Source organism: Desulforhabdus amnigena (assembly GCF_027925305.1).
Lineage (GTDB): Bacteria > Desulfobacterota > Syntrophobacteria > Syntrophobacterales > Syntrophobacteraceae > Desulforhabdus > Desulforhabdus amnigena.
The window spans coordinates 851,714-909,384 of record NZ_BSDR01000001.1 but is presented as its reverse complement, the minus strand read 5'-3'; the positions used below and the strand labels follow the sequence as shown (position 1 = coordinate 909,384).

Sequence of the window (57,671 nt, the reverse complement as noted above, 5' to 3'; positions counted from 1 at the left end):
TATCTCTTTTCACGAAGTTCCCATTGGGCGTCTTTTCGATTCGGCCTTGCAGTCCCTCGCTCCCGTTTTTGAAGGCTTTCCCCCCGATGTAACGGAAGAAAATCTTCAGGCGCGCATCCGGGGAATGATTCTGATGGCCATTTCCAACAAATTTAACCGGCTTCTGCTCAGTACGGGAAATAAATCGGAAATGGCTGTGGGATACTGCACCCTTTATGGGGACATGAACGGGGGGCTGGCGCTCCTGGGAGATGTTCCCAAAACACTGGTTTATGAATTGGCTTATAAATTGAATGAAATCCATGAATGGATACCCGAACGCAGTCTGGTGCGCGCTCCTTCGGCCGAGTTGCGTCCGGACCAGAAAGACCAGGACACTCTGCCACCCTACGATGTTTTAGACGGCATTTTGGCAGCTTATGTTGAAGAACGTTTGCCGGCCGAAGAGATATTCTCCAGGGGGTGGGACGAAAAGCTCGTCCGATGGGTGATCAATCGTGTAGACAGCAACGAATATAAACGATGGCAGGCTCCACCCATCATCCGGGTGACTACCAAGGCTTTTGGCATGGGGAGGCGCAACCCTATTGCGCATGGGTACAGAGAAGGGCGCATGCCCTCCGGACGCTGATTTCTGCGAGAATCGAACCGAAAAAAGATTGAAAGGGAAACTTTTATGAAAAAGGTTGAAGCGATCATCAAGCCTTTCAAACTGGATGATGTCAAAGAAAAGCTCACGGCCCTCGGGGTTAAAGGAATGACCGTGTCGGAAGTTCGGGGTTTCGGTCGCCAGAAGGGACATACGGAAATCTACCGAGGCGCTGAATATGTCGTCGACTTCCTCCCCAAAATAAAAATTGAGGTTGCCGTTGTGGACAATCAGGTACCCGAAGTGGTGGATGCCATTCGTTCGGCTGCGAATACCGGTAAGATCGGAGACGGCAAGATCTTTATCGTCCCTTTGGAAGAATGTATACGTATTCGTACGGGAGAAGTGGGCGAAGAAGCCCTTTAAGAATTGCGGCAACGGAAAGCAATCGTTTATCCGATTCTAAAACGGACTTTTTTTACTCAATGGGGGTGAATCTTCGGTCATATTGATCATTCGATTTTGCACTCACTACCCGCACTTTTTGAGAGGATCTCATGGCCCAGCAACGTTTTAATCTTCTCTTCCAACGATTGAAAGAAATCCGCCAGACGTTTCTCCAAATGTGTCGGAATGACGTTCCCGGATTGCTTGCTGCCCGCACCTATGCACAGCACTTTCGGGAGAATCTAGCCAAAGCTTTCAATGCCGAATCCTTGCCTGAAGCAGGATGGGCTCTTGCCGCTGTAGGGGGATTCGGGCGCGGAGAGTTGAGTTTCGCTTCCGATTTGGACCTTCTCTTTCTCTATCAGAAGCGTCTTCCTCAGGTTCTCCAGGATGTAGTGCGGGAAATCGTTTATGGACTCTGGGACAATGGATTTGAAGTAGGTCATGTCACAGCTTCCGTCTCGGCGGTGAAACGTCTGGTCAATGAAGATTTTACCATCCTTACCAATCATCTCGAAGCCGAACTGATCGCTGGAGATTCCCAGCTTTTCAAAGATTGGCGCAAATCCTACAGCAAGAGCTTTGGAACACAAAGTCGGCGGCGATTTCTTCAAAATTTGCTTCAATATCGTGAAGGCCGCCTCGTGCAGTACGGCGAAAGTTCTTATCTTTTAGAACCTCACATCAAGGAAGGGGTTGGCGGATTGAGGGATTGCCATCTCATGCGATGGGCAGGGGCCGTCTATTTTCAAAATCCTTCTTTTGATGCCATGATTGCGCATGAATGGCTCACTCCGCAGGAGAAACTGTGGATCGAACAGGCTTATGATTTCCTGTGGCGTGTGCGGTTGCAACTTCACCAGTTGACGGGACGTCGACAGGATCAGCTCCTTTTCCCGGAACAGGAGCAGATCGCTGCGCGCATCGGCTGCATGGATGGACTTCAAGGCTCTGCAGTAGAAGCTTTCATGAGACTCTACTATCGTCATACTGCACGCATTCGGCGCACCACCTCTTTTTTCCTCGAACGTTTGGAAGAAGCTCAAAGAAAAATCCCAAGGCTTGGTCTCCACAAGCGAATTCTCCCGGGGCCGTTCCTGCTGGAAGGCAGGCATCTTCATTTTATGGAACCGGAATGGGTCAAAAAACGTCCGGGGCTCCTCATGCAGTTTTTCTGGCAGGCAGCGCAATCTGACGCCCATTTTCATCACCAGGCAGGACAGGTCATCCGTGAAAACTTGAGCGCATTTACGGATGCGGTGCGCAGAGATCGGGAAACCATCAAACAGTTTTTCGATATCCTGCTTGACGATAAGAACGCTTTTCGTGTGCTCAAGGTGATGCTGGAGACAGGTTTTCTGGATGTGTTTCTACCTGAGTTTGCCGCAGTGCGTTACCGGGTCCAGCATGATGTTTATCATTTGTATACGGTGGATGAACACCTCTTGCGCACCGTACGTCAATTGCATCGCATGGAACAGGATGAGGACGAATCACTTTTGGGACTCAGGCTGAAAAACGTTTTTGAACAGATAAAGCACCGTCGCATCCTCTACCTCGCAGCGCTGATCCATGATATCGGCAAAGGGAAAGGCAAGAATCATGCGGAGCGGGGCGCCGTAATGGCCAAAGATATTGCCGAACGGCTGCATCTTTCAGAAGAAGAGGGCGACTTGCTGATTTTTCTCATCAGGCATCATCTCATTCTTGCAGAGACGGCTCTCAAACGTGATCTCATGGATGAAAAACCCATACTCGGCTGCGCCATTGAAGTGAAAGAGAGGGAACGGTTGCACCTGCTCTATCTTCTCACCATTGCCGACTCGCGCTCGACAGGCCCTGGTGCCTGGAATACATGGAAGGCTTCCCTGCTGAGAGAACTCTGGGCCAAGGTGGATCGACTGCTCCTCCGTGGGGATTGGAAGGGAGAGGACTTGCAGGAAAGATCTGCAGTCGTGCAGCAAAAGGTCCTCGAACATTTTGAATCCGAGTCGGAGAAACTGAAGGTCGCTCAGTGGCTCGAAAAGCTTTCTTTTCGCTATCTTCTTTCCCAGGCCCCCGAGGCCATCAAGCGGCATTACCATATGGAGAGGGAACTGGACGGTGAGCGCGCTCTGGCATTTCATGCGCGGCAGATGGAAGGAAGTATGTGGGAGGTCACATTTGCCACCAGGGACCGCCCCGGTTTGTTTGCCATCATAACAGGCATCCTCTGGGCAAGAGGGTTGAATATTCTTTCGGCAGATATTTTCACCAGAGAGTCCGGGATTGCACTGGATATCCTCATCCTGGAACGGTTGCCGGATCCATTGCGTGCCGATGAACTCTGGGAAAAAATCAAGAGTGACTTTGGGAAGGTCCTTGAAAACCGTTCGTATTTGGATGAACTGCTGGCAACCAGGCGAAAACCTTCTCTTTTACAGCCCAAGTGTCTCCCGCGCAAGGAAGACCGTGTCCTGGTCGACGAGGATGCTTCGGATTTCTACACCATTATCGAGGTGTATACATGGGACCGGCCAGGCGTGTTGCACTCCATCGCCAATACGCTTTATAATCTCCAAGTATCCATCCAACTGGCCAAAATCTCTACGCCGGGAGCCCAGGTTACGGATGTTTTTTACGTCACCGATCTTAGCGGCAATAAATTGATGGATTTTGACCTTCATGAAAGAATAAGACAAAGTTTGTTGGAATGCCTTGCCGTGACATGCTGAAAATCGCTTCCGAAAAGCACGTTTTCTGATGGACGGCACAATCAAAGGCAACATATGTTACAATTTTGTATACCCTTCTTTCCCCTTACCAAACATAGCTAACACATTGTTTATTAACTGTTTATTATCTTATCTCTTCAGGAAGGACCTTCATTTTTATGAACACTTACTAGGTTGAGGGTTCATTTTTGTTCATCTTTATAATCTATCCCTGAATCACTTCCTGCACGAATCGGGCAGTATGATGAAAGCAACAAAAAATAATCTTATAAAATTGAATACCTGAATGTTTTTTTATGCTTTTGGCAAGAGAATTGCTTTTGGTGATTTTGACTTTTCAAAAACAACTAGGTTTGAACGAATCCAAAGGAGGCAATGATATGACCCCGAGTGAAGTACTCGCCTTTGCCAAGGAGCAGGGCGCTAAGATGGTTGATCTCAAGTTTATGGATTTCCTTGGAACTTGGCAACATTTTACAAATCCAATTGAAGAGTTGAGTGAATCCGATTTTGAAAATGGCTACGGCTTTGACGGATCCAGCATTCGCGGATGGCAGCCCATCAATGCCAGTGATATGCTCGTCATTCCCGATCCGGAAACCGCAAAAATGGATCCTTTCATGGCGGTTCCCACCCTTACCATGATTTGTAACGTTGCAGACCCTGTTACCAAGGAAAGATATACTCGCGACCCCCGCCACATCGCTCAAAAGGCCGAGGAATATCTGAAGTTCACCGGCATTGGTGACATGGCCTGGTTCGGTCCTGAAGCGGAGTTCTTCATTTTTGATGATATTCGCTATGATGGAGCCTGCCAGTACGGCTACTATTTTATCGACTCCATTGAAGGCACCTGGAATACCGGTCGTGTTGAAAATCCCAATCTGGGCTACAAACCGCGCCATAAAGAGGGTTATTTTCCTGTTCCGCCTGTCGACTCACAGCAGGACCTTCGCACCGAAATGGTACTGATGATGCAAAAGGTGGGATTGACCGTGGAATGCCAGCACCACGAAGTCGCTACCGCCGGTCAGGCAGAGATCGATATGAAGGCTGCTACTTTGGTAAAAATGGCCGACAATCTGCAGTGGTACAAATATGTAGTGAAGAATGTTGCTTTTCGCAATGGAAAGACGGCAACCTTCATGCCCAAGCCTCTTTTCGGCGACAATGGTTCCGGCATGCATGTTCACGTTAGTATTTGGAAGGACGGCACACCGCTTTTTGCCGGCGATAAGTATGCAGGTCTGAGTGAAATGGCTCTTTATGCGGCCGGTGGTATTCTCAAACACGCAGCATCTCTCTGTGCTTTCACCAACCCGACGACCAATTCATACAAAAGGCTTGTGCCTGGTTACGAAGCACCGGTGAATCTCGCTTACTCCAGCCGTAACCGCAGCGCATCCTTGCGTATCCCCATGTATTCCGCTTCACCCAAACTGAAACGTATCGAAGTGCGCTTCCCGGATCCGTCCTGCAATGGTTACCTCGCTTTCAGTGCTATCCTGATGGCCGCTCTGGATGGTATCCAAAACAGAATCGATCCCGGCCAGCCCTTGGATCGTGATATCTACTCCATGACTCCTGAAGAACTTGCCAATGTGCCTTCTACCCCCGGGTCACTCGATGAAGCTCTCAAGTCCTTGGAAAACGATCACGAGTACCTCCTCAAGGGCGATGTCTTCACCGACGACGTTATCCAAAAGTGGATCTCATACAAACGCGAGAACGAGGTAGATCCGCTCCGTATGCGTCCTCATCCCCATGAATTCAAACTGTATTACGACATCTGATACGTCAACTAAAAGGGCTTCCACTGTGCAGGGTGGGCAAAAACCGAGCATTGCCCACCGCCCTGCGCGGGAAGTCCCCTCTCTCGCGGGATGGGCAAGAAAAGGGTTTCACTCACCCTGTGATGGAGACGTATGTTTTTTGCGAACCCTCGATGCCGTGCCGACCGGAACAAAGAGCTGATGCTACGCCAACCCAAGATCTCCTCCGAGATCATCTCCTGCCATTTTCCTTGATCTTCAGACACGATCTTATCTATTATGAGTAAAATTTTCTCAAGATAGAGGCGGTACTTTTCTATTGGTCTCTCCGTGTGTCCTCCTCTTGAGAGAGTGTGCTTGTGCGTTCCTTTTCCAACCTAACATGCCGGCCGAAATGAAGACCTTCTCACCCATTCACGTCCATTCGGAGCCCCGGAATGTATGGAAATGTGTGAAAAAAAGTCTAAGGCCTTGCAATCAGCCGGCTCAACAACAAGGAGAAGAAATGTCCAGTCAATCTCAGCCGAAGGTGTTTGATGATCTGTCTCAACCGGAGTTGGTTCAGTGGGTCATGGAGGGATTTCGGCGCACTTTGATACATTATGGAAGCTGGTTCAGGGAAGTGGAATACCAGTTGGGAATGAAGAAAGCGGCTGCCATTGAAACGGTCGCCGGTGATCTTTCGTGGAGCATCATGTTCAACAGGCTTGCCAAGGTACTGGATATTGAAGTGGAAGACGGAGTTCCGAAGGCTTTGAGGAACATGGGAAGGCAGGATCTTTTGAAACTGCTCGATGCCATTTGCGTCAACTGGCTGGCCAACGACGGAGTCTGGTTCCAGGCTGTGGAAAAGCAGTTTGGAATGGACACTGCGAAACGCTGCAATGATACGTGCTGGTCGAGGTTTTCACCTTACGAGGCTCACAGGATCAAGGAACTGCTTGGGATTCCTGAACTGGGTGGATTGGATGGATTGAAAACGGCTCTCGCTTTTCGCATGTATGCGCGAATCAATAAACAGTCCATCGAAGATGTGGATGCAAAAAGTTTTATATTCAGAATGGAAGAATGCCGAGTGCAAGTAGCGCGAAAACGTAAAGGACTTCAGGATTACCCCTGCAAATCAGGGGGCATGGTGGAGTATCCCTTTTTTGCCAGTTACATAGACCCGCGCATCGAAACGGAATGCATTGGTTGCCCGCCCGACCCCCATCCTGAAGAGTGGTATTGTTCCTGGAAATTTACTTTGAGGGATTAAATCAACATTCTGCCGAGCTTTTTACGAAGTGGTAGATTGTGCGGTTTCCTCTTATTTTCATTTCCTACCGTTGCCGATGTTCATCCCCGCTTTTACGGGAAGGGACATCGGTAAAATTACCCCCAAAAGCAATATTAACCACATACTACCCACACTACCTATGGAATTTAAATTGAAATGGAAGTCAAAAATATCCTGTCGGAAGTTCCTAAATCTCTTGAAAACGAATGTTTTGAAAGCTTGATCCAAACCAGGGAGGTAAAGATCGAGAGGATCATTTCCCTGGGGCATGCCTCACCCGAAGGGTATTGGTACGATCAACAGCAAAATGAATGGGTCCTTGTCATTAAAGGGAGGGCTCGCCTGCGTTTTGAAGGCAGTGATACAATGATCAGCCTGGAGGCCGGCGACTATATCAATATTCCTTCACACAGAAGGCATCGCGTTGAATGGACTGATCCCGCTGAAGAAACAATCTGGCTGGCGGTTCACTATTGAGGTGACGCTCTATTGAGCTGTTCTCGCCACCCGTCACTCGGCCGGCAACGAATGCGTTGCCCCAGAAAACAGCCGTCAAAATCGGCTTTAAATAGAGGATGGCCCTTTGCAAGGAGAGGTGGAAAGCGTTTGGGCAAAATGGAGTATTGAAAAGCAAAGACTCCTGCTCTGCCGATTTTCGGTATCCCTGAAAACAGAAAAGCCGAGGACCTGCCTCGGCTTCACATTGCATACTGAAGATTCTAAAGAATATATCGACTAAAGCTTCCTCACGTTAACCGCCTGAGGCCCTTTAGCGCCTTGCTCTTCATCAAAAGCCACCCTTTGACCTTCGCTCAAAGACTTGAAACCCTGACCCTGGATGGAAGTATGATGAACAAAGACATCCTTTCCAGAATCGGCTTCGATAAAACCATAACCCTTTTGATCATTGAACCACTTTACTCGACCTTCCGCCATTTCTAAATCCTTTCTCAACTGTGTTCTTTACAACCTGCACTTCTCTTCTTGGCGCGTTATTTCGAGCTACCCTGAAACCGCTCTATAAGGCGAAAGACCGATTCCTCGTATAACCCTACATATCGAACCCCTTTTCTTTAGGGATTTAAAATAAACTCTAAATAGAAAAAGGCAAGAAGAAAAAGCGATATCGAACTAAAAATCCATCCGCTGGTTTTCAATACAAAAAATTATTTGAAATCATAAGATAAAATAGAATTCCATCTGCCTTCTATTTCCTCCGTCTCAACAGGAAAAGTTCTTTCGAATTCTTAACGGAACAAATTCAAATAATCAGCAAATAGGCGAGGGCTGACGCGCGAGAAGCGATCAAAATCCGCCATAAACTCTAATCCCGGGACAATGGCTTTCACCACGGGCAGGCCAAGATCCTCACGCGTCAGGTCGACGTAAATAGGGCGATACCCGTTGGCCATCAGAACCCCTTCCAAGAGGGCCAGATCTTCCCTGTAGTCGCCTCTGGAATAATTGGGAATATCCTGAAAGCGCACTACGGGTAGTCCATCGGGGCCTGAAGCGGATGGGGGTCCGTACGGGAAAGGATAAGGCGTTTCCGTCAAAGCGGAAACGAGAGCGCGTCTTCCATCCGGATGTGCACTGGTGCCCTTGATGATTTGCCCCTCGGACCCCACGACGAAACACTTGTAGCATGGTATTCCCAATTCAGAGGTCATATTCTGAAATTGAATGTGGATTCCCTTCGCGCGATATCCAGCCAGGAGAGGACTCAGCACCGCATCGTTTGCCTCGATCCTGAAGCATCGCGAAGGATCATAGAGCGTCACCCCTTCAGCATCACGTTCCAGCACTTCCAAAAGAGCACTCACCTTGGCCTGTTCCATGGTATTGCCCGAAGCCAGACCGGTGGACCCGAGGCCGCTGAAGAGACTGATTTCATCGAGATTACAGAAAAGAAAGACACACTGAGCCGGAACGAGGATCGGATGAAGGCCGTCTTCATCGCGATACTCTCCCTCCAGCCAGTACAGGGGACTATTTTCATAGGGAACTTCCAGGCACAATGTATTGGGATCAAGAACAGCGGTCGTTCCTCCTGCAAGCTCTTCATAAGAAGCGTAGGTAAGGGGATACCCCTTCACGTACCCGAGAACCCCTTCCGGACCAAAATCGGCAAAGGCTGAACACCGTTCCACTATTTCCATGGAATAAGAAGCCCTTGCCATTGGCAGTGAAAGCCCTCGCCCATAGCTTGTCTGCACGCCACGGAGGGTATAATCATGCCGGCCGTTGCGCACTGCATGGTTGATGTTCCACTGTCGAAATAGGGCATAAGGGCTCAGGGAAGATGCATGCCGCATTTCCGTGCCGCCCAGCACCCCGGTTTTTTGAAGTTTTTCCAGAGCTTTTTGTGCGGTTTCTTCAAAAGAGGGGAGGGAGTCCGAGTGCTGAGTCGAAGATTTTGGAATGCCATCGGAGACTGTTTTGATGGAAACAACATGCCTGGAATCCGAGAGAAGCTCCCTTTCTGCAAACGGAAAGGGCAGGCCGATGGATTGGGGAGAGGGGATGGATTTGTGCTCGTTGATATTTTCCTCAAATAATTGAATCCATTTGAAATGGAGAGCCTGATCCTCTAAACGGTCCGATCGAATATGGATGAGGGGAGTATACGAACTCAGCTCTTTCAGATCTTCCGATTCAAAAAGCTTTCGTAATACAGTGAATTTTTCATAGATATGGCAAACCTCATACAAAAGAGACAAGAAAACCGGATCGTCCTTCCCGGCTTTCTTGATCATGTCCCGGATTTTTTCCTCTTTCAGGACGGAGAGGGATTCCATCAAATGCTTGTGCATAAACTCGTCAAAAGGATGGGACCTCAAGTATTCGATGTAATCGTTGAAAACTGTTTCCTCCGCTGGGCAGCATGCGAAATATCCCACACCGGAGGCCGTAGTTGTCAGCCGCAGTTCGTAGTGCATTTGAGTACTTGCAGGTACAGTCTCATTGTTCATGAAAACTCCTCATTTTATACAATAAATGAATGTCCCCTCAGCCCAAATATCCTGCTGCTGGGCCGGTCTCCAGGGTTTGCCGTCTTTTGCTTTCGCTGGATTTATGTACGACAAAACTGCTGTGCGGGTCGAGAACTTTCGCATCCTTATCATGATGGATCATTTACAAAATAGAGGTGGAATGATAGACCCGAATACTTTGAATGAGCTATGCCTTATAAAACATTTCCTGCACTGAAAAACTTTGTCCTGTATTGGGAAAGGAAGATATGAACGAGCAGTACATTTCCATTATTTCAAAGGAGCTTCAACTCGCCCCCCATCAGATCCAGGCTACTCTGCAGCTCTTTGAAGATGGAGCAACGGTTCCATTTATCGCGCGATACCGCAAGGAAGCCACAGGATCTCTGGATGAAACTCAGATTGTGGCTATCCGTGATCGTCTCGCTCAACTTGAAGCTCTCGATAAACGACGCGAGGCGATCCTGAAATCCCTTGCCGAGACGGGAAAGTTGACGAACGATCTGAACCTCAAGGTCCTCAAGGCCGATTCCCTTGCCGTTTTGGAAGATCTCTATCTACCCTACCGCCCCAAGCGTCGGACTCGAGCTACCATCGCCAAAGAAAAGGGACTTGAACCCCTTGCACAGAAGCTCTTCGACCAGGAGCCGGGTCTGGATCCGGACGTTGAGGCTCGCCGGTACCTCGACGAGGAGAAAGGTGTTTCCTCGGTAGATGATGCTCTTTCAGGGGCCCGCGACATCATTGCCGAGTGGGCCAACGAAAATACCGAAACCCGTGCTCATCTGCGTAACTTGTTTTCCCGGAAAGGTCAGTTTCGAGCCAAGGTTCTTCCGGGAAAAGAAGCCCAAGGCATCCAGTACCGTGATTACTACGACTGGGAAGAATCAGTCGGCCAGGCTCCATCGCATCGCGTGCTTGCAATGCGTCGTGGCGAGCGTGAAGGGTTTCTTTCCCTCCATATTCTCCCACCTGAGGAAGAAGCTCTTGCCATTCTGGAATCTCTTTTTTTAAAGGGGGATTCGCCTGCTTCTCAACAGGTCCGATTGGCCCTCCATGACAGTTATCGCCGACTGCTGGCTCCTTCCCTGGAAACGGAAATCAAACAGGAGACCAAAGTGCGTGCAGACCGGGATGCCATTGCCATTTTTGTGGACAACTTGCGGCACCTGCTCATGGCCGCCCCTTTGGGATCCAAAAAGGTGATGGCCATCGACCCGGGGTTCCGGACCGGCTGTAAGGTGGTATGCCTGGATCCTCAGGGGAAACTTCTTCACAATGAAACCATTTACCCTCATACGGGAGATCAGGCAGCGGCCAAGGCGGTAGAGCGGATCGTGGCCATGGTGCGCCAGTTTAAAACAGAAGCCATCGCCATTGGAAACGGTACGGCGGGAAGGGAAACGGAATCCTTTGTTCGGAAATTGGGGCTTCCTGCAGACGTTCAGATCGTCATGGTGGATGAGAGTGGGGCATCCATTTATTCGGCTTCCGCCATTGCTCGGGAAGAATTTCCCGATCATGACCTGACAGTTCGTGGAGCCGTTTCCATCGGGCGGCGTCTCATGGACCCGCTGGCGGAGCTGGTCAAAATAGATCCCAAGTCCATCGGGGTGGGGCAGTATCAACACGATGTGGATCAGGGCGAACTCAAGAAAAGCCTTGACGATGTGGTCATGAGTTGTGTGAACAGTGTAGGTGTTGAGGTCAACACCGCCAGCGCACAGTTGCTCACTTACGTTTCAGGACTTGGACCTCAGCTGGCGAAAAATATCCTGGCATACCGGAACGAGAAGGGCCCCTTTGAATCTCGCGCAGAACTCAAGAGAGTTCCCCGCCTTGGACCCAAGGGGTACCAGCAGGCCGCCGGTTTTTTGCGCATTCGCGGAGGCTCGAATCCCCTCGATTCCAGCGCCGTCCATCCCGAATCGTATCCCATCGTTGAAACCATGGCGAAGGATCTCAAATGCTCCGTCTCCGACCTCATGCGTGATGAAAGCCTCAGGCAGAAGATCGATCTGTCGCGCTATGTCACCAAGGATGTGGGGATGCCCACTTTGAACGACATTCTACAGGAACTGGCCAAACCTGGTAGAGATCCTCGGAAAACCTTTGAACCCTTTTCCTTTGCACCAGGAATTGAGAGCATCGATGACCTGCAGCCCGGCATGAGGTTGCCAGGCATCGTCACGAATGTCACTGCATTCGGAGCATTTGTAGACATTGGTGTTCACCGCGACGGGATGGTTCACGTGAGCGAACTTTGCGACTACTTTATAAAAGATCCCGGCCAGGTAGTGCGCGTACACCAGCAGGTGATGGTCACCGTTCTCGATGTGGATCATCAAAGAAAACGCATCGCTCTTTCCATGAAGAACCAGGGAGATAATAAATCAAAGGACAAACCGGACCGTAAGACTCCGAAGAATGTTCCGCAGCCTTCCACACAAAAATACCACGAAAAGATATCACAGAAAAAAAAACAAAGGGGGATTCAACAATCCCTTTGAGGCTGTCTTCAAGAAAATGTAGACGGGGAACTTCGTATGGGAAAAGAGCTATTCGCAGGAACGTGAACTATACCACAAACAACTATATCGACCGGAAGGAGACTTAAGGTGATTTCGGTTAAACAACGGTGTTTCCGGTTCATTGGAGAAAGCAGGTATGGCGGGATTCTACGGCTTCAAAAAAGAAGCCTTTCCTGAATAAAAAAACCAGTCGGTGGGGCAGACCGACTGGTTTTAAGAGGAGGAAAGAGTTTTCTTTCATATTTGTTTATGAAGTTTTGCAACATGAATGCCAACCTCGAAATAAATTTTAAGATATTAATATTACAAATATTATTTGCTCAACCCCAGCCCCCCCTTTAAATTTCATCGCCATTATCGCGCCATAATAGATAAAATAACGCCACAATAACGACATGTATGCGCCATATATATCATTTGAAGGCGTGATTAGTGCGACTTTCAACCTGGCCCGCCAATCATTTGGAGTTTTATTTCCAATTGCATTGGTTCTTCAAGAATTGTACGGTGCGTGTTTCCGACCAGTATCGATTCCCGCCATTCCCATATCCCATAAATCCCACGTGCCCACCAAACCTGGGGGCTTCCAGGAAAAAACAGGGATTATTCAAAGCTTCTTCATAAGGATAACACGAAGAGGAGAGAAATGGATCATCCAGAGCGTTCACCATCAGAACAGGGATTGAAATGCGATGCAAAAACCCCTTGCTGCTGGACTTCTCCCAATAATCCTCCGCGCTTTCAAATCCATGGAGAGGTGCCGTATAACGCTCATCGAACTCTTTAAAACTGTGAATGAGGTGGTAGCCCTTATCATCGATTCGACCAGGAAACTGTTTCATTTTTATACGTATTTTTTCGTGTAGATTCAGGAGAAACCGCTTCATGTAAATGAGATTTGAAGGTTGCTTCAACTTGTGAGCAGCGGATGCCAAATCGCAAGGAACGGAGAATGCGATACCCGCCTTGATGGAGGGGTGCATGCGTGCCGAATATTCTCCCAGAAATTTCAGAATCACATTCCCGCCCATACTGAATCCAATCAAGGCGATGTGGCGGTAGTCGAACCTGTTCAGAATTTCCTTGAGCACGGTATTGAGGTCATCCGTATCCCCACTGTGATAAAATCTGATCTGGCGATTGGGCTCTCCACTGCATCCTCTGAAATTCCATGCTACAGCATCCCATCCTTGGGCATTCAAAGCCTGCACCATTCCCAAAACATAGCTGCGGCAGGAACTTCCCTCCAACCCATGAGCGATCACTCCAAGTTTGTCGCCCCCAACGGAAGCGCGATCCAGGTCGATGAAATCATCATCTGGAGTTGAGATCCTGATGCGATGATAGGAAACGTCTCGCACCCTGCGGAAAAGGCTGGGAAAGATTGTCTGAAAATGACCATTTTGAAGAACAAAAGGGGGCTGGTAAGAAGTGGAAACAAGAAGCGGCACACGAGACTCCCTTAAAAACTCAAAAAACCTATCCTTGACCTTATTCTTCCCTTCCAGGCTCACCACATTCGTTTTTTTGTAAGCCTGGAATTCAAAATAAGCTCAAAAATTTACTGTCTGTCCTGAAGATCTTCCGGAATTTCATCGAGAAAACGGCTTTCTATCGTTGCTTCCCCCCTTCGCGTTCTGGAAGAGGTAAGATGGAGATAGTCCGAGGCCCTGGTCATGGCCACATACATGAGACGCCGTTCTTCCTCGATACCTTCATCATGCTTTTTTTCATCCCGGGCATCAAACGATCGACCATGCGGCAGAATGCCCTCTTCGAGTGCGACGACGAAAACCACCTTGAATTCCAGCCCTTTGGCAGCATGAATCGTGGAGAGCCTGATTCCATTCTTCTTGTCTGCGGTATCCTGATCATCCCTGATGAGTGCGGCATCTTCCAGGTAGCTTGCAATGGAATCTTTTTGCGACGCATCGTAGATCATTTGCTTGATATTTTCCATACGGCTTATGACGTCTTCTTCGTTCTCTGCGATGGATTTGATGTATTCGCCGTATTCCATTTCCATAACGACTTTTCTCAGAGCTGTATCCGGCTTTTCCTTTCCAATGGCTTCGATGAATGAGAGCAGTTTATCCAATTCCACCATGGCCTTTTTGGGAAGAATGTTCCTGCGGAGTGCTTTTCGGCACGCGTCCTGTAAAGACATATCTCGCTCTTTGGCTGCAAAGATTTTCTTGAGAGCGCCCGGACCAATGCCACGCTTGGGAACGTTGATGATGCGTTCAAAGGAGACGTCATCCCGAACATTGACCGCACTGATAAGATAAGCGTTAAGGTCTTGAACTTCCCTGCGTTGAAAAAAGCCCTGCGCTCCAACCATGTTGTAAGGAAGCCTTTCGGACCTCAAGGCCCGTTCAAAGGGAAGAGACGTGAACTTTGTTCTGTAGAGAATGGCGATTTCCTGCATGGTAATTTTCTTGTAGCCGACATATTCCCAACATTTCTTGGCGACCCAGGCCGCTTCGGCGTCGTCGGTGGGGAGCGATTTGACGTGAATAAGTTCACCCTTGCGCCTGCTGAAGCATGTTTTTTCCATGCGTTGGGAATTATTGGCGATAAGAGCGTCGGAAGCGGCTACGATTTCCGTCGTGGAGCGGTAATTTTCTTCTAATTTGAAGATCCGTGCGTCACAGTATTTCCGGGGAAAATTGATAAAATGAAAGGGATCCGCTCCTCTGAACTTGTAGATACTCTGATAGTCATCCCCTACAACGGTCAGTCTTCCATCCCGCAGGAGCAAATCGATGATCTGGTTTTGAATATCGTTGGAATCCTGGAATTCGTCCACCAGGATATAATCAAAAGAATTCTGATATCGGTCACGAATCTCTGGAAATTTTATCAGAAGATCACGGGTGAGCAGGAGAATGTCATCGAAGTCAATGGAGTTGTTCTGTTCAAGCATTTCATTGTATTTTCTATAGATTTCCAGCTTTCGGGGGAGTTTCCCATGGAGATTGAGAAACTTTTGTGGGTCTCCCGAGTTTTTAGCGTGGGAAATCATGCTGCCCGCTCCGTACAAGTACTTTTTGTCCAGGTTCAGTTCGGCAAGGACTTTCTTCAGGTGCGTTTTCTGTTGGGAGTCGTCATGAATCATGAGGGGTTTTTGGTATCCCAGTAAATCGCAGTGGGCTTTCAGGATCTTGAAACAGGCGCTGTGAAAAGTCCTCACCCAGGGAAAATCGTTTGCCGGCCTTTGGGTTGCCCTTTGAAGCCTGCTCTTCATTTCGGCAGCCGCTTTGTTGGTAAAGGTAATGGCGAGAATCCTATCGGGACTATAACCAAGGTCGTTCACCAGGTGGGCAATCTTGGTGGTCAGGGTCCTGGTTTTTCCACTTCCCGCGCCTGCGGTGACAATGGTGGGACTGGAGACATAGGTGACAGCCGCCTGCTGAGACGGCGAAAGCTGATCGATGGGCATGCAATAAACTCCTTGAAAATGAATAGACTCTGTCGCTGCTTTTCAGGGTGAGGACAATATTCCAAACAAGGCATGCCTTACAAGACCCTTGTATAACGATTTTTTGAGAATGCAGGTAGGAGCTGGTGAGTCCATGCGGTATCTACCTCGAGGTTTCGATCCCGTTTTCCTCATTTCATTCCATCTTGCAGGTAAGATGGCCTTTTTTCTCTTGAGTTGCTTTAAAAAAAACTGTCTGTTATCTTCATTTAAAATGAGTAACGCCCTTTTGGGAAAGGGCTATTTGCAGCTAAACATCTGAAATTCACCATAGCCTTTTGCTTTGAAGATACTCCGTCCGTAGGTCGGGATTCCTTGCCCCAGGCTGGATGCCTGATTTGAAAATCCGACTCGCAATTTTCATGGCTGAGGGTAAGCATTCCCGGATGTTCTGACATGTTGGTGGATAAAAAATGACACAAAGGAAACAAAAAATGACCGAAACTTCTATTGTTGAGGAAAGCGCAGTTCTTCTTCAGATCCAGAACAGCAAAAAACCAGACCAGACCATTTTGTTGGTATACAACAAGGAAAAAGGGGTATTTGAAACCCGAGGACTCAAAGAACTGTTCGGCGTGAAGGAAATTTCCATAGAATCCGGAGAAGTTCTGTCGTCCCTCGAACAATACGCGATGGTTCTTTCCTTCCTGCTGGAAAGCATTTCAACGGCCCAGGATCTGGGCCTTCCATTTGGCTATCAGGATCAATTCGATTTTGAAGGTGCGAAATATACTCTCTATCAAGATGGGGATTATCGCCGTTTGCAGCGGGTTGCCTGAAAGGATCATCAGAACCTGTCCGTTGATGTCGGGTTTCAATACCTTTATTTTCTTGAGTTTTTCAAGGGGGCAAATCCTTTTCGCATCGTATTTTCGGCCACATTTCTAGGGACCATGAACTGCAACAGATAGTCTGGCCCCCCCGTTTTGGACCCGATCCCGGACATGTTGAAACCTCCAAATGGATGGCGTCCCACCAGTGCTCCTGTACAGCCCCGGTTGATATAGAGATTGCCCGTCCGAAATTCTTTCGCAGCCCGGGCGATATTGGCTGGACTTCTTGAAAACACTGCTCCCGTGAGGGCGTAAGGGGTACTGTTGGCAATAGCGAGAGCCTCGTCGAAATCCTGCGCTTTCATGACCGCCAGCACGGGACCAAAGATTTCCTCCTGGGCCAGGCGATGGTCCGGACGGATATCCGTGAAGATAGTAAGCGGTACAAAATGTCCTCCACTGCCAGGAACCTGACGCTCCAGCAGTAAGGTCCCTTCCTTCTTGCCGATTTCAATATATTCCATGATTTTCTGTCGAGCCGAAGGATCAATCACAGCTCCCATCACATTTTGAGGATTCTCGGGAGAGCCCAGGTGGAGGCTTTCCGCTGCGGCTTTGAGCCGGTCCACGAGTCGGTCGTAGTTTTCCTCGAGAACGATCAAGCGCGAGCACGCCGAGCACTTTTGTCCTTGATAGCCAAAAGCGGAATGCAGAATATGTAAGACAGCCTCATCAAAATCCGCATCCGCATCCACTATAATGGCATTTTTCCCACCCATTTCGGCGATCACATTCTTGACCGACAAAGCTCCCTCAGGGGTTTTCGACGCAAGCTCTACAATGCGAAGTCCGACAGCTTTACTGCCGGTAAAGGCAATGAGGCTGACTTGAGGGTGTGTGACCAGATAGTCCCCGATCTCGCTGCCGGAGCCGGGAAGGAAATTGAGCACACCCGGAGGAAGTTTTGCCTCCTCGAAAATCTTTGAAACCATGGAGCCGATCACGGGCGATTGGGAAGCAGGTTTATAGACGACTGTATTTCCCGTCACAATGGCGGCGCATGTCATTCCCATGGAAATAGCGAGTGGAAAATTCCAGGGGGCAATCACTACGGCGATTCCACGGGGTTCGTAGAAAAGGTGACTGATTTCTCCGGGTACCTGTCCCATGCGTTGTGGAGCACTCAGCCGGATCATCTCGCGCCCATAGTATTCCAGGAAATCGATGGCTTCGCAAACATCTCCGTCCGCCTCACTCCAGGCCTTTCCCACTTCAAAAACCTGAAGGGCCGCCAATTCATAACGCATCCCTCTCGCCACATTCGCCGCCTTGAAGAGGTATTCGGCTCGAACCCCCGGATCCGTGTCTCTCCAGAGCGGAAAGGTTGTTCGCGCTGCAAGAATGGCCTCTTCGGCTTCCTCTCGCCCCGCGGACGAGACGATTCCCACTACTTCCTCCGGCGCATTCGGATTGATGGAATGGATCTCCCTTGAAACGGAGATTTTTTTCCCTCCAATGACAAGAGGCACTTTCATAGGGAATTTCTTACGGACATCTTCCAGCGCGGCCGCAAAGCGCTTCCGATGCACAGCTTGAGACCAATCCCACGGAGGTTCGTTGAGGAAGGGTCCCTTGTCTCCATATTCCGGAGTTTCACGTGGGCCTTCGGGTGCCGAGGGATGCTCTGCGAGGAGATCGCGAGGATTGCGCAACAATTCTTCCCGCGCCACCCCCTGCGAGAAACTCTGCCGCAAAAAAGATTCATTCGCAGTATTTTCCAGGAGACGGCGTACAAGGTACGACATTCCCTGTATCATATCGCCAACAGGAGCATACAGCCGAACGGGTAGCCCCGCCTTGGTGAGTGCATTACGGACCGGTTCTCCCATTCCAAAAAGCACCTGATATTCCAAACGTTCCGCAGGAACTGAAAAATCTCTAGCCACTTCCATAACATAGGCTATCGAACGCATATTGTGGGAGGCGCAAGCCAGGCTCACCCATTCGTGATTTTGCAAAATCATCCGCGCAAGCTTCTCAAAGTTGGCATCTGTTTCGTACTTGTTTGTAAAGACGTGGATGGGCCAGTTTTTCTGCAGCGCCGTAATATATTCCGAATCCCAATAGGCTCCTTTCACCAGACGAATGGTGCAATGGATCCTGCGCTTCCGAGCCCACTGGATCAAATCCGTGAGGTCCGTTTCGCTTTCGCGCAGATACGCTTGAATGACAAGACCTGTATGAGGATAATCGTGAAATTCGGCTTCCTCCATCAGACTGCGGTAGAGCTCCAGAATAAGATTCTTCAAGCCCCAATGCTCCATATCCAGATATACAAAAGAGTTCGCTTTCATGGCTCTTCTAAGAATGGGACGAAGGCGTTCTTTGGCCATAGAGATAGAATGTTCGAAAGCGATGGGATTCATTTGAGAATACATGGCGGACGGTTTGATGGAAATATTGATCTTCGGTGTGTGCCCCCAATCCATATTTGAAACATCTTGTCCCAATGCGGTCCAACGGTGTTGGGCTGCATCCAGAATATCCAGCAGATGGAAATACCTCTGCTGATATTCTTCGGCTTCCTTTTCTGAAATGACGGTTTCACCCAGCAGATCGACGGTGAACCCCATTCCTTGAGATCTCAGCTTTTCAAGACCTGCCAAAGCATCTTCCGGACTGGACCCGACTATAAATTGTTTAGCCATGGAAGAAATGTTGTTTGCAATGCTTTTGGAAATCACCTTAGCTGTAATGGACGTAGGAGATACAAACTTGATTCCCCATTGCAAGGTGGAAGGAAAGTTCAATTCAGGGCGGGAAAAATATTCTCTGAGGTGTTTGGCAATAGACTCGGATCGTGTCAGGTAGGGAAAAACATCGACAAAACGGAACATTTCGACTTTAAAGGCTTCATCCTGCATGCACCACCCAAGCATCTTGCCCATCCAGTATTCTTTTTTAAAAACTGAAGGGGATTCGCCTTCAATGAGGCCATAAAGTCTCAAGCCAGTTTCGAGAATTCTGCTTTCAAGATCGGAAGCCATGATGATTCCTCCTTCTTGGAACTTTTTCGTCCAGATGTTGAGGGCTTGACAATCTATGAAAAATCAGAGACCAAAAGACTCGATTACAAGTCTCCGCTCAAATGACGCAAAAGGGACGCCGGGTCCGGTGAACTGAAAATTTCTCCTTGGCCTCATTCTTTCTTATGATCTCCTTCCCGATTTGCGATACTTCTCGTTTTTCCTTGGCATTTTAATAATTTTCCTGAACAAAAAGTACCTAAAAGTTGACACTAAATTGATTCCCTGTTATTTTCCGCATACTTCTAAGGAAGCACCCCTAAAGTCGAGGGGAATCCATTCTTTTCTTTCATCATTCAACTTGCTGCAACTGCACCAGAAACGAGGAGGATTCCATGAAAAAGTTGCTCTATTTTGCCCTGGCGTTATCCCTCATGTTGGGAACAGCACACACGGCACAGTCCGCCAAGATTGGACTGATGGGTCCCATGACGGGCTCCTGGGCCAGTGAAGGCGCTGAAATGAAGCAGGTGGTGGACCTCTTGGCTGAAGAACTCAACGCCAAGGGCGGAGTTTTGGGCGCGAAGATCGAAGTCGTAAGTGAAGACGATGGCGGAGATCCCCGCACAGCGGCTCTTGCAGCCCAGCGACTGGCCACTCAAGGCATCACGGCTGTGATTGGCACCTATGGCTCTGCAGTGACCGAAGCGACACAAAACATATACAATGAGGCGAAAATCATTCAAATCGCCAATGGTTCCACAGCTATCCGCTTATCGGAAAAGGGCTTGAAGTATTTTTTCAGGACCTGTCCGCGTGATGACGAACAGGCAAAAGTGGCTGCTAAAACGATTGAAAAGCTTGGGGTGAAAAAGCTTGCCATTTTGCACGACAACAGCACGTATGCCAAGGGCCTTGCCGATGAAACCAAGACTCTTCTGGAGGGAAATAAGGATCTGCAGATCGTTTTCTTTGACGCTCTGACCCCGAAGGAACAGGATTATACCGCTATCCTTACGAAGCTCAAGGAAACAAAACCCGATCTGGTCTTCTTTACGGGCTATTACGGTGAAGCGGGACTTCTGCTCAAGCAAAAGAAAGAAATGAACTGGGCGGTACCTTTTATGGGTGGCGATGCGACGAACAATCCCGACCTGGTTAAAATTGCAGGAAGCGATGCTGCCGCCGGGTTTTATTTCGTGAGTGCTCCCCTGCCCAAAGATCTCCCAACGGAAGAGGCCAAAGCCTTTCTTGCCGCCTTCAATAAGAAATACGGTCATCCCCCCAATTCCATCTATCCCGTTTTGGCCGGTGATGGATTCCGGGTAGTCACTTATGCGATGGAACAGACCAAATCCACGGACCCAGACAAGATCGCTGCATACCTTCATAACGAACTCAAGGATTTCCCAGGACTGACTGGAAAAATCTCCTTCAATGACAAGGGCGACCGCGTTGGTGAAGTATACAGAGTATATAAGGTGAACACCGAAGGTCAGTTCATCCTCGAACCGTAATCATTATATTCATTATACATGAAATCGAATTGGTTCGCATTTTCAGGGTGCAGAATGCAGAAATTTTTATATCCCATGTTCTGCACCCGTTTCATTCCGCAAAGGCCCGGAGCTTGAATTCGGTTGCATACTTTGATCTCACTGCCATCGAGGCAATGCTCCCAACTGCGGAGACATATAAATCGTGGCCTGCATAAACTGCAGGGCAACTTCCACTTACTTGGGCACTGATTCATGGAACAATTTTTCCAACAATTGACAAATGGGCTTGCGGTGGGAAGCATCTATGCCCTCATCGCCCTGGGTTACACCATGGTCTATGGCGTGCTCAAGCTGATCAATTTTGCTCACAGTGATCTTTTCACTATTGGCGCTTACCTGGGCTTGACTCTTTTGACCTCTCTGAGCCTTACGGACCGATTGGGCCCGCTCTGGGGGGTTATTCTTCTGGCGGCCATGGTCATGGGCTTTGTGGCACTGGCGGGAGCACTCCTGGATCGAGTCGCCTACAGGCCTCTCAGGGAATCCCCCCGCCTTTCTGCGGTTGTCTCCGCCCTGGGAGCATCCATTTTTCTCCAAAATACCGTCATGCTGATCTATGGGGCACGTTTTCAAGTCTATCCCACCGACATACTGCCGAAAACGGTGCTTCATCTGTTCGGGCTCGATGTTCCACTGGTGCGCATCCTCGTTCTTTTTGTTTCGCTGGTGATGATGTTCGGCCTTTATTTTTTCATTCAAAAAACCAGGATCGGCACAGCCATTCGCGCAGCGGCCATCGATCAGGGGGCCGCGCGTCTCATGGGGATTGATGTCAACCGTGTGATCTTGCTGGTCTTTATGCTCGGACCTGCCCTGGGGGGGGCTGCAGGCTTGATGGTGGGGCTCTACTATGGGCAGATCAACTTCACCATGGGATGGGGGTACGGACTCAAAGCCTTTACGGCTGCCATCCTTGGAGGGATCGGAAATATTCCCGGCGCCATGCTGGGAGGAGTCCTTCTGGGAGTGATTGAGGCCATGGGGGCTGCATATCTTTCCTTTGCATGGAAAGACGCAATAGCGTTTCTTGTATTGATTTTGATTCTTATTGTTCGGCCCACCGGTCTTCTGGGCGAACGGGTTGCTGAAAAAGTATGATCATTCATCAAAAGAAGGTGCTCATTGTGTTGGGAATAGGTGCGGCGGCTATTTTACCGCTCTTTCTCAATGCGTACTGGGTGGACGTTCTCAACAGCATTGGCATTTATGCCATTCTCGGACTGAGTTTGAACCTCATTGTGGGGCATGCCGGCCTTTTCAATCTGGGCCATGCTGCGTTCTACGCCGTAGGTGCCTACACTGCAGCCATCCTCAATACTCATTTTCATATCCCCGTGCTCTGGCTTATTCCTTTGAGTGCGTTCACTGCAGGTGTTTTTGCTCTCATCATCGCCCGTCCCATCATCCACCTTCGAGGAGACTATTTGTGTATCGTTACCATCGGGGTAGGGGAGATCGTACGCATTGCCCTCATCAATAACGTATTCGGTATTACAGGTGGAGCGAACGGCATCTTCGGGATTTCACGGCCTTCGATTTTTGGATTCGTTCTTCGCACTCCATATCATTTCTTTTATCTCATTTTAGCGTTCACCATCATTACTATTTTTCTTTTCCTTTTTCTGGAAAACTCCCGTTTCGGGCGGGCTCTCAACTATCTCAAGGAAGATGAGGTGGCTGCTGAGGGGAGTGGCATCAATACAGCACATTATAAATTGGCATCCTTTGTTCTGGGGGCCAGCTGGGCAGGAATGATGGGTAACATTTATGCCGCAAAAATGACCATCATCTCTCCTGAGTCGTTCACCTTCTGGGAATCCGTCCTCATGTTCGCCATCGTCATCCTGGGCGGTTCAGGAAGTATTCCAGGCGTGCTGCTGGGTGCATTGCTCATCGTGGGTCTGCCCGAGGTCTTCCGTGAATTTGCCACCGCGCGCATGCTGATTTTTGGAGCCGCCATGGTGGCCATGATGATCTTCCGAACGCAGGGCCTTTTACCCTCACGGCCAAGGAGCTATTCTCTTTCAGATGTTTCAGGAGGGGAGGGTAAGTTATGAGCCTCCTCAATGTGCAGCGACTCACCAAGAACTTCGGGGGGGCTGACGGCGGTCAATAATGTCTCTTTCGAAGTGGAAGCGGGCACTGTAGTCGGCCTGATTGGTCCCAACGGAGCGGGAAAGACGACGGTCTTTAACCTCATAACGGCCATTTACAGACCGGATCAGGGAGAAATATCCTTTGATCAGACGTCTCTCATCAATCTCCCCACACACCGCATCGTTTCTCTGGGAATCGCCAGAACGTTTCAGACCATTCGACTCTTTCAAAATATGTCTGTACTGGAGAATGTCCTTGCCGGGTGTCATTGCCAGATGAAGGCCGGAGTGATCTCGTCCATGTTTCACACCCCCCGCCAGCGGAAAGAAGAGGGGGCGGCCATCCAGAAGGCACTAAAAGCGCTCGATTTTGTCGGATTACGGGATCAGGCGGAGCAACTCTCGAAGAATCTTTCTTATGGAAACCAACGCCTTCTCGAAATCGCCCGCGCTCTCGGCACAGAACCTCGTCTCCTGATTCTCGATGAACCTGCGGGTGGAATGAATGAACAGGAAACCGCACTGCTCGTTACCTTCATTGAAAAACTTCGAGACATGGGAATCACTGTTTTGCTCATCGAACACGATATGAGTCTGGTAATGCGAATCTGCGAAAAAATCGTTGTCCTCGAATACGGCTCGAAAATTGCCGAAGGAACTCCGGAAGAAATCAAGCGTGATGCACGTGTGATTGAAGCCTATTTAGGTGTTGATAATGATTGAGAATATGCTCCTTGAAATCGTCGATCTTTATGTAAAATATGGAAACATCGAGGTCCTCCATGGAATCAATCTGAAGGTAAGGGAAGGGGAGATTGTCACGATTCTCGGGGCCAATGGTGCAGGAAAATCGACCACTCTTCTGAGTATCAGTGGTTTGGTAAAGCCGTCTTCCGGGGCGATCTATTTCAACAAGAATTCTGTTCATAAGATGGCCGCACACGCCATCGTCAAGCAAGGAATCGCGCAGGTTCCCGAAGGGCGTCGCGTTTTTGGAACGCTTACGGTCCAGGAGAACATGAATCTCGGCGCATTCGTTTGTGCAGATCCAGCCAGGGCCAAAAAGACTCAAGAATGGATTTATGAATTGTTTCCAGTTCTTGCTGAGAGACGTCAGCAGCTTTCCGGCACCCTCAGCGGGGGGGAGCAGCAAATGCTGGCCATAGGGCGAGCGTTGATGAGCCAACCCAAAATTCTGCTCCTGGACGAACCGAGCCTGGGGCTTGCACCCCTTCTCGTCAAAACCATTTTTCAAACCCTGCGAGAAATCAACGCCTCGGGCGTCACCATCGTTTTGGTAGAACAGAATGCGAGGGCAGCTCTCAAGCTTGCTCACCGCGGTTACGTCCTTGAGTTGGGCAATATTGTCCTGGAGGACTCTTCAGAGGCATTGATGGCCAATCCCCGAGTGCAGGCCGCTTATCTGGGGGGGGAGGCTACCCGGTCTTAATCGCGCTCAAACATTTCTTTTCGTTCTTTCCTTGCGTGAAGCCCTTTTCCATTCTGCGCCTCTCCTGCTTTTTACGCCCCCCTTGCCTTGAGAACGGCCCTCGCCATCAATTCCCTGCAAGTGGTTGATGTCCATCAAAAATGAACCGGGGGTCGGCGTGCTCTGCATCTTTTTTTGAAGTTTCTTATCCGGTTTGCTGGTTGCCGACAACTTGAGCAGCAGATCCTCACGGACGGGGGGAAACAGTAGGTATTCTCGGGGGATATGTTTCCCAAGAAAAAGTGTCGGACCGGCTTTAAAGAATGAAATCCCTTCAAGAGCGGCTTTTCTGGAAAAAATTTCCAAAAGAATGGGTTCAGAATCGCGGCGATGAGCCAGGCGAAGGGCTAGATCTTTTTCCTTTGCGAGAGGCAGAAAGGGACGATTGGAGGATGAAAGGCCGTTTTGGGATGCATGTAGATACTGTTTACGTCTGCAACCGTAATAGAGTCTTTCTGGAAGGTCTTCAGCAGGTGGATAGACTGGGATGAAATTCTCTTTCTTGAGGCGCAAAACATTTCCATCCAGTTCAACCGGAAATTCGATACCGAGAAAAGCAATTTCCCGCAAGTGCATTTCTCGCACGTAGCGAAGAGAAGCGTCTTCCTGAAGGGTCCAATACAGTTCTTTCCACGGCATTGTGCCATCTGCATTCCAGAAAAGCCCATATTCATGGGGAGCGTGGACGAGTATATAGGTTAATGTTTTGGCAAGAGTTTTAGGCATATACTGAGCGCTCATGCGAAAAAAGCTCCTAAAAAATAAGTGATTGATAGAAGTGTGAAACTGTCCATTTGATTTTACTTATCATATAGTTCAAGGGATAGACGACCACAATGGGCTTTCTGTCATTAGGGAGAAATTTCAGACTTCCCTCAGCACCTTTCGTTAAGTTTACATAATATTTCTTATCGGACCTTGGTTTTAAAAATACTCTTCTCAGGGGTGGCACTTATCCCCTACTCAGATTGTGAATTTCAAGAAAAATAAGAGTTCCTATTTTTTCGCCTTGACATTCAGGCCGGTCTCAAGTATTAACTCTTCCTGTGCTGAGCGGGAATAACTCAGCGGTAGAGTGCAACCTTGCCAAGGTTGAAGTCGCGGGTTCAAATCCCGTTTCCCGCTCCATTTATAAGAAATCAAGGGTGGTTCAGCCGCCCTTTTTTTTATCCCATTCTCTCCCAATCCCTTACATCGCCGCATGTTATGAAAAAATCTGAAAAGCCGATTATCGGAGCAAAATCTCGTAGTAAGCGGAGATCACACAGGGAACTTTTGGAAGAAGTCTATTCCCTTTTTGCCACCAAAGACCAGGTGCTCATTACCATAGATCCCGATCCGGATGCCATTGGAGCAGCTCTTGCGTTCAAAAGGCTCCTCTGGCACAAGGTACAGTCGGTCACCATCGGCATGATTCGTCCCATAAGACGCTTAAACAATATCACAATGGTGCGACTTCTCAAGCTGCCTCTAGTGTTGCTTGAGAAAAAACAAACAAAACAGTTTGACAAGTACGTTATTGTCGATGGACAGCCGAGTCATAACGCCTTTTTCAGTCAGTTTTCATATTCCGTTGTGATCGACCACCACCCCGTGAATTCCTCTGTTGAATCCCCGTTCGTGGATATTCGTCCAGAATATGGATCCACATCCACCATACTCACGGAATATTTGAAAGCGGCAAAAATCAAGCCATCTCAAACACTTTCCACTTCCCTGCTTTACGGTATTAAAACGGATACACGGAATTTTGAGCGTCACACCATTCTCGACGATATTGAATCGTTTCGGTACCTGTTTCCTCTTGCCAATCACAATGTTTTGAGGAAAATAGAAATTTCCGATTTATCCCTGCAGGACCTCAAATTCTTCCATAGAGCTGTGGAAAGAAAGCACATTATTAAAGATCGTATTTTTTCACACCTTGAGAAAGTCCCCAGTGCCGATATCCTTGTAGTGATTGCCGAATTCTTTCTTAAAATCCACGATATTTCCTGGAGCATCATTTCCGGCATTTATGAAAATAGCCTCATCATCGTGATCAGAAACGACGGTTTTAGAAAAGACGCAGGGAAAATCGTCAGACAGGCATTTGGAGATATCGGCTGCGCCGGTGGGCATGAAGCGATGGCGCGAGCAGAAATACCAATGGACAAACTGAAAGATGTAATACAAGAGCCAACTTCACCCAATATCGAACGCTTTATCCATAAAGCCCTCTTCCCTTTTTCCTGAGATGTCTTCAAATACCTCACCACGAACGGCAGAATACTTTTGGGACCGACTGAAAGCCCTCTGGGCCGTCTGAATCAGGCAGCCCAGAGAGGCCAACATCGAATGGACCGTGAGACAAAATCACAAAGAGCAGCCGGAGGACGAGCATTGGTCCGGCTGGCTCGAAATGTCATATGGAATTGTTCATCTTTTTCCTAAGCCGCTTTTTCCAGCCGGACTGCGCATACCTTGTATTCGGGAATCTTGGCAATGGGATCCAGGGCTGCATTGGTCAGCACGTTGGCCGCACTCTCTGCAAAGTGAAATGGCATGAAAATAACGCCCTTCCCTACCCTCTCTGTGAGCTGTACTCTGGATTTGATTTTGCCGCGGCGGCTTGTAATGGAAACAAGATCTCCATCACGGATCTCGAGCGCCTTGGCATCTTCCGGGTGCAGTTCCATGATGGATTCAGGTATCTCTCGATCCAGATGCTGAGAACGGCGCGTCATGGTGCCCGTATGATAATGCACATAAACACGACCTGTGGTGAACCAGAAGGGATAATCTGAGTCAGGTTCTTCCGCAGGTGGTCTGTAGTCGATACCGTGAAAGAGCCCCTTTCCACGGCTGAAGCGGTCTTTGTGCAGATATAGCGTACCCGGATGGTCGGGAGTCGGACAGGGCCAGCAGAGCCCATTGCCTTCCAGCCTGGAATAATCCATTCCTGCGTATGATGGAGTCAGTTTCGCAAACTCATTAAAGATCTCTTCGGCTGATTCATAGTTCATGGGATACCCCAGACGATTTGAAATCTCCTGAAGAATCAGCCAGTCGGTTTTCGCTTCTCCTACCGGTTCGATGGCTTTTCGAACGCGTTGCACCCTCCGTTCCGAGTTGCTAAAAGTTCCATCCTTTTCAGCAAAAGAAACTGCGGGAAGAACTACATGAGCCAATTCTGTAGTGGGCGTTGGAAAAATATCCAGGACCATCAGGAAGTCCACGGCCTCCAGTGCATGCTTTACATGATGAGAATCGGGATCGCTGACCATGGGGTTTTCTCCCATAATCACCAAGCCCTTGATTTTCCCATTCAGCACACCGTCCATCATTTCCATGATGGTCAGGCCGACAGTGGGGGACAATTTGGCTTTCCACGCCTTTTCAAATTTCTCTTGAACTTCAGGAACAGAAACGACCTGATAGCCCGGGTATACGTTGGGGAGCCCTCCCACGTCGCAAGCGCCCTGCACATTGTTTTGTCCCCGCAGAGGGTTGACCCCTGTGGAAGGACGCCCTACGTGGCCGCAGAGCATGGCCAGATTGGCCAGACTCTTCACATTGTCCACTCCCGTTGTGTGCTGTGTAATTCCCATGCAGTAAACGATAGAACTCGCTTCAGCCTTGGCATAGAATTCCGCCATCTTTACGATATCATCCACGGCGACACCAGTAATCTCCGCAGCGCGTTCGGGAGGGAACTTTTCAATGATCGCAACAAGATCTTCAAATTTTTCAGTACGTTCTTCAATAAATTTTTGATTGTGCCAACCGTTTTTATAAATGACGTGCATCATGCCGTTGATCAAGGCGACATCAGTGCCCAGCTGCTGGCGCACATAGATGTCGGAAAAGCGTGATATTTGAATCTCCCGTGGGTCTGCCACAATCAGTTTGGCCCCTTTGGCTTTTGCACGGTAAATACGTGTAGCTGCCAAGGGATGTGCGACTGTCGTGTTCGAACCGATGATGAAGATGCAGCTCGCATCCTCGAGTTCTGCAAAAGAGTTTGTCATTGCGCCACTTCCGAATGCTGCAGCAAGACCTGCTACAGTTGAGGAGTGTCAAAGGCGAGCGCAGTGATCGACGTTGTTTGTTCCTATAGCGGCTCGGGCCAGTTTCTGAAGGATATAATTGTCCTCGTTGGTGCATTTGGCGGAGGCGAGAAAAGCTATGCTGTCAGGCCCATGCTCATCTTTGATTTTTTTTAATTTGTCAGCCGCATAGTCCAGAGCGGTTTCCCAGGAAGTCTCCTGAAGGATTCCGTTTTGGCGAAGCAGCGGCTGCTTCAAACGGTTGGAATGTTGGACAAATTCATGCACATACCAACCCTTCACACAAAGTTTGCCTTCGTTGACAGGACTGGTTTTCGAAGGGATGGTACGAATGATCCGGCCATCAAGGACCTGCAAATAAAGTCCACAGCCACATCCACAATAAGTACACGTGGTCAGAACAGATTGATAATCCATAAAACATACTCCTTCGACGGGGGGCAACCTCATTGTTTTCGCATCATGAAAATATACGGGAAAACTGAGGATGCTGTTTGAGTTCTCGATCAAGGACCATCTACGAACGTGCTCTTCAAAAAATATTCGATGGACTCAAACCAATGCATGTCACGGGGGGCAATGTGCGGTGCGATGGAACGTAAAGAATGATGAACAACAGTTTGCCATTATATCGATTATATATGACTTTGAATTTCTATTTGGAATTCCAAAGGTATCAATCAGCATAACCCAGAGAATGGAGGAACAAGCATTGGGGAATGAAACGCAGAAGAATAAGAACCTGAGCAGGGTACATTATGAGAGTGAACGTCTGTACTTTAATTCTAGAATGGAGTGAACATGCATCAATTTATCTATGCTGCTATTCTGAATTACTTTTTTCGGATTTTTGAATTGTTTTCTCTTCCATAATTCCAGGTACTGCAGGAATATCAGAAAAAGTGCTTGTCAATTTTTTCATTTTGCGCTCCTCGCGGTATTTGACCAGATTTTCGGGAAGCCCGCGCTTTTTTGCAGCCTTGCTCCTGGCCTTGGACAAAGACTTTGCGGAAAGAGACTGTTTGAGAGGAAATCCCCATTTTTGCTTATATTCCCGTATGGTCAAATCATGGGAACCGAGGTGCTTTGCGGTCAATTGCTTCATTGTAGCGCCACATTCGAGACATATGACTCTGTCGTCCTGGATGGATTCCTTGGGATGAATTTTCTCTGCTGTTTGTTCTTGTTCAACACTTTCGTCGGCCATCTTAACCGATTCCAGCGCAGTACCTTCTTCTTCAGCCTTTTGCATTCTTTGGAGTGTCGTAAAAGTCTTGATCAGAGCCATTTCAACCTGCTCAGCCGACATTTGTCCCGATGAAGCTTGTACTTGAACAATGTCAGCCGCAATTTCCAACAATTTTTTCGTCATGCACATCCTCCAGTATGTATATAACCTTTCTATTAAATCTTGGTAAAATATATTATATTTATAAACAAGTGCATTTTTCATGATAGCATCCCATTTATATTTTCAAATTATGAATAGATTTCAAATATAAGTCAATAAATAAAGCTGCTTGACTCTCACTGAGAGATTTTATGAAAAAATTCAAAAATTTTTTATTCGATCGAAAAATCAGATAATTTAATCATATTCAATGCCTTGGTCATTTCGAAAAACTTTTTCCCACCAGGAGATAGCGACACGCTCGGCCTTTTCCTGTTCGATTCAAAACATTTGCATCCACCATTTCGTTCAATTCCCTTAAAGCTTGACGCTCGGAAATTCTATTCATTTGAGAATAATATTTATTGGTGATGAATCCATGAATATTGAGGAATTCGATCGCCTTGAGTTGCCGTGGTTTTAAACCTGATTCCTGCAGTCTTTCACCGGGTTCCAAAGAAGGTATATCCTCTGGAACTTCTGGTTCCTGTTTTTCATTTTGAGATTCCATCACTTCCTTGAATTTCACACGTTGGGAAGGTTCTCGAACCTCAGCGGGCAAATCCTTGATACTGATCTCTTTACCGTTGGAAAGGATCACGGCTCGTTCAATAACGTTTTCGAGTTCTCTGACGTTACCTGGCCAATGATATTCAAGCAAAACCCGCATGGCATCCTGATCGATGGCGATGCCCGTTCGATTGCTTTCCTCGCCGTACTTCCTCAGGAAATGATTCACCAGTAAAGGAATATCGTCTGTTCTTTCCCTCAAAGCGGGAAGACCGACATGTACCACATTGAGTCGGTAGAAGAGATCGCCGCGGAACCTCGAAGCCGCCACCTCTTCTTGCAAATTCCGGTTGGAGGCGGCCACTACCCGTACGTCAACCTTGAGTGTTTGGCTTCCTCCCACACGTTCGAACTCCATTTCCTGCAAAACCCGTAATAGCTTTACTTGAAGAGGAGTCGACATCTCACTGATTTCATCCAGAAAAAGGGTACCCTGATGGGCTAGTTCGAAACGTCCCTTTCTCTGGTTTACCGCTCCACTGAAGGCCCCCTTCTCGTGTCCGAAAAGCTCGCTTTCCAGCAAAGACTCTGGAAGTGCACCACAATTGACGGAAATAAATGGCTGATCCCGTCTCGTACTATTGAAATGAATGGCCCGGGCGATGAGCTCTTTTCCCGTCCCGGATTCGCCGGATATGAGCACAGTGGCCTTGGTAGGGGCCACTTTTTCAATGAGTTGATAGATGCGCTGCATGGGAGTGCTTTTCCCGATGATATTGCTGAACCGGTATCTTTCCTGCAACTCCTGGGTCAAATAGCGATTCCGGCACACGAGTTGATAGTGTTCGATCCCTTTGCGGATGGTGAGCTTGAGCTCTTCGTTCTTGAACGGCTTCAGGATATAGTCGAACGCTCCTTTGCGCATAGCTTCCACAGCCCGTTCCACAGACCCGAACGCTGTCATCATGATGACGGGAAGATCGGGATTCAGGGAATGGATGGCCTCCAAAAGAGCCATTCCGTCCATCCCCGGCATCTTCATATCCGTAATCACTACATCCAAATCGCTTTCCTGGAAAATTTCCAGTGCCTTCAGTGCCGAATCCGCAGTAACCACTTGATAACCTTCTTCAATAAGAAGGTCTTCCAGTACTAAAAGGTAGTTTTTTTCGTCATCGACAATCAAAATATTCTTCATGCGCTACTACACCGTCTTTTCGTTCTCGGTTTTCAACTCCGGCTGCGAGACAGGCAATCGAATGACAACCGCAGTCCCCTGCCCAGCTTTGCTATCCACCTCGATATACCCATTGTGGCTGTCTATGATCGTCTGAACAATAGCCAACCCGAGACCGGTCCCCTTTTCACGAGTCGTAAAAAAAGGATTAAAAATCTTATTTTGCAGTTCGGGCGGGATGCCAAATCCCGTATCTTCGATACGCACTTCCACCTGCTTCGGACCACTTACATCATTTAGCCAGGCCGATCTGACGCGCAAGGTTCCCCCAGAGGGCATGGCCTGCAGCGCATTGGCCATAAGGTTGAAAAACGCTCTGTAGAGCAATTCCATATCCGCTTCAAGTGTGCAACACCCATTTTGATAATATCTTTCAACGCTTATACCCAACTTAAGGCACTCAGGCTCTATCATTTTTAGATTGCGTTCCAAGATATCTTCAACGCAACACCTGCTGGCCCGAATGGTTTTCGGCCGTGCGAAGTCCAGAAATTCCGTTAAAATATCGTTGAGGCGCGTTGCCTCTTCCACAATAATGGAAGTAAAACGCTTTTGCCGTTCACTTTCAATACGGGTATGAAGCAGTTCCGCAGTACTTCGAATGATCCCCAGAGGGTTTCTGATTTCGTGAGATACCCCTGCGACCATTTCTCCCAGGGCTGCGAGTCGCTCCGCCTGATGCAGGCGATCTTCCAGCTTTTTCTTTTCCGCCGACCTCGCTTCGATGATCTTTTCCGCCCGTGAGGCGAAAAGAAGAATGGTCACAAAGACAATACCCACAAAGACGAGGAAACTGAGAACCACGATAAGCTGAAAGCGGTGGATGAGCTCGTAATCATGGGTCATGTCCTGTATTATTTCAAAGACGCCAAGCACCTTTCCGCGCTTCCAGCTCATGGGCTTTTCCTCCCACATGGGGAAATAAGTCTTGAGCTTGCGTATCCCCCCGCTCCATTCGATGATGCCTAAAAAAGATTTCTTTTGTCCCACCAGGAATGAAACGGATTCTTCCCTCAGAGCACGGTCAAAAACGTTTTCCAGGTTTCCCTTTGTGCCGACCTTGTCGGGTTCCGTACTGTACGTAAGAATCTGTTGGGGATTGTATATATTCACCCTTTCTACCGAAAAACCATGAATCGTGTTTCTCACGACCTTGTCGAGTCGTTCATACTGTGTTTCCCGGCTCAAACGGATCTCGCCGTCGCTGATGAGTGTCGGCAAAGTGAACTGAAAGAAAACTTGGTGATTGAGATTCTCAGCCACTAGAGATGCATATTGTTCGCTCTTGGAGAGCAGTATAGCTTTTACCCTTTGAGAAATGAAACCCGATAGAAAAAACGTACAGACTAGAATAACCATCAGACTGGAGAGCGAAACGTATTTCACCAATTGGAAAGACTGGCCGCCATCCTGGGAGGGAGCCTTGGCCTTAAATATCGAGATCATATATCTCCCGAACGAGTTGTTGCTCTCTGAAAAGACATCCAATAACGGTTGCCGTGAAAAATACACCATCTTCAAGGTCGGAGAATTCCTTTCCCAACACCGCTGCCTGATTTCCAAACCCGACCTATGATTTCCCTGGACGGAGGTGAATTGTGACCGTTCCGGTCATGGGAGTTAATGTAACAATGTCGCATTAACTGGTAACCGAAAACCATTGATTGTCAAGCTCTCACGTAACACGCCACACAATTTTCACTTCCTATCCCTCTGCCCTCTACTTTCGAAAGAACATGCATCACATCATATCATATATTCCTCGGTTGAAATTTGCTGCGTTTTTCCAGCAACTGGCGCCTGCGGGCCAGCAACTGGCGCCATTTTCCCTCCCAGCCTCTTTGAGTCGGATGGTAGAAAAGCGTCCCCGTCAGGTTTTCAGGCAAATACGTTTCCTCAATCCATCCGCTGGGATCATCGTGGGGATAGCGGTATTCTCGCCCGTATCCAAGTTCTTTGAGCAAAGTCGTAGGTGCATTCCGGATATGAAGCGGCACGGGATATGTTCCCGTCTTGCGGGCCATTTCCATAGCTTTCCCAAAGGCTTCGTAGATAGTGTTGCTCTTGGGGGACAACGCAAGATAAACGACGACCTGAGCCAGCGCCAATTCTCCTTCAGGGGTCCCCAACAGTTGATATGATTGCAGCGCCGCGACAGCTTCCACAAGAGCCATAGGATCTGCAAGTCCTATATCCTCGGAGGCCATGCGCACGAGGCGGCGTGCTATGTAAATGGGATCTTCACCCGCATCAAGCATGCGCGCTAACCAGTAAAGGCCTGCATCGGGGTCACTGCCGCGAATGCTCTTGTGCAATGCGGAAATCAAATTGAAATGCTCTTCTCCCCCTTTATCATAGTGAATCGCTTTCCGGAGAAGGGATTCCTGCATGGTCTGGAGGTCGATAACCCGCCCGGAATTTGCCTCTGTCGGAGCGGTAGTCGAAACGGCAGTCTCGAGAGCGTTCAGGACAATGCGAGCGTCTCCACCGGATGCCGCCAAAAGATAATCTTCAGCCTCTTTTGTCAAAGTTGCCGAAAATTTTCCGAGGCCTTTGACCGTATCCTGAAGGCTCCGTTGGATCAAAGACTTAAGGTCTTTTTCTTTAAGGGGTTCCAGCACAAGCACTTGAGCACGGGAGAGAAGAGGCCTAATGATCTCAAAAGAAGGATTTTCCGTGGTGGCTCCCAGGAGAAACAGCGTCCCATTTTCGACATGAGGCAGAAGAGTATCCTGCTGGGCTTTGTTCAGACGATGGATTTCGTCCATAAAGAGCAATGTGTGCTTCTTTTCTCTTACCCATACCGCAAGAGCCTCCTCCACTGCTGCCCGTATTTCACGTGTACCGGCCGTTACTGCCGACAAGGAAATCAGGTGAGTCTGCGTTTGCTTTGCGATAATTCCTGCAAGAGTCGTTTTACCGCAGCCCGGAGGTCCCCACAATATGAGCGACTGCAACTTGCCACTTCGCAGCAAACGATGCAGAATTTTGCCCTCTCCCAGCAAATGGGTCTGCCCCACAAACTCATCAATGGCTACGGGGCGCATCCGTTCAGCTAACGGAGCATGCTCTTTCAATTTTTCCTGGGAACGCTGTTCAAAAAGATTCAATTGTTGAACCATGATCTACCGTAAATATCTATGAATATAAAGTTCAATCCCAATAGACCGAGGTGTTGTTTGATATCATACCCGCAGGTCAAGAGAGAGCGAAAAGCACATCTTACCTTCATCTTCCACATATCTCAGCATGATGGAAATTTCGCACCGTTTTAAATAAAGGACAAGGACGTATCCGATTTAAGTTTTCGAGCTATGAGGGATCAAAAGCAAAAGCGAAACAACGGGCATCAGGAACCTGACTTTTGAATATGAAAGGATGAGAAGAGGAAAGGTTCATTGTTTTTTCGATTCATTCTCCCAGATAAGCCTTGCGGACCCGTTCGTCCTGCAGCAACTCCTTGCCGGTCCCCTCTAGAATGACTCTGCCCGTCTCCAGAACATATGCATAATGGGCCACCTTCAGTGCAGCCATAGCATTTTGCTCCACAAGCAGAATCGTTGCTCCCTGTTCGTTGATCGTCTGAACCGTCCTGAATACTTCTTCCACCACGAGGGGAGCCAGTCCCAGAGAGGGTTCATCCAAAAGGACCAGTTTTGGTTTGCTCATGAGCGCCCTGCCGAGAGCCACCATCTGCTGCTCCCCTCCGCTCAACGTTCCCGTCAACTGTTTGCTTCGTTCCTGCAGTCTCGGAAAGAGAGAATACACCCACTCCATCTGCTCGGCCACCTCTTTGGGCCGTTGGTGATAGGCACCGAGTTCAAGATTTTCAATCACCGTTAAGTTGGGGAAAACCTTACGCCCTTCCGGGCTGATACCGATCCCCCGCTGAATGATCTGGTAGGTATTCAGTTTTATCAATTCTTCATTGTTGAATAATATAGAACCACTACGAGGTTTTTCCAGCCCCACGATCGTTCGAAGTGTAGTGCTTTTCCCCGCACCATTGGCTCCGATGAGTGTAACAATCTGGCCCTGTTCTACATTCAAATGTACCCCTTTGAGGGCATGGATTCCTCCATAATAGACATGGAGATCGCTCACCTTAAGCATTCTTTTCTTCTCCAAGATAAGCTTTGATCACTTCAGGATTCTTCTGGATTTCACCGGGGGTACCCTCTGCGATGGTTATACCGTAATCCAGCACCTTGATCCGTTCACAGAGGCCCATGACAAATTTCATGTCATGTTCAATAAGGAAAATCGTCAGTCCGTATTTCTTGCGCAAACCTCGAACCATTTCAGCCAGTTCCATGGTTTCCAGAGGATTCATTCCGGCGGCGGGCTCATCCAACAGGAGCAGTCGCGGACGCGTGGCCAGCGCTCGTGCAATCTCCAACCGGCGTTGCTGTCCGTAAGCAAGGGTCGAAGCTTTTTCGTTCGCCAGATGCGCCAACCCCATTTCCTGAAGGTAATCAATGGATTCCTCTCGTATGCGGCGACTTTCGTGACGATACCTCGGAAGACCGAACATGGCTTCCCAGAAGTAGGAGCGAAGCTTATGGTGCATGGAGACCATGACATTTTCCATTACTGTCAAGTCATTAAAAAGACGAATGTTCTGAAAGGTCCGCGCTATGCCTCGAGCCGTAATCTGGTGGACTGAAAGTCGAGTTACATTTTCGTCCTGCCATATCACCTCTCCGGAGGTGGGAGTGTAGGATCCGGTGATCATGTTGAAAACCGTGGTTTTTCCTGCTCCGTTCGGCCCGATGAGTCCCACCAACTCTCCCGGTTGGAGAGTCAGGGAAAAGTTATCCACTGCCGTGAGGCCTCCAAACTGCATGACAAGATGGTCTGCCTGAAAAAACGTGCCCATCCAAAACGTCCCTTTATATATTCTAAATTTGAAATAAATGAAATGATAGCAACAAATAGAAAATCCAGGAGCCTGTTTTATCCTCTCAGCCGCATCCTTCCATCTCACTTCTGATGCCTGCCAAAAAACCAATCCCAGTTGAATTCATTTCTGCCCATGATTCCGCGCCGCACAAAAATAATGACCACCATGAGAATCAAGCTGAAAATCACCATGCGCATGCCGGGAATGCCGGGAATGGTAAAAAAACCAAAATTCATGGGAGCTTCAACGATTCGCAATGCCTCCCCTCCCCATGCAAAGAGCATCGCTCCGATTATGGCACCCGTAGTGCTGCCCAGTCCTCCCACAACAATCATGATGAGCAGGTTGAAAGTAAGAAAAAATGTAAAAAGGGTCGGAGAGATGGTAGTGATCAAATGAGCCAGCAGGCCGCCACTCACCCCCGAAAAGAACGCGCTGACGAGAAAAGCCAGCAGGAGATGCCTGAACGGATCGATCCCCATGGCCCGTGCAGCGATCTCATCGTCTCGAATCGCCTTCATGGCCAGTCCATAGCTGCTGTTGATGAGACGGGTGATCAGAACAATGGTGACCACCGCCACCCCCCACGACCACCAAAGGTTTGTGAATGGTGAAAGACCCTTCAATCCCAGCGGTCCGTTGGTCACTCCCTGCAGTGCATTGCAGAGAACGCGAATGACTTCGCCAAAACCCAGCGTTACAATAGCAAGATAATCGCCTCGCACTCGAAATACGGGAAAGCTGATCAAAAATGCGAAAATAGTGGCCATGACGCCTCCAGCCAGAACCGAAATGACAAAAGGTGCGTGCAGTGAATTCAAAGGCCAGATGAGAGGTTGAATGATGTAGTTCATCTGTTTTTCAAGAGGACTCATGGTTAGAAGCGCAGCAGTATATGCTCCAATAGCGATAAAAGCGTTGGGACCCAAGTGCAGTATTCCACAAATGCCGTTAATCAAATTATAACTGACGGCAAGAGTTACAAAAATGGCCATATTGTTCAGAATGCGCACATGGTAGTCCGAGCCGTATTGATCGAAAAGATAAAGGATGCCAAACAAGAGGATAAGACTGATTCCATTGAGTAAAAGATTTCGTTTCTCCCTGTTCATTCTCTCTATTCCTTAACTCTTATCGATGATGGGCTCTCCCATGATGCCCGTAGGCCGAAAGAGCAAAACAAGGATCAAAATCACAAACGCGAAAGCATCACGGTACTGGGCCAATTCGGGTACGAAAGCCACGATGAGAATTTCTCCTAGCCCAAGGAGGAATCCCCCCAAAACGGCTCCCGTGATATTTCCAATTCCACCCAGTACAGCGGCGATAAAAGCCTTGAGCCCTGGAAAAACTCCCATGAACGGGTTTACCTGGGGATATTTCATCGCCCACATGATTCCACCAGCCGCAGCCAGCATCGATCCCAGAAGAAAGGTGATAGAGATGATGCGGTCCAGATTGATTCCCATGAGGCGGGTCGTTTCAAAGTCCTTGGATGCTGCACGCATGGCCTTTCCCACTTTTGTTCTGAAAACAATGTAGAGAAGCCCGAAGAGCAAAACCAGCGTCACGATGGGGGTGTAAAGCGTCAGAACCTGAATGCGAAGTCCGAAAAGGGAGATCACTTTATCGAAAACTTCGGGGCGTGGAAAAGCTCGTGGAACACCACCGATAAAAACGAGAGCCAGGTTTTCAAGGAGAAAGGAAGCTCCGATGGCAGAAATGAGAAGAGAGATGCGGGGCGCATTCCGGAGCGGTTTATAAGCGGCGCGGTCCAGAACAATTCCCAGTACGCCCGTGACGATAATAGCCAGGGGGAAACTCAAGAACCAGGGAAGGGCCGAGAGGGTGGTGGCATATATGGCAACGTAGGCCGCAAACATCAAGAGGTCACCGTGGGCGAAATTGATCAGGCGCAAAATACCATAAACCATTGTATAACCGACAGCTACGAGCCCATACAAGCTTCCCAGGGAAATCCCATTGATTAACTGTTGAAGAAAAATGGTTGAAGTCACGCAGAAAACCCTTCTTTAAAAGAAAATTACTCTAACGAAGAGCCGAAAAAAAAGGCAGGGTGCATATTTTGCCCCTGCCCTTTTTGCTATGTGGAGATTCCGTTTCGCAACAAAGATCTCATCGATCTTCAAGACTAGGGATTGATAGTCGTTACGTAAACGAATTTTCCATTTTCAACCTTATTGATGACCATGCTCTTGATGGGGTTGCCATTTTCTCCCATAGTAAGAGTGCCGGAAACGCCCTTGAAATCTTTCGTGGCCGCCAGAGCATCCCGAACCTTGGTCCCATCCGTCGAACCGGCCCGTTTGATGGCATCTACCAGCAGAAAATATGCATCCGCCCCCAAAGCCCCAAATGCATCCGCATCCTTCTTGTACTTCTCTTCATAACGCTTGATATATTCCTTTGCACGATCGGTCGAAGCGGCCTGTTTGTGAAAATGCGCCGTAAAATACATGTTTTCAACGGATGCGCCGCCGATTTCGATCAATGCATCCGCCTGAGCCCCGTCACCTGTCAGGATCGGCTGGTTGATTCCGAGGTCTCTGGCCTGTTTGGCCATAAGAGCGTCTTCAGTATAGTAGTTGGGGGCATAAATGATGTCAGGCTTGGTGGACTGGACAGCAGACAACTGAGCGGAAAAGTCCTGGTCTCCTGTCTGAATGTAGGTGGTGGAGACAATTTTTCCACCTTGCTTTACAAACTCTTTAACAAAAAAATTGCCCAGACCGACACAGTAGTCCTGGGCGATATCAATGATCACAGCGGCGGTCTGCGCCTTGAGTTCACTACGGGCAAATCTGGCTGCGACTTCACCCTGGAAGGGATCGATAAAGCAGGCACGGAAGGCATAATTCTTGCCCTGATTGACAAGAGGATTGGTTGCCGTGGGACTGACGGAAGGGATTTTGGCCGCTTCAGAAATGGGATTCCCCGCCATGGTATTGCCGCTGATGGCTTCCCCGAGCACTCCAACCACTTTTTCCTTTTCCACGAGAAGAGTCACGGCATTGGCGGCTTCGATCTTGTCGCTTTTGGTATCGACAAGCATCACTTCTACCTTCTTACCCAATACTTCAGGTTCCATCTCCTTGGCAATCTGGATACCCGACCACTCCATATCCCCGTAAGCCGCCACAGAACCCGTCATAGGCAGATAAGCACCCAACTTGATGACATCTTCCGCCAAAACCGGCATAGAAGAAAATGAAAAAAGAATGGATATTACCACCAAGAGCGTCAAGACATTTTTCTTCCCCATCACTGCCCTCCTAAGTGAAGTTCCAATTTTGTCCCTGCCGAAACCGTTCAGCTTCTAAAAAACGTACTATATGGACACCTTGCACTTTAATTGCATGCTATTGTCTACTCTAGGCTTTTTTTTCTGTCAACGAAAAAGGACCGGCTGGATTTTAGCCGAAGTCGCACGACTCCATCCGGATGCTGCCTAGAAAAGGCTTCGATGGTCCATGGATGCAGAAAGTTCATCAACATAAAATGACTGGAATAAGATGCGGGATTTGGATATGAACATAGCTTTGCACCGGAGAAAATCATCTTCAGGCGGATGCTTCATCCCTCATCCTTCCTTGACTGGTGGTCACAAGAGAGACGAAAAAGGATATGTTTCTGAACAGGAAAATATCGGTTCCACCTTTGGACTCAAATCGATAAGATCTTTGTTCTATCGGCACATGGATACACAAATTCATCGGAACTCACATTGCAGAGAACCTTTGATTTTGCTATATGGGTGATGGCATTTTCCATGACAGGTGAAATGGAAGAGGAAGATTGACTTATGGCAACAGCGCTTGTGACAGGAGCAACCGGATTCATCGGGGGGCATATTGCCCTTTTGCTGGTTGAAAAAGGCTGGCAGGTCCGTGCCCTCAAACGTGAGAATTCACGCCCCGCGTTTTCTTCCCATGTGGATATAGACTGGCGCGTGGGCGACCTGAGAAACCCTGCTGAGGTGTTCAGGGCTCTCGCCGGATGCGATGCAGTTTTCCATGTGGCTGCAGATTATCGCCTCTGGGCCAGAAATCCCAAAGAAATATATGAAAGCAATGTGCGTGGAACGGTCAATGTTATGGAAGCCGCACTGGCCGCCGGAGTGGACCGGGTGGTTTACACAAGCAGTGTGGGCGCTCTCGGACTGAATCCCAACGGTGCGCCGGCCAATGAAGAAACCCCCGTCCGGCTTGAAGATATGGTGGGCCATTACAAGAGATCCAAATTCCTTGCCGAACGCGAAGCTGAAAAGTTTCTTCCACGTGGACTGCCCCTCGTCATGGTTCATCCGAGCACTCCCGTGGGTCCCGGAGATCACAAGCCGACCCCTACGGGTAAAATCATCCTGGATTATCTGAATGGCAAGATGCCTGCTTATTTGAATACCGGCCTCAACCTGGTTCACGTAAAGGATGTGGCCCAAGGGCACCTGCTGGCCATGGAAAAGGGGCATGTCGGTGAAAAATATATCCTGGGCAATCAGAATCTTACTCTGGAGGAAATTTTCAAACTTTTGGAAAAGATTTCTGGAATTCCAGCCCCACGAATACGTTTGCCCTATGTTCCCATATTGATCCTGGCCTACGTTTCCAAAGCGCTTTCGGTTGTCACAAGGAAGGAACCGGTGATCCCTTTCGAAGGGGTCAAAATGGCGCGGAAGTATATGTTTTTCGATCCCAGCAAGGCGGTCAGGGAATTGGGCCTTCCCCAAACTCCTGTGAAGGAAGCTCTCACTGAGGCCGTCGACTGGTTTCGGGAGAACGGGTATGTATGCTAACAACTGATGAGCATACAAATCAGGGGTTAAGAGAACAAGAACAACAGGACTCCGTTTGACTTTATTCCTTGCCCCCTATTTTTTGCCCTTCTCTCCCTTATCAGATCACTTACAGCAAAGAGTCCAAGAAAGTTGAGTTCACCATGCGTTTTCCCATAAGTCTTTATGCTTCCATGACCGGTTATCTCATGAAGAAAAAATTTCAGGGAGACGACCACTACCCTCTGGTATTGATGCTTGAACCCACTCACCGCTGCAACCTTACCTGTTCGGGATGCGGGCGCATTCGCGAGTATCATGACACGCTTCATAAAGAAATGACCCTGGAAGAGTGTCTGCAATCCGTAGATGAAGCGGGAACGCCGGTCGTCACCGTCACGGGTGGTGAACCTCTGCTCTATTCCCATATTCAGGAACTCATCAAGGAACTGCTCGTCCAAGGCAAGCACATCTACTTCTGTACAAACGGGATTCTTCTCGAAGAATCCCTTCACCTTTTCCGGCCTCATTCCCATTTTACATGGAATGTCCATTTCGATGGAACCGAACCCATCCATGACCACATCATCTGCAGGAAAGGGGGATTTCAGAAAGCCCTGGCAGGGGTCCGGGCCGCCAAGGCGAAGGGGTTCCGCGTCAGTACCAACACTACCGTATACCGCGAATCGGATGTTCAGGATATCGAGAAGCTCTTTGTGCAATTGACTGCGGCCGGAGTGGACGGAATTCTGGTAGCACCCGGATTCAGCTATGAAGATGTCAATGGGGAAGTCTTCCTGACACGGCAGGAGATCATGGACAAATTTCGAACGATCCGCACATGGACAGATCGCTTCCCCATCATCAGCAATCCCATCTACCTGGATTTCCTGGTAGGTATTCGCAGCCTGCACTGCACACCATGGGGCAATCCTACGCGGAATCCCCAGGGTTGGAAGTCCCCCTGCTATCTCATTACAGACACGCATTATCCCACATTTTCCGAACTCATGGAAAAGACAGACTGGAATTACTATGTTTCTGGAAAAGATCCCCGGTGCTCGCAATGCATGGTTCACTGCGGTTATGAACCCACCGTCGTTCGCCAAATGACCGGAAAGGATTTGCTTCGCATGATCAAGTGGAACATCAATGTCTGATTTTTTTTATCTGCTCATGGGGACAATCGCCCTGCGCCCCTACGTTTTTGCATTCCTGACGGTCTATATTATCGCTGCCGCCGCTCATTTAGGGTGGCGGCGGGCGCTCCTTTTCATACCGATCGGATACTCCATTGCATGGATCTCGGAATTTTCTTCGATCCACTGGGGTTTTCCCTATGGTGACTACTATTACATTACAGATACCATCCACAGGGAGCTATGGGTGTTGGGAGTCCCTTTCATGGATTCCCTCTCTTATGTGTTCCTCTCTTATTGCAGTTATTCCATGGCTCTCTTCCTGCTCAGCCCCGTTCTTTTTGCAAGAAAGAATGTTTTCATTTTGGAAACGCATCGCCTGAGGCGTTCCTGGCAAACCCTAGTATTGGCGTCATTTCTTTTCGTATTTCTGGACATCATTATCGATCCCGTTGCGCTCCAAGGATACCGCTGGTTCCTGGGGCAAATTTACGGGTACCGACACCAAGGACTCTACTTCGGAATCCCCATGAGCAATTTCGCCGGCTGGCTGGTCGTGGGATTTGCCATGGTTGCAGCGCTCCAAAGGCTGGATCGCTACGAAATTTTGGCTCCTCAAAATCCTTCCCGTTTTCAGAACATTCCCGGTATCAGCCTTCTGGGTCCGATCCTTTACGTTTCCGTCCTGATCTTTAATCTTTTAGTAACCTTCTGGATCGGCGAACGACTCCTGGGGACTGTGGGATCCCTCCTGCTGTTTTTTCCCGCCCTTCTCGTCTTCTTTTTTACCCTTTACAAACAAGAGCACATCACTGCGGGAGATATTGAACGCCACTCGACCGAATTTCCGCATTCCCGTGTGAAGGCGCCATTACCTTGATTCCTCTTTCAGCTGGATCGAAGATAGGATTTCAGTCAGTTCGTATAGGGGAAGACTTAGAAAAGAACTCAAAAGACCGGCAATTCGCATCGCAGCGAGACGCGATCGCCGCCACGAAAACCAGAAGGATTTCATGAGACCAGGCTTTGCCGCCACGGTTCTCAACACCTTCAGCGTTTGGACTTGACCGTCGCCGTTCGTAATGGACCCCAAATCGAAATCGATTTCATCTTCATCTCCGTCGCTCACTGTCCGAAAGCACAAAAAAGGAATACTGTTCTTGAGAGTGAATTCAGCGGCAAAATAGCTTTCCATATCCATGAGAGAGGGAACTTCTCGAAGCAATTCGAGAAGAGGAGCTTTGGGTTCCGGCCTTTGTGCCGTAAGAATCCGGACCAGGGCAAAATGGTTTTCATGAATGAAATGCTGCAAAGTAGAGGGTACCTCGAGAATGAGTTGAGAACCGCTCCTATCGGAATGCAACGAGTCATGCAGAAGATTGAATCGATTTGCGAGAAATGTTTGTCCGACTTTCAATTTTTTATGCAGACTGCCCGCAAAGCCAAAAGATACAATGAGATCCGGTGTGTACCTTTCTTGGACCCACTTCAATGCGTCTAAAATTCTGCTCTTCCCCATACCGGTTTCCACCAGCATGAAGTCTCTGTCGGAATGAACCCGAATGAAATGTCTGAAAGGGCGTGCCGAAACAGAGCGCCAGGGACCGCTCAATTTCTGGAAAGGACGATACTCTTGAGGCAGGGCTGCAAGCAGAGCGATATGTGCGTAGCGTTTCCCGTCTTGAATACTGCTCATCGTCTATAAACCGTGAGCCTTTTTCATCTAAATGCAGCAGAGTTTAATATTCCCATCGGCCTATCCCTTGTATTACTAACATAACATGAATCATTTTGGATCGGAACGAAGACTTTGCCCGGCAGCGTCGGCGGGTTTACTGAAAGAAGCTGCCAATTGTCTGGCAATCTCTTTAAATACAATGCTCGTTTCAGAATCAGGCGAATCGATTATGCCTGGTCGTCCCTCATCCTCCCCTCTTCGAAGGTCCAGGTCAATGGGAATCTTTCCCAGAAGGGGGATGTCCATCTGTTGTGACAGTCTTTCTCCCCCTCCTGCGCCAAATATTTCTATCTTTTCATCCGAATGAGCACACTTGAAATAAGACATGTTTTCTACGATACCGAGGATGCTGATATCCATCTTTTTAAACATGTTGATTGCTTTCTTTACGTCCGCCAAGGCCACTTCTTGGGGCGTGGTCACCACTACCAATGAAACGGTGGGAATGGATTGAGCGACGGTAATGGATGGGTCACCGGTGCCGGGAGGCAGGTCGACCACGAGGTAATCCAGTTCGCCCCACATCACGTCGTTGAGCAACTGTTTGACAGCTTTCCCCACCAAGGGCCCGCGCCAGATCAGAGGATGACTTTCTTCCAGCAGAAATCCGAAAGACATGACCTTCAATCCGAACTTTTCAAGCGGCACAATCATTCCGGCTTCCGATTGAGGCTTTTCAGAAAGACCCATCATGACGGGAATGCTGGGTCCATAGACATCCGCATCCAACAACCCTACTTTAAAGCCCTCGTTTTTCAAAGCCAGCGCAAGGTTGAGTGCAACAGTAGTTTTTCCGACTCCACCTTTGCCGCTGGCTACTGCAATGAAGTGTGCCGTTTTCTCGATTCCCTTCAATGGATGCTTCGGAAAAAGACGATGCAATTCCTCTTCGCTCATCGCGGTCAGCGCCACCTCTACTCGAGAAACGCCGGGGATCTTTTCGATCGCTTCTTGAGCTTTTTTCACGATTTTTTCCTTCATGGGACAGCGCAGAGTCGTGAGAGCAAGGGTGAATTTTACTTCGCCATCGCTGATCAGTATATTTCTAACCATTTCAAGCTCTGTGATGCTCTTTTTCAGCTCTGGATCCAATACGCTATCGAGGGCCTCTCTGACCTGGTTTTCTGTAACCATCTGCTCCTCCATTTTCCTCGGAAAGAGGATTCAACACGGTTTATAATCGGTTCATTGCCGTTTTATCGAGATGCTCTATAGAAGCTCCCTCAGAACCTGAAGAAAACGTGCGTTGTCCTCGGGCAGTGCAGTGGTCACGCGCATGAAGCCAGAACCGAGTACAGGGTCGTTCAAGGGCTTGATAAAAATGTTTCGTTCCCGCATTTGCCTGGCCAGATCAGCAGCGTTGTAGGGGGCGAAGTCTGCGAGGAAAAAATAGGTTTCAGTGGGATAAGTCTGCACGCCCAGCGCCTCCAGATCACCGGCAAGGCGTCTCGTCCAGTCGCGAAGATCGATCACCCGCTTCTGGATTTTATCTTCGTATTGGAGAGTGGCCAAAGCTGCAGCCTGGCTGGGGCGAGCCAGAGGGTAAGCATCGTTGTGGATGTTCAGATCGTCAGCCAGTGGTTCAGGCAGAATAGCATACCCCACCCGGAAGCCAGCCAAACTATGAGCTTTGGAAAACGTTCGAGTCACCAGCAGATTGGAATAGCGAGGAACCATATGCGCTACAGAATTTCCGGTCATGCCAATGAACGCCTCATCCACCAGGAAATGAGTAGCGGGGTATCTTTTGAGCAGATCCGGCAACGGTGTCAGATCAAATGTACCTCCATTGGGGTTGTTGGGATTGACGATCACCATCATCGTAGTGCCGTCCGGTACTTCAAGGGTGGCTAGGTCGAAGCTGAATCCATTTTCCGGTGCCAGTCTCGTTTCAGTGTAGCGCTCAGCGATTTCAGGGAACAGTGGATAGGTGGGAGTCAGCAAATGAACTCGGCGTCCGAAGCGGTCGAACAGTTGTCGCAGGATCAATTCTGAACCGGCGTTGATATGGATCAATCGCTGGGGTATGCCGATCTTCTCGCTGATAAGCCTTCGTAAGGGTTCCGAATAGGGTTCTGTGTAATAGTTGCTGTGAGGCACTTCAGCCTGTGCGGCTACGATGGCTTCTTCAATGGGCGGTAAGGGATTTTCGCAGAGCAGCAGTTTGATCCCCTCGAAACCGCTACCGCCCTTTTCTGATAGAGATATCACGTTGGTCCTCTCTTCCTTATTTTCACTCCAAAGCTACAGACCGTCCTTTCGCACGATACCGGCAGATGCAATCTTCTGCAGCTTTCTCACGTTCAAAAAGCGAAGAAATTCTTAGACCGCAAGGAAAAATCGAGACTTTTGATCATCATGCAGGAACGCCCTCCTGCAACCGTGCAATGATCAACCATTGCGAGCAGAACTATGGGCTCACTTCTATCACCGCACCACAGCCACCCGTTATAAAATTGTGGCCCCAGACCTCCCGAAAGCGGGCGATGGCCTCGTCGCCTGTGCAGTGGCTCGGGGCCACATTCTTGACGCCAAGTTCCCTGAGGGCTTGAAGGTGCTTGGTGATCTGAGAGGGACTCATGCCCATCATATGGAATCCACCCATCGTCAGGTAGACTTCTTTTTTCAAGTAATTTTTTGCCTGTGTGACCATATGAACCACGCCGGGATGGGCACACCCCGTAATGACCACAAGCCCTTTAGGGGTGTTGAGAATCAGGGCCTGTTCCCTGATCCCATTTCCCATCTCGCCCGTGGAATGAACCCCTTTCAACAATTCCTTTGGTTCCTTTACTGCAATAACCCTGGCGCCCAGGTCCATGATCTTCTTTTTCAAAAAATCGGGAAAAGAATACGGCATGAAGACTGAGACATTCGGATTCTCAGCCAGGAAAGCTTCCAGCCCGCCAGTGTGGTCCATGTGAATGTGAGATAAGACAACGGCATCAATAGATCGTGGATCGATACCGACTCGATGCATATTGGCAAGAAGTTTCTCACCGTCACTGCCGGTATCAAAAAGAATATTCTGATCAAACCCTTCTATTACACAGGCGAATCCCCAGCCCGTCCGGAGTTGAGGAGAGAACGGGATATTATTGAAGATGACGGAGATACGGCAAACAGTGGGGTTTTCTTTTTCAGTATTCGCGAGAGCGATGGTGCTGAACATCATGAGCAGTAAGCTCCAAGGCAAAAACCACACCCACGAGCGGGCCGGCCTCATAAGCGTGGATCAATATTTTGAGGACCACCACATTCCGGAGTGTAACAGGTAACGTTTTTAAAATTAGCCGTCTTGCCGCAGTTAGGGCAAGATTTTGGGTAAGCCGGTGCAGTGAAGGTGTATCCGCATTCGCCACATTTCCAATAGGTCAAACCGCAATTGGGACAGATATCTCCAGTAAATTGCCCTGAAGCGCTGTAACCACAATGGGCACAAACATATTTTTTTTCTTCTTGGCTCATTTCGCTCTCCTTCTTGTTTGTTTCTTAATCTCCCTTGGACGTCGGCCACAACTCAGCGGACATCCATTTCCCCTCGATTACCGATCCGAAAAGCTGCAAGAAGCCGCTTTACCTCACATTTAGTATAATAACCCCTCTTTGTAAAAACAGCTGCCAAATCTAACATTTATTGTAGCAAAGATAGTGCCGGCCAAAAACCCAAAGCAACTCCTCGTTTGAGACTGCAAGCCACGGCAAATATCATTCGACATTCTCATTATGATTTCGAGGCAAAACGAACCCAATAAAACGCAATAAAGATGCAAAATGTTCCCTGAGATCTCGGTTCTTCTGAGAAAACGACATGCAGTTGGATTTACCGGCATCCATCCTCTTTCATTTATATCTACACACTTCTTTGGGCTACAAGTAACTTTCGTCCAGGACCGGTCTCAAGAGACAATACGAGCCAAATTTTGTGGAAAGTCCGTGAATAATCCGCTGACACCCGCATCCATGAGATCCCGCATGGTTTGTTCATCATTGGCTACCCAGACGAGTACATGATACCCCTCTTGCCTCAGTTTAGATATTTCATGCAAGGTAACAGTATGGAGCATGGGATGGTAGGCTTGAGCCCCCAGTTTTCGAACCAGAGCCTCGGGGTTGGGGTGGGGAAAAGATACCAGTACGCCCAAAGCAACTTCGGTGTGCAGAGACCTCGCACACTCGAGATAACCGTGATTGAATGACGAAATGATGACCCGGTCCGCCATGTTCAGATCTTTTACAAGGGAGACGACTTTATAGACTATTTCAGACTCGGAATGGGAATTGCCCAAATCCTTGATTTCAACGTTCACCAGCCAGTCGTGTTCGAGGGTGAAGGTCAGGGCATCTTGAAGAGTGAGTACCGGCTCCCCCTGATAGGTTTTCGCCTCCTGGAGGGATAAAGCCCCTGAAGCTATTTCTCCAAACGGATCCTGCTCTACGAACCAGGAACCGAAATCCAGGTGCTGCAGCTCTTTCAGGGTGAAGTCATGTACTCGCCAGGGACTGCGGGAAGGATAAATCGCCTTAACGTTGGATGTACGATCCAGGGTAAGATCGTGCACTACAATGAGCTCACCATCCAGGGTCATTCCTACATCCAGTTCCCACATATGAGCACCTACCTGCAGGGCTTTGCGAGCTGCAGCCAGGGTATTCTCCGGCGCCAGCGATCGAGCTCCCCGGTGAGCGATATTCAAAACGGGATGACTGAAGATCCTGGATGAGTCGGTGGGCATGCATCATCTCCGAAGGCTCACAAAAAGCATCAAAAAAAGGAGCCAAAGAGGAAATACATCCATCATGCAAGCAACTGCTCAATCTCCCCAAAGAGTCTGATCATGTCATTCTTGTAAGCTTCAGGGAGAATGTTGAGGCGCTTTTCCGGTATAAAAGCCATGTCTGCCTTCGCTGTAGCAAGCTTTGTCCCTTCGGCGTCCAGAAGAGTTCCCTGCACGGAACACCCGCGGGGCAGGTTCAAAGATTCTATTTCTCCTATGGCGGTCAGGGGAGTATTCACTGAAACGGGCCTCAGGTATCGCACCTCAATGCTGCGTGTGACGAAAAAAACCCTCTGAAATGCAATGACCGTCCAGCCCATGATTTCGTCCAGGATCGTGGAAATGATCCCTCCATGTGCAATGTTTTCCCAACCCACATGGTGCCCTGTTAAAGAAAGATCGGATCGAACGGTATTCCCCAAACAATAGAAAGACATATTCAGTCCCATGGGATTATCCGTGCCACAGGCGAAACAATAATACCCTTGCGGCTTGGGAATATCTATTTTTTTCAATTCACTCTCCATTACATATTCATCCTCTAAGTTTATCCTGAAAGGATCGTCGAGATATCAGGGGCTCTCGACAATGCAAAATCATTTCAAAACATGCAATGACTCAAATGTGTTTTTGATTTGAACTCCTTTTGGAGTACGACCAACACAGAGTAGATCCTTCGCATCATTTGTCGTAGGTGACGCAACCGTTTATCAACGAGGCACGGGACACCTTCCCGCAAATACTGAACTTTTCTTTTAGCAGAGATGTCCGATATATGGAAAACATTTTCGTGACGACAAGATGGGCTCGCCATCGGTTCTCGAGATAAGTCGATGAAGAATGATTAATATTTATCTGTATGAATATGATATGAAATGCGGCAGAAACCGCTGGATATCCTCAGATCGAAACCGTCATCCGTCATAACCCGGTCTTCGGCCGTTTGTTTTCAGATGGCAATAACTTGGGAAGTTCAAGGAGAAAACTCAATGGTCCATTATCCTTTCGAACCGTTCCGCATCAAGATGGTCGAACCCATCCACCTGATAGACCGTCAAACCAGAGAATCGCTCTTGAGGGAAGCAGGATACAACGTGTTTGCCCTCAAAGCCCGAGATGTTCTTGTGGACCTGCTCACGGATTCGGGAACAGGGGCCATGAGTCACATTCAGTGGGGAGCCATGATGCAGGGGGATGAATCTTACGCGGGGGCGGCTTCTTACTTTCGTTTGTCCGAGACCATACATTCCATTTTCGGTTTCCAACATTTCGTGCCCACCCATCAAGGGCGCGCCGCCGAAAACATTTTAAGTGCACTGTTGGTAAAACCCGGACTCTTCGTCCCCTCCAACATGCACTTCGATACGACGGACGCGAACATTCGCGCCCGTGGCGGTCGTCCTACCAATCTTGTCATCGACGAGGCATTCATCCCTTCGAGCATGCATCCTTTTAAGGGCAACATGGACCTGTGCAAGTTGAAAAGCTTTATCGACCATACAGGCCCTGAAAACATTCCACTTGGCATGATCACCGTTACGAACAATGCCGGAGGCGGACAGCCCGTATCCATGGAAAATCTTCACGGAGTCGCAGAAATCTATAGGAGTCACGGGATCCCGTTCTTTATCGATGCCTGCCGCTATGCCGAGAATTCCTACTTTATCCAACAAAGGGAACCCGGCTATCAAGACAGAAGTATCCTCGACATCGCCCGGGAAATGTTTTCTCTGGCAGATGGCGCCACAATGAGCGCCAAAAAGGATGCTATAGTGAATATCGGCGGGTTCCTTGCCATGAACGATGAAGAACTTTATCGGCGTGCATGCAACGAACTGATCCTGCGCGAGGGGTTTCCAACTTACGGAGGACTGGCTGGACGCGATTTGGAGGCCATTGCCGTTGGATTGCAGGAAGGGATTGACGAAACCTACCTCGCCTATCGCGTGAAACAGACGGCATACCTCGCCGGCAGGCTTAAAGAATTGGGGATTCCCATTATGGACCCCCCTGGAGGTCATGCAGTCTACATCGATGCAGGTGCCTTCCTGCCCCATATCCCCCCTTCTGAATTTCCAGGACAGAGCCTCGTGGTTGAACTTTACATCGAGGGGGGAATCCGTGGCGTGGAAATCGGATCTGTCATGTTCGCCCACAGCGACCCTGAAACCGGTGCCATGATCCATCCAAAACTCGAAATGGTTCGATTGGCCATTCCACGGCGCGTTTACACTCAAAGTCATTTGGACCATGTCGTCAATACTTTCAAGCTCATTGCGGAGAATCGCGACTCCATGCGTGGGTATCGCATGACCTATGCCCCTGAACTGCTGCGTCATTTCACGGCACGATTTGAACCTATCCGTTAGTTTTCGAAAGGACGGCGCATCTCAGCATGTCCATTTCAGCACACAAAGCAAAGCGGAATAATACCGATTCGTTGAAATGAACTACCATTTTCCCCTTTTCAATTCCTGGAATCCATATATAAAAAGATCTTTTTTCGATCTAATATTTCGCTTTTCTGAGGAGGTAACACTTTGAATGCTGCAAAAGTTGGCTCACGCATACGGGCCTTCAGGGAAAAGGAGAACATGAGTCGTGAAGAACTCGCAGAACGGACCGGCCTCGAAGAGACATTCATCCAAGCAATGGAAGAAGACGACGTCTACCCCTCCTTGGGGCCTTTATTAAAAATTGCACACGCCCTTGGCACACGCCTTGGCACCTTTCTTGACGACCAGATCAGCAGGGATCCTCTCATCGTGCGTCTCGAAGAGCAGCAAGAGGAATTGAGCATGTTAAAGGGAAAAGACAAACCCGTAAGCCTTCGATTCCACTCCCTTGGGCGCGGCAAAGCAGATCGGCGCATGGAACCTTTCTTCATTGAGATCCTCCCCGAGTCGGCCGAAGACAAAAAGCTCTCCTCCCACGAAGGAGAGGAGTTCATTGTCGTAGTTTCGGGTGAAGTGGAAGTGATCTATGGTCATGAAGTGCATAGGCTCAAAAAAGGCGACAGCATCTACTACAATTCTGTTGTCCCCCATTATGTAAGCAGTGCAAGGAATGAAAAGGCCGAAGTTTACGCTGTCTTGTACATTCCAGACTAAAGAATCTTTGAGGCGAATATGGAAAAAGCTGTATTGCAGTCGCTGACAATAGGACAAATCCTTGATCGAACCATCGAGAAATATCCTGATACTGAAGCTCTAATTTATGTAGATCGCGATTTTCGTCTCACTTACCGTGAATTTGGAGAACTAGTGGACCGGCTTGCCATGGGCATGATGGCCCTGGGAATCCAGAAGGGTGAAAAAGTCGCTATCTGGGCGACCAACGTCCCTTACTGGGTTGCCCTTCAATTTGCCACCGCCAAAATCGGAGCGATCCTTTTAACGGTCAACACCTACTATAAAAGCAGCGAACTGGCCTACCTGCTCAAGCAATCCGAAGCCGAAAACATTTTCATCATCGACGGATTCAGAGACACGGACTACCTCCAAACCCTCTATGAACTCGTTCCGGAACTCAAGACTCAACAGCGAGGTTTCTTGAAAAGCCGGGAGTTCCCTCACCTCAAAAGAGCTCTTTTCTTGGGACATGAAAAGCACAGGGGGATGTATTCCATTACAGAGATCATGGCTTTGAGCCACCTTACCAGCGAACAGGAATACAAAGAGCGACAAGAGAGCCTCGATCCCCATGACGTGGTGAACATGCAGTATACCTCCGGCACGACAGGCTTCCCCAAAGGGGTCATGCTCACCCACTACAATATTGGAAACAACGGTTACTGGATTGGAAAAAACCAGTTGTTGGGCCCTGAAGACCGTCTCTGCCTCCCGGTTCCTCTCTTCCATTGTTTCGGATGTGTCCTGGGGGTGATGGCCGCCGTGAATCACGGCAGTACCCTGGTGATTCTTGAAAATTTCGACCCCGTCCAGGTGATGGCCGCCGTCGAGGAAGAACGCTGTACAGCGCTTTATGGCGTCCCCACCATGTTCATCGCCATATTGGGCCACAAAATGTTCGGCAAGTTCGACTTCAGTTCCCTCAGAACTGGAATCATGGCCGGTTCGCCCTGCCCCATCCGTACCATGGAACAGGTCATAGAGAAAATGTACATGAAAGATGTTACCATCTGCTATGGTCTCACCGAAGCTTCGCCGGTGATGACTCAAACACGGGTAGACGACGATATCGAGAAACGGGTAAAGTCCGTCGGACGAGCCATGCCCGGCATCGAAGTGGCGGTCATCGATCCCGAAACGGGTCTCCCCGTCCCGCCAGGCGTTCAGGGTGAGGTCGTTTGCCGAGGCTACAACGTTATGAAGGGCTATTACAATATGCCCGATGCCACAAATAAAACCATTGACAGTGACGGTTGGTTGCATTCGGGCGACCTTGGAGTGATAGATGAAGAGGGTTACCTTTCCATTACCGGGAGGCATAAAGACATGATCATACGTGGAGGAGAAAACATCTATCCAAGAGAGATAGAAGAATTCCTCTACCGCATGGAAGGTATTCGAGATGTTCAGGTCGCGGGGGTGCCGAGCTCCAGGTATGGTGAGGAAGTTGGCGCCTTCATTATCCTGAAGGAGGGGTATAACTATACACCCGAAGATGTGAAGGATTTCTGCCGTGGGAAAATTGCCAGGTACAAGATTCCCAAGTATGTTCTGTTTGTGAACAGCTACCCCATGACGGCCAGCGGCAAGATTCAAAAGTTCAAATTGAGAGAGCAGTCCGCATTGCTGTTTCCGGATGCCTAGCACAGTACGGCAGGAAAGCGGCATCCTTTATGGACGTCAAGTTAACGTGGCATTGTCAGATTTCATCTGAACCACGAAGATGCGGAGAACACAGAGATTTCATTTGAAAGTCTTTCTCTGTGCTTTTGTGGTTAATGTGTATGGAGATCAATCGCCTCCAGTTCCAGAGTTTCTGAGTTCCTGCAAGGTTTCGGTCTGGAACGGTTCATCAATGCCCCTCTGTTGGAGATGGAAAAGTAGCAAAGCCAATAACAAGACAGTAATGAACCATGCTACCCATCCCATTATGGATCTCATAATGTTTCTCCATTTCAGCGACGAAATGCTTTTTTCCCAAACAAGTTCAAAAGAAAGATGCCTCCTATGAATCCACCTACATGGGCCCACCAAGCAATTCCAGCCACATGATGGCCCCTTCCCAGCAAAGAGAATGTACCGCTGAAAAATTGAAGAATAAACCAGAAACCGAGAAAGACATAAGCGGGCAACACAATGAGATAAGGAATGAAAAAAATCGGAATGAAAGTCAATATCCTGGCGCGTGGGTAAAGGATGAAATAAGCTCCCATAATCCCGGCTATTGCTCCGCTCGCTCCAATAGTGGGTATGCTGGAACTGGGATTAAAGAACACCTGGATACTTGCGGCGATAAGACCGGAAATGACATAAAATAAAAGGTAGGAAAGATGCCCGATCTCTCCTTCCACATTGTCACCAAAAATATGTAAAATCCACATATTTCCAATTAGATGCAGCCAGCCCCCATGGAGAAACATGGAGGTAAAAAAGGGCAAGATCTGCTCCATAAGAGTAAAATGAATTGCAATTTCAGGCTTGGTATAACGGGCGGGTATCAGACCATAGGTAAAGAGAAAATCCTCAAGGTGTCCCCCCAGTTGTAGTTCATAGAGAAAAGCAAAAGTGCAAAGGACAATAATAAAATAGTTTATAACGGGTACGCCTTTTGATGGGTTTATATCTTTCAATGGAATCATGTGAAGTTAACCTTTTTGAGATGACTCCAACATTCACGTCCGTTTCCCCCGCCAAGGGGGGCTGAAGATCCCCATAGAATCTGAATTCCCCCTTTTGAAAGAACAACGATCAGAAACTAAATGTTAAGAAACATCTAGATCGAATCCCCGTCTACGGGCATGTTTTTTGCTTTCAGGCACAAAAGCTGTGGAATCAAACCAACAGGATTGCAATCGATCATCTATTTTACAAGCATGACGGGACAGTGAGATAAAATGCTCACTTTGTAGCTGATGGTTCCCCATCCCTGCACGGCATTGTCCGCTTCAATCTTGTGAGAGCTCAGGATGATCAGGTCGATCTCCTGGTTCGTTGCGAAATGAATGATCTCTTTCACCCTCTTTCCATAGGTGATTTCTGTCTGAATCGTGAGCTGCCCCTCACGGTACTGCCTAATCATTTGTTCCATTTTCCTGCTGGCACGTCGTCCCAACTTTTCATAAAAATCACTGAAATCGTCCAGTTCAGTATCTTGAATGGTTTCTATCACATGGAGGAGAGTAATTCGAGATTCTTCTCTGAGGGCAAGTTTGACGGCTATGGCAAGAGCGTTCAGGCTCCTCTCTGTGAGATCGGTCGGGACAAGAATGTGTTTGAACATTTCGATACCTCCGCTTTATCTTTGCGTATCCGCTGTTTTTTAGCCATAGAGTCCAGACTATTTTTTATAACGAATCAAATTGCGTCATCCCAAAGATTTATCGTTCAGCCCCCGTGGATTTCGTTTGTTTGCATTGATTATCTAAAAAAGATGTCTTTTTGCATCATGACAAATTACATAAGCGGTATCCCGATTCTTCAAGTGTTTTCGATATCTCAAGAATATGCTGTGGTCCTCGTGTTTCAAGTTCCAATTCCACATGACTCAGATGAATAGGAATATCCCAGCCACTGCGTTCATGATAAATGTGCAGCACGTTCGCTTTCAGGAAAGCGATGATCTTCAATATTTCCATCAAGGCTCCGGGAACATCTTCCAGACAAACAGAAAAGCGCATGATACGCCCATTCCATACCAACCCCTGCCGGATTATTCTATCGAGTAGAGGACTGTCAACATTCCCTCCGCTGATCACCAGAACGATTTTGCCCCCTTTGGGGAAATCCGATTTACCGCTCAAAAGTGCTGCCAAAGGAACGGCTCCTGCCCCTTCGGCCAACACCTTTCGCCGTTCGAGAAGAAGAAGGATGGAGGCTGCAATCTGATCTTCTTCTACCAAAACGATTTGGTTCACCAGACTGTGAATGATTTCAAAAGGAAGTTGGCCAATTTGTTTGACCGAAATGCCATCAGCAATGGATTTGACCGATTCGACACAAGTCACCTTCCCTTCTTGCAAAGCCTGAAAAGCTGAAGGACATGCTGCAGCCTGCACTCCAATCAGTTGGACCTCCGGCCGCACGCTCTTGACCGCCATCGATACACCCGCCATGAGTCCTCCCCCGCCGATGGGAACGAAAATGGCGTCCGTGTCCGGCAAATCTTCCAAAATTTCAAGGCCGATGGTGCCCTGCCCGCATATAATGTCCGGATCGTCAAAAGGATGAATAAAGACATTTCCATTTTGAGCCAATTTCTGTGCTTTTTCAATGCATTCCACAATGCTCTGCCCATGGAGAATCACTTCTCCGCCATAGGCACGCGTTGCTTCCTGCTTGGAAATGGAGGCCGACTCGGGCATAACGATGGTTGCAGGCAAGCCGGCTCTTTTCGCTGCGAGGGCGACACCCTGCGCATGATTACCGGCGGAGGCCGCTACAACTCCGGTGCAACCGTCACTTTGGTTAACGAGAGAATCAATTTTACAGGCAGCTCCACGCAGTTTGAAAGAACCCGTCTGCTGTAAGTTTTCCAATTTCAGATAAACTTCAGCATCACACATTTTACTGAAACTGGCTGAGTAAATCAGAGGGGTTCGAATCACCTTTTGCTTAATGATCCGAGATGCGTTTTGAATATCGATCAATGAAATCATGAACTCGGCTCGCTTTCCCCTGAGGCGGTCAGATCTTTTTTGCAATGGTGAATACGAAATCAAAACCGCCAGGTTTCGATTCATACTGGAGATTCGATCTTATCTGAACACCTATGAAGGGGCACCCTAGTAGGTGAAGCAATTATTGGAAATCAGGCAGAAAATCTAGTTTAAAAACTAGAATCTGCAGATTCGGGCGGTGTCCGGAAAAAGTTCTGAATCCGACTGACTTTCAGACCTCAAAGATAAAATGATTCGATTCGCTCTCTCCTCGATCTCGGGAACGAGCTCCACCAAGGCTTTCAAGGACTTGATCACTTTCTTGATCTGGTGCCTGTGGGAAACAGGAAGTTTAGGATGATCGAGCACTTGAAGAATGTCTTCAAGGATAAACAGTTTGTCTGCAGTAAAGTACACATAAGCGATTTTGGCCCATTTTTCAGCAAGGTCTCTGGGAATTTGGTCCAGTTTTTCCATAAGACTGTGGTTTTGTCCGATTTGCAGGGCCCGCTTCAATCGTTCAAAAAGCATTAGTACTTCTTTTCTGCTTTCGGACCAGGCATTGGAAGAGGAAAACAGACGTTCCCACTTGGGTATGAT

At 48.6% G+C, this 57,671-nt stretch carries 46 protein-coding genes, 1 tRNA gene and 1 pseudogene (2 of these 48 running past the window's edge); 21 read left to right on the top strand and 27 right to left on the bottom strand.

Annotated features, from left to right (window positions below):
* The 6 genes from QMG16_RS04025 to QMG16_RS04000 all read left to right on the top strand — a co-directional run.
* A protein-coding gene (locus QMG16_RS04025) for an NAD+ synthase (RefSeq protein ID WP_281792388.1) crosses the window boundary here: on the top strand, positions 1–631 show its 3' portion. Its footprint begins 1,028 nt before the window's first position; the window shows 631 of its 1,659 coding nt (coding positions 1,029–1,659); its start codon lies off the left edge, out of view; its stop codon occupies positions 629–631.
* Between the two features lie 45 nt (positions 632–676).
* Complete coding sequence (locus QMG16_RS04020) at positions 677–1,015, top strand: P-II family nitrogen regulator (RefSeq protein ID WP_281792387.1); 339 nt, start codon at positions 677–679, stop codon at positions 1,013–1,015.
* Between the two features lie 131 nt (positions 1,016–1,146).
* Positions 1,147–3,750, top strand: coding sequence for a [protein-PII] uridylyltransferase (gene glnD, locus QMG16_RS04015; RefSeq protein ID WP_281792386.1), 2,604 nt, complete (start codon positions 1,147–1,149; stop codon positions 3,748–3,750).
* A 380-nt stretch (positions 3,751–4,130) separates the two neighbouring features.
* Complete coding sequence (gene glnA, locus QMG16_RS04010; protein WP_281792385.1) at positions 4,131–5,543, top strand: type I glutamate--ammonia ligase; 1,413 nt, start codon at positions 4,131–4,133, stop codon at positions 5,541–5,543.
* Positions 5,544–6,027: 484 nt separating this feature from the next.
* Positions 6,028–6,780 carry a DUF6125 family protein gene (locus QMG16_RS04005; RefSeq protein ID WP_281792384.1) on the top strand — a complete coding sequence of 251 codons (753 nt, stop codon included), beginning with the start codon at positions 6,028–6,030 and terminating at the stop codon, positions 6,778–6,780.
* Positions 6,781–6,957: 177 nt separating this feature from the next.
* Complete coding sequence (locus QMG16_RS04000) at positions 6,958–7,278, top strand: pyrimidine/purine nucleoside phosphorylase (RefSeq protein WP_281792383.1); 321 nt, start codon at positions 6,958–6,960, stop codon at positions 7,276–7,278.
* A gap of 258 nt (positions 7,279–7,536) precedes the next feature.
* Here the strand turns inward: QMG16_RS04000 and QMG16_RS03995 are convergent, their stop codons facing one another.
* Positions 7,537–7,737 carry a cold-shock protein gene (locus tag QMG16_RS03995; protein WP_244082583.1) on the bottom strand — a complete coding sequence of 67 codons (201 nt, stop codon included), beginning with the start codon at positions 7,735–7,737 and terminating at the stop codon, positions 7,537–7,539.
* Positions 7,738–8,048: 311 nt separating this feature from the next.
* Positions 8,049–9,773 (bottom strand): YcaO-like family protein, encoded by a 1,725-nt coding sequence (locus tag QMG16_RS03990; protein ID WP_281792382.1) that lies wholly within the window; start codon positions 9,771–9,773, stop codon positions 8,049–8,051.
* 269 nt (positions 9,774–10,042) lie between these two features.
* Here QMG16_RS03990 and QMG16_RS03985 point away from each other — a divergent pair, with 269 nt between their 5' ends.
* A complete protein-coding gene (locus QMG16_RS03985) occupies positions 10,043–12,304 on the top strand; it encodes a Tex family protein (RefSeq protein ID WP_281792381.1) in 2,262 nt (753 codons plus the stop codon).
* A gap of 491 nt (positions 12,305–12,795) precedes the next feature.
* Here the strand turns inward: QMG16_RS03985 and QMG16_RS03980 are convergent, their stop codons facing one another.
* Positions 12,796–13,776 (bottom strand): YheT family hydrolase, encoded by a 981-nt coding sequence (locus QMG16_RS03980; RefSeq protein WP_281792380.1) that lies wholly within the window; start codon positions 13,774–13,776, stop codon positions 12,796–12,798.
* A 110-nt stretch (positions 13,777–13,886) separates the two neighbouring features.
* Positions 13,887–15,767 (bottom strand): ATP-dependent helicase, encoded by a 1,881-nt coding sequence (locus QMG16_RS03975; RefSeq protein WP_281792379.1) that lies wholly within the window; start codon positions 15,765–15,767, stop codon positions 13,887–13,889.
* 473 nt (positions 15,768–16,240) lie between these two features.
* Between QMG16_RS03975 and QMG16_RS03970 the strand changes: the two genes are divergently transcribed.
* On the top strand, positions 16,241–16,585 hold the full coding sequence (locus QMG16_RS03970; RefSeq protein ID WP_281792378.1) for a hypothetical protein: 345 nt from the start codon (positions 16,241–16,243) through the stop codon (positions 16,583–16,585).
* 44 nt (positions 16,586–16,629) lie between these two features.
* Here QMG16_RS03970 and QMG16_RS03965 read toward each other — a convergent pair whose 3' ends face one another.
* Positions 16,630–19,626 (bottom strand): proline dehydrogenase family protein, encoded by a 2,997-nt coding sequence (locus QMG16_RS03965; RefSeq protein WP_281792377.1) that lies wholly within the window; start codon positions 19,624–19,626, stop codon positions 16,630–16,632.
* Between the two features lie 374 nt (positions 19,627–20,000).
* Here QMG16_RS03965 and QMG16_RS03960 point away from each other — a divergent pair, with 374 nt between their 5' ends.
* The 5 genes and pseudogenes from QMG16_RS03960 (at position 20,001) to QMG16_RS03940 (ending at position 24,710) form a co-directional block, all read left to right on the top strand.
* Positions 20,001–21,122, top strand: a complete 1,122-nt coding sequence (locus QMG16_RS03960; RefSeq protein ID WP_281792376.1) for a branched-chain amino acid ABC transporter substrate-binding protein — start codon at positions 20,001–20,003, stop codon at positions 21,120–21,122.
* Between the two features lie 234 nt (positions 21,123–21,356).
* A complete protein-coding gene (locus tag QMG16_RS03955) occupies positions 21,357–22,262 on the top strand; it encodes a branched-chain amino acid ABC transporter permease (protein ID WP_281792375.1) in 906 nt (301 codons plus the stop codon).
* Positions 22,259–23,221 (top strand): branched-chain amino acid ABC transporter permease, encoded by a 963-nt coding sequence (locus tag QMG16_RS03950; protein WP_281792374.1) that lies wholly within the window; start codon positions 22,259–22,261, stop codon positions 23,219–23,221. The genes QMG16_RS03955 and QMG16_RS03950 overlap by 4 nt, the downstream gene beginning before the upstream one ends.
* Positions 23,218–23,983 (top strand): annotated as a pseudogene (locus tag QMG16_RS03945) (ABC transporter ATP-binding protein). Before QMG16_RS03950 ends, QMG16_RS03945 begins: the two are co-directional and overlap by 4 nt.
* 4 nt (positions 23,984–23,987) lie before the next feature.
* Complete coding sequence (locus QMG16_RS03940; protein WP_373878709.1) at positions 23,988–24,710, top strand: ABC transporter ATP-binding protein; 723 nt, start codon at positions 23,988–23,990, stop codon at positions 24,708–24,710.
* A gap of 6 nt (positions 24,711–24,716) precedes the next feature.
* Here QMG16_RS03940 and QMG16_RS03935 read toward each other — a convergent pair whose 3' ends face one another.
* A complete protein-coding gene (locus QMG16_RS03935) occupies positions 24,717–25,490 on the bottom strand; it encodes an RNA 2'-phosphotransferase family protein (RefSeq protein ID WP_281792371.1) in 774 nt (257 codons plus the stop codon).
* Positions 25,491–25,802: 312 nt separating this feature from the next.
* Here QMG16_RS03935 and QMG16_RS03930 point away from each other — a divergent pair.
* Positions 25,803–25,877 (top strand) — tRNA-Gly (locus tag QMG16_RS03930).
* Positions 25,878–25,955: 78 nt separating this feature from the next.
* Positions 25,956–26,984, top strand: coding sequence for a DHH family phosphoesterase (locus QMG16_RS03925; RefSeq protein WP_281792370.1), 1,029 nt, complete (start codon positions 25,956–25,958; stop codon positions 26,982–26,984).
* A 194-nt stretch (positions 26,985–27,178) separates the two neighbouring features.
* On the opposite strand, the gene fdhF is transcribed toward QMG16_RS03925, so the two are convergent.
* The 10 genes from fdhF to QMG16_RS03875 form a co-directional block, all read right to left on the bottom strand.
* Positions 27,179–29,215, bottom strand: a complete 2,037-nt coding sequence (gene fdhF, locus QMG16_RS03920; RefSeq protein WP_281792369.1) for a formate dehydrogenase subunit alpha — start codon at positions 29,213–29,215, stop codon at positions 27,179–27,181.
* A gap of 406 nt (positions 29,216–29,621) precedes the next feature.
* Positions 29,622–30,170, bottom strand: coding sequence for a Ros/MucR family transcriptional regulator (locus QMG16_RS03915; RefSeq protein WP_281792368.1), 549 nt, complete (start codon positions 30,168–30,170; stop codon positions 29,622–29,624).
* A gap of 238 nt (positions 30,171–30,408) precedes the next feature.
* Complete coding sequence (locus tag QMG16_RS03910; protein ID WP_281792367.1) at positions 30,409–31,896, bottom strand: sigma-54-dependent transcriptional regulator; 1,488 nt, start codon at positions 31,894–31,896, stop codon at positions 30,409–30,411.
* A 6-nt stretch (positions 31,897–31,902) separates the two neighbouring features.
* Entirely contained in the window at positions 31,903–33,381 is a 1,479-nt protein-coding gene (locus QMG16_RS03905) for a two-component system sensor histidine kinase NtrB (protein WP_281792366.1), read from the bottom strand.
* Positions 33,382–33,686: 305 nt separating this feature from the next.
* Positions 33,687–35,057 carry a replication-associated recombination protein A gene (locus QMG16_RS03900; RefSeq protein ID WP_281792365.1) on the bottom strand — a complete coding sequence of 457 codons (1,371 nt, stop codon included), beginning with the start codon at positions 35,055–35,057 and terminating at the stop codon, positions 33,687–33,689.
* Positions 35,058–35,346: 289 nt separating this feature from the next.
* Positions 35,347–36,048, bottom strand: a complete 702-nt coding sequence (locus tag QMG16_RS03895; RefSeq protein WP_281792364.1) for an ABC transporter ATP-binding protein — start codon at positions 36,046–36,048, stop codon at positions 35,347–35,349.
* Entirely contained in the window at positions 36,041–36,814 is a 774-nt protein-coding gene (locus QMG16_RS03890; RefSeq protein ID WP_281792363.1) for an ABC transporter ATP-binding protein, read from the bottom strand. The genes QMG16_RS03895 and QMG16_RS03890 overlap by 8 nt, the downstream gene beginning before the upstream one ends.
* Before the next feature lie 104 nt (positions 36,815–36,918).
* A complete protein-coding gene (locus QMG16_RS03885) occupies positions 36,919–37,950 on the bottom strand; it encodes a branched-chain amino acid ABC transporter permease (protein WP_281792362.1) in 1,032 nt (343 codons plus the stop codon).
* Positions 37,951–37,962: 12 nt separating this feature from the next.
* Positions 37,963–38,856 carry a branched-chain amino acid ABC transporter permease gene (locus QMG16_RS03880; protein ID WP_281792361.1) on the bottom strand — a complete coding sequence of 298 codons (894 nt, stop codon included), beginning with the start codon at positions 38,854–38,856 and terminating at the stop codon, positions 37,963–37,965.
* A gap of 134 nt (positions 38,857–38,990) precedes the next feature.
* Positions 38,991–40,121 (bottom strand): ABC transporter substrate-binding protein, encoded by a 1,131-nt coding sequence (locus QMG16_RS03875; RefSeq protein WP_281792360.1) that lies wholly within the window; start codon positions 40,119–40,121, stop codon positions 38,991–38,993.
* Between the two features lie 540 nt (positions 40,122–40,661).
* Between QMG16_RS03875 and hpnA the strand changes: the two genes are divergently transcribed.
* From hpnA to QMG16_RS03860, 3 genes are all read left to right on the top strand, one after another.
* Positions 40,662–41,651 (top strand): hopanoid-associated sugar epimerase, encoded by a 990-nt coding sequence (gene hpnA / locus QMG16_RS03870; RefSeq protein ID WP_281792359.1) that lies wholly within the window; start codon positions 40,662–40,664, stop codon positions 41,649–41,651.
* Positions 41,652–41,794: 143 nt separating this feature from the next.
* Positions 41,795–42,790 carry an adenosyl-hopene transferase HpnH gene (gene hpnH / locus QMG16_RS03865; protein WP_281792358.1) on the top strand — a complete coding sequence of 332 codons (996 nt, stop codon included), beginning with the start codon at positions 41,795–41,797 and terminating at the stop codon, positions 42,788–42,790.
* Positions 42,783–43,649 carry a carotenoid biosynthesis protein gene (locus QMG16_RS03860; RefSeq protein WP_281792357.1) on the top strand — a complete coding sequence of 289 codons (867 nt, stop codon included), beginning with the start codon at positions 42,783–42,785 and terminating at the stop codon, positions 43,647–43,649. The genes hpnH and QMG16_RS03860 overlap by 8 nt, the downstream gene beginning before the upstream one ends.
* Here QMG16_RS03860 and QMG16_RS03855 read toward each other — a convergent pair.
* The 7 genes from QMG16_RS03855 to QMG16_RS03825 form a co-directional block, all read right to left on the bottom strand.
* Complete coding sequence (locus QMG16_RS03855; protein ID WP_281792356.1) at positions 43,641–44,465, bottom strand: phosphorylase family protein; 825 nt, start codon at positions 44,463–44,465, stop codon at positions 43,641–43,643. The two genes, QMG16_RS03860 and QMG16_RS03855, sit on opposite strands and share 9 nt — an antisense overlap.
* Before the next feature lie 90 nt (positions 44,466–44,555).
* Positions 44,556–45,641, bottom strand: coding sequence for an Mrp/NBP35 family ATP-binding protein (locus tag QMG16_RS03850; RefSeq protein WP_281792355.1), 1,086 nt, complete (start codon positions 45,639–45,641; stop codon positions 44,556–44,558).
* 75 nt (positions 45,642–45,716) lie between these two features.
* On the bottom strand, positions 45,717–46,718 hold the full coding sequence (locus QMG16_RS03845; protein ID WP_281792354.1) for a pyridoxal phosphate-dependent aminotransferase: 1,002 nt from the start codon (positions 46,716–46,718) through the stop codon (positions 45,717–45,719).
* Between the two features lie 199 nt (positions 46,719–46,917).
* Positions 46,918–47,682 carry an MBL fold metallo-hydrolase gene (locus tag QMG16_RS03840; protein ID WP_281792353.1) on the bottom strand — a complete coding sequence of 255 codons (765 nt, stop codon included), beginning with the start codon at positions 47,680–47,682 and terminating at the stop codon, positions 46,918–46,920.
* Positions 47,683–47,729: 47 nt separating this feature from the next.
* Positions 47,730–47,975, bottom strand: coding sequence for a rubredoxin-like domain-containing protein (locus QMG16_RS03835; RefSeq protein WP_281792352.1), 246 nt, complete (start codon positions 47,973–47,975; stop codon positions 47,730–47,732).
* A gap of 431 nt (positions 47,976–48,406) precedes the next feature.
* Positions 48,407–49,243 carry a glycerophosphodiester phosphodiesterase gene (locus QMG16_RS03830; RefSeq protein ID WP_281792351.1) on the bottom strand — a complete coding sequence of 279 codons (837 nt, stop codon included), beginning with the start codon at positions 49,241–49,243 and terminating at the stop codon, positions 48,407–48,409.
* A 62-nt stretch (positions 49,244–49,305) separates the two neighbouring features.
* The gene (locus QMG16_RS03825) at positions 49,306–49,800 is read right to left on the bottom strand and encodes a PaaI family thioesterase (protein WP_281792350.1); all 495 of its coding nucleotides are present in this window, start codon (positions 49,798–49,800) and stop codon (positions 49,306–49,308) included.
* 474 nt (positions 49,801–50,274) lie between these two features.
* Here QMG16_RS03825 and QMG16_RS03820 point away from each other — a divergent pair, with 474 nt between their 5' ends.
* From QMG16_RS03820 to QMG16_RS03810, 3 genes are all read left to right on the top strand, one after another.
* Positions 50,275–51,654, top strand: coding sequence for a tryptophanase (locus tag QMG16_RS03820; protein ID WP_281792349.1), 1,380 nt, complete (start codon positions 50,275–50,277; stop codon positions 51,652–51,654).
* Between the two features lie 171 nt (positions 51,655–51,825).
* The gene (locus tag QMG16_RS03815) at positions 51,826–52,395 is read left to right on the top strand and encodes a helix-turn-helix domain-containing protein (RefSeq protein ID WP_281792348.1); all 570 of its coding nucleotides are present in this window, start codon (positions 51,826–51,828) and stop codon (positions 52,393–52,395) included.
* An 18-nt stretch (positions 52,396–52,413) separates the two neighbouring features.
* Positions 52,414–54,060, top strand: a complete 1,647-nt coding sequence (locus QMG16_RS03810; protein WP_281792347.1) for an AMP-binding protein — start codon at positions 52,414–52,416, stop codon at positions 54,058–54,060.
* A 311-nt stretch (positions 54,061–54,371) separates the two neighbouring features.
* Here QMG16_RS03810 and QMG16_RS03805 read toward each other — a convergent pair whose 3' ends face one another.
* The 4 genes from QMG16_RS03805 to QMG16_RS03790 form a co-directional block, all read right to left on the bottom strand.
* A complete protein-coding gene (locus tag QMG16_RS03805; protein WP_281792346.1) occupies positions 54,372–55,055 on the bottom strand; it encodes a rhomboid family intramembrane serine protease in 684 nt (227 codons plus the stop codon).
* A gap of 221 nt (positions 55,056–55,276) precedes the next feature.
* A complete protein-coding gene (locus QMG16_RS03800; RefSeq protein WP_281792345.1) occupies positions 55,277–55,696 on the bottom strand; it encodes a universal stress protein in 420 nt (139 codons plus the stop codon).
* Between the two features lie 163 nt (positions 55,697–55,859).
* Entirely contained in the window at positions 55,860–57,071 is a 1,212-nt protein-coding gene (gene ilvA / locus QMG16_RS03795; RefSeq protein WP_281792344.1) for a threonine ammonia-lyase, read from the bottom strand.
* 177 nt (positions 57,072–57,248) lie between these two features.
* Positions 57,249–57,671: the final stretch of a hypothetical protein gene (locus tag QMG16_RS03790; protein ID WP_281792343.1), read on the bottom strand. It continues 960 nt past the right edge of the window; only the last 423 of its 1,383 coding nucleotides appear in the window; the start codon falls outside the window, past its right edge — the gene reads right to left on this strand; its stop codon occupies positions 57,249–57,251.

Coding starts and splice junctions, on each gene's coding strand:
- QMG16_RS03800 (WP_281792345.1), bottom strand. CDS start 55,696: ATGTTCAAACACATTCTTGTCCCGACCGATCTCACAGAGAGGAGCCTG.
- glnA (WP_281792385.1), top strand. CDS start 4,131: ATGACCCCGAGTGAAGTACTCGCCTTTGCCAAGGAGCAGGGCGCTAAG.
- QMG16_RS03875 (WP_281792360.1), bottom strand. CDS start 40,121: ATGGGGAAGAAAAATGTCTTGACGCTCTTGGTGGTAATATCCATTCTT.
- QMG16_RS03940 (WP_373878709.1), top strand. CDS start 23,988: ATGCTCCTTGAAATCGTCGATCTTTATGTAAAATATGGAAACATCGAG.
- QMG16_RS03905 (WP_281792366.1), bottom strand. CDS start 33,381: ATGATCTCGATATTTAAGGCCAAGGCTCCCTCCCAGGATGGCGGCCAG.
- QMG16_RS03935 (WP_281792371.1), bottom strand. CDS start 25,490: ATGAGCGCTCAGTATATGCCTAAAACTCTTGCCAAAACATTAACCTAT.
- QMG16_RS03915 (WP_281792368.1), bottom strand. CDS start 30,170: ATGACGAAAAAATTGTTGGAAATTGCGGCTGACATTGTTCAAGTACAA.
- QMG16_RS03835 (WP_281792352.1), bottom strand. CDS start 47,975: ATGAGCCAAGAAGAAAAAAAATATGTTTGTGCCCATTGTGGTTACAGC.
- QMG16_RS03895 (WP_281792364.1), bottom strand. CDS start 36,048: ATGCTTAAGGTGAGCGATCTCCATGTCTATTATGGAGGAATCCATGCC.
- QMG16_RS03990 (WP_281792382.1), bottom strand. CDS start 9,773: ATGAACAATGAGACTGTACCTGCAAGTACTCAAATGCACTACGAACTG.
- QMG16_RS03960 (WP_281792376.1), top strand. CDS start 20,001: ATGAAAAAGTTGCTCTATTTTGCCCTGGCGTTATCCCTCATGTTGGGA.
- hpnA (WP_281792359.1), top strand. CDS start 40,662: ATGGCAACAGCGCTTGTGACAGGAGCAACCGGATTCATCGGGGGGCAT.
- QMG16_RS03890 (WP_281792363.1), bottom strand. CDS start 36,814: ATGGGCACGTTTTTTCAGGCAGACCATCTTGTCATGCAGTTTGGAGGC.
- QMG16_RS03860 (WP_281792357.1), top strand. CDS start 42,783: ATGTCTGATTTTTTTTATCTGCTCATGGGGACAATCGCCCTGCGCCCC.
- QMG16_RS03910 (WP_281792367.1), bottom strand. CDS start 31,896: ATGAAGAATATTTTGATTGTCGATGACGAAAAAAACTACCTTTTAGTA.
- QMG16_RS03950 (WP_281792374.1), top strand. CDS start 22,259: ATGATCATTCATCAAAAGAAGGTGCTCATTGTGTTGGGAATAGGTGCG.
- QMG16_RS04000 (WP_281792383.1), top strand. CDS start 6,958: ATGGAAGTCAAAAATATCCTGTCGGAAGTTCCTAAATCTCTTGAAAAC.
- QMG16_RS03995 (WP_244082583.1), bottom strand. CDS start 7,737: ATGGCGGAAGGTCGAGTAAAGTGGTTCAATGATCAAAAGGGTTATGGT.
- ilvA (WP_281792344.1), bottom strand. CDS start 57,071: ATGATTTCATTGATCGATATTCAAAACGCATCTCGGATCATTAAGCAA.
- QMG16_RS03965 (WP_281792377.1), bottom strand. CDS start 19,626: ATGGCTTCCGATCTTGAAAGCAGAATTCTCGAAACTGGCTTGAGACTT.
- QMG16_RS04005 (WP_281792384.1), top strand. CDS start 6,028: ATGTCCAGTCAATCTCAGCCGAAGGTGTTTGATGATCTGTCTCAACCG.
- QMG16_RS03840 (WP_281792353.1), bottom strand. CDS start 47,682: ATGATGTTCAGCACCATCGCTCTCGCGAATACTGAAAAAGAAAACCCC.
- QMG16_RS03955 (WP_281792375.1), top strand. CDS start 21,357: ATGGAACAATTTTTCCAACAATTGACAAATGGGCTTGCGGTGGGAAGC.
- QMG16_RS03975 (WP_281792379.1), bottom strand. CDS start 15,767: ATGCCCATCGATCAGCTTTCGCCGTCTCAGCAGGCGGCTGTCACCTAT.
- QMG16_RS04020 (WP_281792387.1), top strand. CDS start 677: ATGAAAAAGGTTGAAGCGATCATCAAGCCTTTCAAACTGGATGATGTC.
- QMG16_RS03820 (WP_281792349.1), top strand. CDS start 50,275: ATGGTCCATTATCCTTTCGAACCGTTCCGCATCAAGATGGTCGAACCC.
- QMG16_RS03985 (WP_281792381.1), top strand. CDS start 10,043: ATGAACGAGCAGTACATTTCCATTATTTCAAAGGAGCTTCAACTCGCC.
- QMG16_RS03810 (WP_281792347.1), top strand. CDS start 52,414: ATGGAAAAAGCTGTATTGCAGTCGCTGACAATAGGACAAATCCTTGAT.
- hpnH (WP_281792358.1), top strand. CDS start 41,795: ATGCGTTTTCCCATAAGTCTTTATGCTTCCATGACCGGTTATCTCATG.
- QMG16_RS03925 (WP_281792370.1), top strand. CDS start 25,956: ATGAAAAAATCTGAAAAGCCGATTATCGGAGCAAAATCTCGTAGTAAG.
- QMG16_RS03830 (WP_281792351.1), bottom strand. CDS start 49,243: ATGCCCACCGACTCATCCAGGATCTTCAGTCATCCCGTTTTGAATATC.
- QMG16_RS03805 (WP_281792346.1), bottom strand. CDS start 55,055: ATGATTCCATTGAAAGATATAAACCCATCAAAAGGCGTACCCGTTATA.
- QMG16_RS03970 (WP_281792378.1), top strand. CDS start 16,241: ATGACCGAAACTTCTATTGTTGAGGAAAGCGCAGTTCTTCTTCAGATC.
- QMG16_RS03850 (WP_281792355.1), bottom strand. CDS start 45,641: ATGGTTACAGAAAACCAGGTCAGAGAGGCCCTCGATAGCGTATTGGAT.
- glnD (WP_281792386.1), top strand. CDS start 1,147: ATGGCCCAGCAACGTTTTAATCTTCTCTTCCAACGATTGAAAGAAATC.
- QMG16_RS03900 (WP_281792365.1), bottom strand. CDS start 35,057: ATGGTTCAACAATTGAATCTTTTTGAACAGCGTTCCCAGGAAAAATTG.
- QMG16_RS03885 (WP_281792362.1), bottom strand. CDS start 37,950: ATGAACAGGGAGAAACGAAATCTTTTACTCAATGGAATCAGTCTTATC.
- QMG16_RS03855 (WP_281792356.1), bottom strand. CDS start 44,465: ATGAGCAGTATTCAAGACGGGAAACGCTACGCACATATCGCTCTGCTT.